Annotated in this window: 55 protein-coding genes (1 of these 55 cut by a window edge); 35 read left to right on the top strand and 20 right to left on the bottom strand. The window is 54.8% G+C overall.

Annotation, left to right across the window (positions count from 1 at the left end; all coding sequences use genetic code 11):
• Both GBM95_RS00275 and GBM95_RS00270 read right to left on the bottom strand, forming a co-directional pair.
• A protein-coding gene (locus GBM95_RS00275) for a DNA topoisomerase III (RefSeq protein ID WP_152157251.1) crosses the window boundary here: on the bottom strand, window positions 1-1,364 show its 5' portion. Its footprint begins 1,240 nt before the window's first position; 1,364 of the gene's 2,604 nt are visible here — the first part of the coding sequence; it begins with the start codon at window positions 1,362-1,364; its stop codon lies beyond the left edge, outside the window.
• 110 nt (window positions 1,365-1,474) lie between these two features.
• A complete protein-coding gene (locus GBM95_RS00270) occupies window positions 1,475-2,386 on the bottom strand; it encodes a DNA-processing protein DprA (RefSeq protein WP_152157250.1) in 912 nt (303 codons plus the stop codon).
• Window positions 2,387-2,489: 103 nt separating this feature from the next.
• Between GBM95_RS00270 and def the strand changes: the two genes are divergently transcribed.
• Window positions 2,490-3,026 carry a peptide deformylase gene (def, locus tag GBM95_RS00265; protein WP_152157249.1) on the top strand — a complete coding sequence of 179 codons (537 nt, stop codon included), beginning with the start codon at window positions 2,490-2,492 and terminating at the stop codon, window positions 3,024-3,026.
• Window positions 3,027-3,042: 16 nt separating this feature from the next.
• On the opposite strand, the gene GBM95_RS00260 is transcribed toward def, so the two are convergent.
• On the bottom strand, window positions 3,043-3,948 hold the full coding sequence (locus GBM95_RS00260; protein WP_152157248.1) for an alpha/beta fold hydrolase: 906 nt from the start codon (window positions 3,946-3,948) through the stop codon (window positions 3,043-3,045).
• 99 nt (window positions 3,949-4,047) lie between these two features.
• Here GBM95_RS00260 and fmt point away from each other — a divergent pair, with 99 nt between their 5' ends.
• From fmt to GBM95_RS00225, 7 genes are all read left to right on the top strand, one after another.
• Window positions 4,048-5,010, top strand: coding sequence for a methionyl-tRNA formyltransferase (gene fmt / locus GBM95_RS00255; RefSeq protein ID WP_152157247.1), 963 nt, complete (start codon window positions 4,048-4,050; stop codon window positions 5,008-5,010).
• A 47-nt stretch (window positions 5,011-5,057) separates the two neighbouring features.
• Complete coding sequence (gene rsmB, locus GBM95_RS00250; protein WP_152157246.1) at window positions 5,058-6,404, top strand: 16S rRNA (cytosine(967)-C(5))-methyltransferase RsmB; 1,347 nt, start codon at window positions 5,058-5,060, stop codon at window positions 6,402-6,404.
• Window positions 6,405-6,529: 125 nt separating this feature from the next.
• Window positions 6,530-7,027: a DUF4390 domain-containing protein gene (locus GBM95_RS00245; protein ID WP_226963086.1), complete on the top strand. Its 498-nt coding sequence runs from the start codon at window positions 6,530-6,532 to the stop codon at window positions 7,025-7,027.
• 3 nt (window positions 7,028-7,030) lie between these two features.
• Entirely contained in the window at window positions 7,031-9,289 is a 2,259-nt protein-coding gene (locus tag GBM95_RS00240; RefSeq protein ID WP_152157245.1) for a sensor histidine kinase, read from the top strand.
• 32 nt (window positions 9,290-9,321) lie between these two features.
• The gene (locus GBM95_RS00235) at window positions 9,322-10,146 is read left to right on the top strand and encodes a response regulator (protein ID WP_152157244.1); all 825 of its coding nucleotides are present in this window, start codon (window positions 9,322-9,324) and stop codon (window positions 10,144-10,146) included.
• Window positions 10,147-10,203: 57 nt separating this feature from the next.
• Window positions 10,204-11,616 carry a Trk system potassium transporter TrkA gene (gene trkA / locus GBM95_RS00230; RefSeq protein WP_152157243.1) on the top strand — a complete coding sequence of 471 codons (1,413 nt, stop codon included), beginning with the start codon at window positions 10,204-10,206 and terminating at the stop codon, window positions 11,614-11,616.
• A gap of 25 nt (window positions 11,617-11,641) precedes the next feature.
• Window positions 11,642-13,114, top strand: a complete 1,473-nt coding sequence (locus GBM95_RS00225) for a TrkH family potassium uptake protein (RefSeq protein ID WP_152157242.1) — start codon at window positions 11,642-11,644, stop codon at window positions 13,112-13,114.
• A gap of 30 nt (window positions 13,115-13,144) precedes the next feature.
• On the opposite strand, the gene GBM95_RS00220 is transcribed toward GBM95_RS00225, so the two are convergent.
• Window positions 13,145-13,540: a DUF1840 family protein gene (locus GBM95_RS00220; RefSeq protein ID WP_152157301.1), complete on the bottom strand. Its 396-nt coding sequence runs from the start codon at window positions 13,538-13,540 to the stop codon at window positions 13,145-13,147.
• 141 nt (window positions 13,541-13,681) lie between these two features.
• Here GBM95_RS00220 and GBM95_RS00215 point away from each other — a divergent pair, with 141 nt between their 5' ends.
• Genes GBM95_RS00215 through GBM95_RS00200 form a run of 4 tightly spaced genes read left to right on the top strand, consistent with a single transcriptional unit; the run spans window position 13,682 to window position 16,998 of the window.
• Window positions 13,682-14,095: a PTS sugar transporter subunit IIA gene (locus tag GBM95_RS00215; protein ID WP_152157241.1), complete on the top strand. Its 414-nt coding sequence runs from the start codon at window positions 13,682-13,684 to the stop codon at window positions 14,093-14,095.
• Window positions 14,096-14,128: 33 nt separating this feature from the next.
• Window positions 14,129-14,398, top strand: coding sequence for an HPr family phosphocarrier protein (locus GBM95_RS00210; protein WP_152157240.1), 270 nt, complete (start codon window positions 14,129-14,131; stop codon window positions 14,396-14,398).
• Between the two features lie 20 nt (window positions 14,399-14,418).
• Window positions 14,419-16,308 carry a phosphoenolpyruvate--protein phosphotransferase gene (gene ptsP / locus GBM95_RS00205; RefSeq protein ID WP_152157239.1) on the top strand — a complete coding sequence of 630 codons (1,890 nt, stop codon included), beginning with the start codon at window positions 14,419-14,421 and terminating at the stop codon, window positions 16,306-16,308.
• A 27-nt stretch (window positions 16,309-16,335) separates the two neighbouring features.
• Window positions 16,336-16,998, top strand: a complete 663-nt coding sequence (locus tag GBM95_RS00200; protein WP_152157238.1) for a YecA/YgfB family protein — start codon at window positions 16,336-16,338, stop codon at window positions 16,996-16,998.
• Here GBM95_RS00200 and GBM95_RS00195 read toward each other — a convergent pair.
• From GBM95_RS00195 to GBM95_RS00185, 3 genes are read right to left on the bottom strand one after another with little or no spacing between them, the layout of a single operon-like run.
• Window positions 16,995-18,341: an AmpG family muropeptide MFS transporter gene (locus tag GBM95_RS00195; protein ID WP_152157237.1), complete on the bottom strand. Its 1,347-nt coding sequence runs from the start codon at window positions 18,339-18,341 to the stop codon at window positions 16,995-16,997. The two genes, GBM95_RS00200 and GBM95_RS00195, sit on opposite strands and share 4 nt — an antisense overlap.
• Window positions 18,341-19,048: a pseudouridine synthase gene (locus tag GBM95_RS00190; RefSeq protein WP_152157300.1), complete on the bottom strand. Its 708-nt coding sequence runs from the start codon at window positions 19,046-19,048 to the stop codon at window positions 18,341-18,343. The genes GBM95_RS00195 and GBM95_RS00190 overlap by 1 nt, the downstream gene beginning before the upstream one ends.
• Complete coding sequence (locus tag GBM95_RS00185) at window positions 19,048-19,836, bottom strand: exodeoxyribonuclease III (protein WP_152157236.1); 789 nt, start codon at window positions 19,834-19,836, stop codon at window positions 19,048-19,050. The genes GBM95_RS00190 and GBM95_RS00185 overlap by 1 nt, the downstream gene beginning before the upstream one ends.
• Before the next feature lie 279 nt (window positions 19,837-20,115).
• Here GBM95_RS00185 and pyrE point away from each other — a divergent pair, with 279 nt between their 5' ends.
• A complete protein-coding gene (gene pyrE, locus GBM95_RS00180; protein WP_152157235.1) occupies window positions 20,116-20,793 on the top strand; it encodes an orotate phosphoribosyltransferase in 678 nt (225 codons plus the stop codon).
• Between the two features lie 102 nt (window positions 20,794-20,895).
• Here pyrE and gatB read toward each other — a convergent pair whose 3' ends face one another.
• From gatB to gatC, 3 genes are read right to left on the bottom strand one after another with little or no spacing between them, the layout of a single operon-like run.
• Window positions 20,896-22,347 carry an Asp-tRNA(Asn)/Glu-tRNA(Gln) amidotransferase subunit GatB gene (gene gatB, locus GBM95_RS00175; protein WP_152157234.1) on the bottom strand — a complete coding sequence of 484 codons (1,452 nt, stop codon included), beginning with the start codon at window positions 22,345-22,347 and terminating at the stop codon, window positions 20,896-20,898.
• A 32-nt stretch (window positions 22,348-22,379) separates the two neighbouring features.
• Complete coding sequence (gene gatA / locus GBM95_RS00170; protein WP_152157233.1) at window positions 22,380-23,834, bottom strand: Asp-tRNA(Asn)/Glu-tRNA(Gln) amidotransferase subunit GatA; 1,455 nt, start codon at window positions 23,832-23,834, stop codon at window positions 22,380-22,382.
• Window positions 23,835-23,856: 22 nt separating this feature from the next.
• Window positions 23,857-24,144 (bottom strand): Asp-tRNA(Asn)/Glu-tRNA(Gln) amidotransferase subunit GatC, encoded by a 288-nt coding sequence (gene gatC / locus GBM95_RS00165; protein WP_152157232.1) that lies wholly within the window; start codon window positions 24,142-24,144, stop codon window positions 23,857-23,859.
• Between the two features lie 231 nt (window positions 24,145-24,375).
• Here gatC and GBM95_RS00160 point away from each other — a divergent pair, with 231 nt between their 5' ends.
• The 9 genes from GBM95_RS00160 (at window position 24,376) to GBM95_RS00120 (ending at window position 33,022) form a co-directional block, all read left to right on the top strand.
• Window positions 24,376-25,419: a rod shape-determining protein gene (locus GBM95_RS00160; protein ID WP_152157231.1), complete on the top strand. Its 1,044-nt coding sequence runs from the start codon at window positions 24,376-24,378 to the stop codon at window positions 25,417-25,419.
• Window positions 25,420-25,433: 14 nt separating this feature from the next.
• Window positions 25,434-26,327, top strand: coding sequence for a rod shape-determining protein MreC (gene mreC / locus GBM95_RS00155; protein WP_152157230.1), 894 nt, complete (start codon window positions 25,434-25,436; stop codon window positions 26,325-26,327).
• Window positions 26,324-26,848 carry a rod shape-determining protein MreD gene (gene mreD, locus GBM95_RS00150; protein ID WP_152157229.1) on the top strand — a complete coding sequence of 175 codons (525 nt, stop codon included), beginning with the start codon at window positions 26,324-26,326 and terminating at the stop codon, window positions 26,846-26,848. Before mreC ends, mreD begins: the two co-directional genes overlap by 4 nt.
• A 21-nt stretch (window positions 26,849-26,869) precedes the next feature.
• Window positions 26,870-28,807, top strand: coding sequence for a penicillin-binding protein 2 (gene mrdA, locus GBM95_RS00145; RefSeq protein WP_152157228.1), 1,938 nt, complete (start codon window positions 26,870-26,872; stop codon window positions 28,805-28,807).
• Entirely contained in the window at window positions 28,804-29,916 is a 1,113-nt protein-coding gene (rodA, locus tag GBM95_RS00140) for a rod shape-determining protein RodA (protein WP_152157227.1), read from the top strand. The genes mrdA and rodA overlap by 4 nt, the downstream gene beginning before the upstream one ends.
• 11 nt (window positions 29,917-29,927) lie before the next feature.
• A complete protein-coding gene (locus tag GBM95_RS00135; RefSeq protein WP_152157226.1) occupies window positions 29,928-30,797 on the top strand; it encodes a septal ring lytic transglycosylase RlpA family protein in 870 nt (289 codons plus the stop codon).
• Window positions 30,798-30,921: 124 nt separating this feature from the next.
• Window positions 30,922-32,328, top strand: a complete 1,407-nt coding sequence (locus GBM95_RS00130) for a M20/M25/M40 family metallo-hydrolase (protein WP_152157225.1) — start codon at window positions 30,922-30,924, stop codon at window positions 32,326-32,328.
• A gap of 4 nt (window positions 32,329-32,332) precedes the next feature.
• Window positions 32,333-32,548, top strand: a complete 216-nt coding sequence (locus GBM95_RS00125) for a hypothetical protein (RefSeq protein WP_139688311.1) — start codon at window positions 32,333-32,335, stop codon at window positions 32,546-32,548.
• An 18-nt stretch (window positions 32,549-32,566) separates the two neighbouring features.
• Window positions 32,567-33,022, top strand: coding sequence for an HIT family protein (locus GBM95_RS00120; protein WP_152157224.1), 456 nt, complete (start codon window positions 32,567-32,569; stop codon window positions 33,020-33,022).
• Here GBM95_RS00120 and GBM95_RS00115 read toward each other — a convergent pair.
• Genes GBM95_RS00115 through GBM95_RS00105 form a run of 3 tightly spaced genes read right to left on the bottom strand, consistent with a single transcriptional unit; the run spans window position 33,013 to window position 35,350 of the window.
• Window positions 33,013-33,741, bottom strand: coding sequence for a hypothetical protein (locus GBM95_RS00115; protein ID WP_152157223.1), 729 nt, complete (start codon window positions 33,739-33,741; stop codon window positions 33,013-33,015). The two genes, GBM95_RS00120 and GBM95_RS00115, sit on opposite strands and share 10 nt — an antisense overlap.
• Window positions 33,738-34,523 carry a type III pantothenate kinase gene (locus GBM95_RS00110; RefSeq protein ID WP_152157222.1) on the bottom strand — a complete coding sequence of 262 codons (786 nt, stop codon included), beginning with the start codon at window positions 34,521-34,523 and terminating at the stop codon, window positions 33,738-33,740. The genes GBM95_RS00115 and GBM95_RS00110 overlap by 4 nt, the downstream gene beginning before the upstream one ends.
• Before the next feature lie 5 nt (window positions 34,524-34,528).
• Complete coding sequence (locus GBM95_RS00105) at window positions 34,529-35,350, bottom strand: biotin--[acetyl-CoA-carboxylase] ligase (protein ID WP_152157221.1); 822 nt, start codon at window positions 35,348-35,350, stop codon at window positions 34,529-34,531.
• Window positions 35,351-35,389: 39 nt separating this feature from the next.
• On the opposite strand from GBM95_RS00105, the gene GBM95_RS00100 reads away from it, so the two are divergent.
• Genes GBM95_RS00100 through menA form a run of 3 tightly spaced genes read left to right on the top strand, consistent with a single transcriptional unit; the run spans window position 35,390 to window position 37,950 of the window.
• A complete protein-coding gene (locus tag GBM95_RS00100) occupies window positions 35,390-36,625 on the top strand; it encodes a D-alanyl-D-alanine carboxypeptidase family protein (protein WP_152157220.1) in 1,236 nt (411 codons plus the stop codon).
• 43 nt (window positions 36,626-36,668) lie between these two features.
• Entirely contained in the window at window positions 36,669-37,019 is a 351-nt protein-coding gene (locus tag GBM95_RS00095; protein WP_152157219.1) for a YbeD family protein, read from the top strand.
• A gap of 7 nt (window positions 37,020-37,026) precedes the next feature.
• Window positions 37,027-37,950 (top strand): 1,4-dihydroxy-2-naphthoate octaprenyltransferase, encoded by a 924-nt coding sequence (gene menA / locus GBM95_RS00090; RefSeq protein ID WP_152157218.1) that lies wholly within the window; start codon window positions 37,027-37,029, stop codon window positions 37,948-37,950.
• 77 nt (window positions 37,951-38,027) lie between these two features.
• On the opposite strand, the gene GBM95_RS00085 is transcribed toward menA, so the two are convergent.
• From GBM95_RS00085 to dnaA, 6 genes are all read right to left on the bottom strand, one after another.
• Complete coding sequence (locus GBM95_RS00085; RefSeq protein ID WP_226963085.1) at window positions 38,028-38,642, bottom strand: BON domain-containing protein; 615 nt, start codon at window positions 38,640-38,642, stop codon at window positions 38,028-38,030.
• Window positions 38,643-38,739: 97 nt separating this feature from the next.
• On the bottom strand, window positions 38,740-39,534 hold the full coding sequence (locus GBM95_RS00080) for a Crp/Fnr family transcriptional regulator (RefSeq protein ID WP_152157216.1): 795 nt from the start codon (window positions 39,532-39,534) through the stop codon (window positions 38,740-38,742).
• Window positions 39,535-39,932: 398 nt separating this feature from the next.
• A complete protein-coding gene (locus GBM95_RS00075) occupies window positions 39,933-40,865 on the bottom strand; it encodes a 5'-nucleotidase (protein WP_152157215.1) in 933 nt (310 codons plus the stop codon).
• A 62-nt stretch (window positions 40,866-40,927) separates the two neighbouring features.
• A complete protein-coding gene (locus GBM95_RS00070; protein WP_374046863.1) occupies window positions 40,928-43,426 on the bottom strand; it encodes a DNA gyrase subunit B in 2,499 nt (832 codons plus the stop codon).
• Between the two features lie 192 nt (window positions 43,427-43,618).
• On the bottom strand, window positions 43,619-44,737 hold the full coding sequence (dnaN, locus tag GBM95_RS00065) for a DNA polymerase III subunit beta (RefSeq protein ID WP_152157214.1): 1,119 nt from the start codon (window positions 44,735-44,737) through the stop codon (window positions 43,619-43,621).
• Between the two features lie 54 nt (window positions 44,738-44,791).
• On the bottom strand, window positions 44,792-46,153 hold the full coding sequence (gene dnaA / locus GBM95_RS00060) for a chromosomal replication initiator protein DnaA (RefSeq protein WP_152157213.1): 1,362 nt from the start codon (window positions 46,151-46,153) through the stop codon (window positions 44,792-44,794).
• A 617-nt stretch (window positions 46,154-46,770) separates the two neighbouring features.
• Here dnaA and rpmH point away from each other — a divergent pair.
• From rpmH to GBM95_RS00005, 10 genes are all read left to right on the top strand, one after another.
• Window positions 46,771-46,911, top strand: coding sequence for a 50S ribosomal protein L34 (gene rpmH / locus GBM95_RS00055; protein ID WP_005429158.1), 141 nt, complete (start codon window positions 46,771-46,773; stop codon window positions 46,909-46,911).
• A gap of 24 nt (window positions 46,912-46,935) precedes the next feature.
• Window positions 46,936-47,412 carry a ribonuclease P protein component gene (locus GBM95_RS00050; RefSeq protein WP_152157212.1) on the top strand — a complete coding sequence of 159 codons (477 nt, stop codon included), beginning with the start codon at window positions 46,936-46,938 and terminating at the stop codon, window positions 47,410-47,412.
• A complete protein-coding gene (gene yidD / locus GBM95_RS00045; RefSeq protein WP_152157211.1) occupies window positions 47,409-47,717 on the top strand; it encodes a membrane protein insertion efficiency factor YidD in 309 nt (102 codons plus the stop codon). Before GBM95_RS00050 ends, yidD begins: the two co-directional genes overlap by 4 nt.
• Before the next feature lie 30 nt (window positions 47,718-47,747).
• Complete coding sequence (gene yidC, locus GBM95_RS00040; RefSeq protein ID WP_152157210.1) at window positions 47,748-49,451, top strand: membrane protein insertase YidC; 1,704 nt, start codon at window positions 47,748-47,750, stop codon at window positions 49,449-49,451.
• Between the two features lie 486 nt (window positions 49,452-49,937).
• The gene (gene mnmE / locus GBM95_RS00030) at window positions 49,938-51,323 is read left to right on the top strand and encodes a tRNA uridine-5-carboxymethylaminomethyl(34) synthesis GTPase MnmE (RefSeq protein WP_152157208.1); all 1,386 of its coding nucleotides are present in this window, start codon (window positions 49,938-49,940) and stop codon (window positions 51,321-51,323) included.
• Between the two features lie 25 nt (window positions 51,324-51,348).
• Window positions 51,349-53,295, top strand: a complete 1,947-nt coding sequence (mnmG, locus tag GBM95_RS00025) for a tRNA uridine-5-carboxymethylaminomethyl(34) synthesis enzyme MnmG (protein ID WP_152157207.1) — start codon at window positions 51,349-51,351, stop codon at window positions 53,293-53,295.
• 25 nt (window positions 53,296-53,320) lie between these two features.
• A complete protein-coding gene (rsmG, locus tag GBM95_RS00020) occupies window positions 53,321-53,968 on the top strand; it encodes a 16S rRNA (guanine(527)-N(7))-methyltransferase RsmG (protein ID WP_152157206.1) in 648 nt (215 codons plus the stop codon).
• 12 nt (window positions 53,969-53,980) lie between these two features.
• Entirely contained in the window at window positions 53,981-54,640 is a 660-nt protein-coding gene (locus tag GBM95_RS00015) for a MarC family protein (RefSeq protein WP_152157205.1), read from the top strand.
• Window positions 54,641-54,755: 115 nt separating this feature from the next.
• Complete coding sequence (locus tag GBM95_RS00010; RefSeq protein ID WP_152157204.1) at window positions 54,756-55,538, top strand: ParA family protein; 783 nt, start codon at window positions 54,756-54,758, stop codon at window positions 55,536-55,538.
• Between the two features lie 5 nt (window positions 55,539-55,543).
• Window positions 55,544-56,413, top strand: a complete 870-nt coding sequence (locus GBM95_RS00005; RefSeq protein ID WP_152157203.1) for a ParB/RepB/Spo0J family partition protein — start codon at window positions 55,544-55,546, stop codon at window positions 56,411-56,413.
• Window positions 56,414-56,550: 137 nt separating this feature from the next.
• On the opposite strand, the gene GBM95_RS12240 is transcribed toward GBM95_RS00005, so the two are convergent.
• The coding region (locus tag GBM95_RS12240) for a transposase (RefSeq protein WP_193222527.1) at window positions 56,551-56,860 on the bottom strand (310 nt) is incomplete at its 5' end.

The following is a 56,860-nucleotide window of genomic DNA, read 5'->3' as shown; positions in this document are numbered from 1 at the left end:
GAAGCCACTTCCATCCAGCCCGGTTTCGTGAGCACCTTTCCTTCCGTCAAAAAGACCTCGCCCTCAACCTGGGTGCGGCGGGTTGTAACGTTGAATTCAGCGGCAGGGAAGAAGACCGCCATAAAGCGGCGCACGACGAGGTCGTAGATTTTCTGCTCGGTTTCCTCAAGCCCCTTTGGAATTTCGCCCGTCGGGATGATCGCAAAGTGGTCGCTGATCTTCTTGTTGTCGAAAACCCGCTTGTCATGCGGATTCACCCAGCCGTTCGTCAGGATCTTGGCGGAATAGGCGTCGTATTCGGGAAGCTTCTGCAGATGAGCAAGCGTTTCCTTTACCGTCGGCGCATAGTCGTCAGGCAGTGCCTTGGCATCCGTACGGGGATAAGTCAGCACCTTGTGGCGTTCATAGAGACGCTGCGCAATGGCAAGCGTCATCTTGGCAGGGAACCCGAAACGGCTGTTGGCCTCACGCTGCAGCGACGTAAGGTCGAAAAGCGCAGGCGCAAGCGATGTCGCTTTTCGGCTTTGTTCCGTTACCGTACCCTCGCGGCCTGCGCACTTTGCGACAATTTTCTCGGCATCAGCCGCGCTCCAGATGCGGTCGGCGCGAAGCTCTGCCGGCATGCCCTTCGTTTTCGTAAAGTCAGGAGCAATCCACTTGCCTTCATACTCGCCGACCGCGGCCTTGAATGTGGCGTGGACCTCCCAGTAATCCTTCGGCTTGAAGTGATTGATTTCCTCTTCACGCGCGACCACGATCGCGAGCGTCGGCGTCTGTACGCGGCCGACAGTTGTGAGGAAAAAGCCTCCATCCTTGGAATTAAAGGCAGTCAGCGCACGCGTGCCGTTGATGCCGACAAGCCAGTCCGCTTCGGAACGGCTCCTTGCAGCAGCTTCGAGCGGCTTCATTTCTTCGTCGGAGCGCAGCTGCGTAAAAGCTTCCTGAATGGAAGCCTTCGTCATCGACTGCAGCCACAGTCTGCGGATCGGCTTTTTGCTGCCGCAGGCCTGAATGATGTAGCGGAAAATAAGTTCGCCCTCTCGCCCCGCATCGCATGCATTGATGAGATCCGTAACAGCACGGCTGCGGATTTTTTTCGCCAGCGCCGTGTATTTGCTCTCCGACTTCTTAATCGGCTGCAAATCAAAATAAGGCGGAATGACCGGCAGATTCGCGAATGACCAGCGTCCGCGCTTGACGTCGTATTCCTCCGGCGCCTTGATTTCAAGGAGATGCCCCACTGCCGACCCGATGATCATGTCATCGCGCGTCCAGAACTCGCCGTCTTTCTTAAAGCCGCCGAGAGCACGGGCGATATCGCCTGCTACTGACGGTTTTTCTGCAATCACCAGGGTCTGCGCCATGGCATGTTCTCCTTACGACGGAAGCGGTCTGAAGTGGGTTTGGGTTCTGAAAAGAAAATTTCAGGCACCCCGCTTGCGCGCGGGACAGCCTGAAAAGCAGGCGCATTATGTCATTTTTGAGGCTCTGGATTTTCTATGCCGAGATCTCTCAATGTTTCGACGAGCATAGCGCCTTCGCGTATAAGCGCATTCGCACCACGGGAGAGCGGATTATGAATGCTTCCCGGAATAGCGCCGACCAGCCCGCCAAGCTCAGCCGCCCGCCGTGCGATGTCGAGTATAGGGGCATGGCGCTCTGCCTCAATAACAAGCAGGCGTCGAGAGAAGCCGGCAAGGAGTCCGTTCCGCAAAGCTTTTGACGCCTCGCTCTGGGATGTTTCAGGAAGCTCCGCCGATATGAGAAGGCCCCCCGCGGCAAGGAGCGCCTTCAGCAAGCCGGTCATTTCCCGGGGCGCCCGCGCCGTACCGGAAGCCAGCAGCGCTGCGGGAGGAACCCCTTGATGAGCGGACAGCGCACCGGAAATAGCCGACGTCGGGATTCCGGGCTCTGCCGGAACCAAGACCGTCATGCCGGATTCGGCAATAGCCTTGCCGAAGAATTCCGCATTCCGAAGCCCTTCCTCATCCGCTGAGGCCGACCCGCATATAGTTGCGCTCTCTCTTAGCAAAACCGACTCATCACCCCTGGTAAACAACAAAAGAGGCGCCAGTCCGCTTTCGATGAGGTCCGCCGGATAAAGCGAATCAGCAATGGTGAGCACGCCTGTCTCCGGGGTGCTCAGAAGCCCCGCAACAGCAGAATCCGCTTCGTCGTCCACTGCGCCCCGGGCGGCGGCCACAACACCCTCAGCGGCCGGCATGCCGACAAGCCTTGCCAGATCAGAGAGCGACCCGGCGAGCACAGACTCCGCACTGCCGTAGACCTTCAGCAGTCTGACGGCTCCAAAAGTATCCAAATGACGCGCAAGGCTCAGTTTTATCCAGTTGCGCACATCTTCCTGATTCGTCTCACTTACGCGCATTTCTTCCGTTTCTCCCCGGCCATTTCCTCGATCCGCACAAGGTTATAATTCTCGGCCTTTTCATGTACATCCGGCTTCCCGCCATCGCGGGGAGGAGTATTCCGTGGCTTTGCTTCCCGTACTTCAGTATCCGCATCCTGCACTTGCCGCAAAGGCCGAGCGCATTGACGTTTTTGACGAAGACCTTCAGCGCCTTGCTGCCGACATGGCTGAAACCATGTATGCCGCTCCCGGCGTCGGGCTCGCAGCCAATCAGGTGGGCATTCTCAAGCGCATTATCGTCATTGACGTTACCGATGACAAAACCGGCCTGCGCGTGCTCTGCAATCCTGAAATCATTGAAGCGAGCGAAGAGCTTCAGGATCACGAGGAAGGCTGTCTTTCCCTCAAGGGGCTTTACGAACACGTGAAGCGCCCGGCGCATGTCCGCGTTCGCGCACAGGATGCCACCGGCAAGGAAATTGAACTCGACTGCACCGGCCTTCTTGCTGTCTGCGTGCAGCATGAAATGGATCATCTTGACGGCATCGTCTTTATCGATCACCTCTCCATGCTCAAGAAGCAGCGTGCCTGCACCAAGCTGCGCAAACTCCGTCGGGAGGAGCGGGAGAAGGAAAAGGAAAAAGCCGCACGCCGCTGATGCATACGCCCGCGCATCACGCCGGATGCGCGTGGCACTCTTCAGCGATCCATTTTGCATACGTCCCCATCAGAGATGGGGGCAGCTGATGCCCGAGGCCTTCAACGGGAATGAGCTTTGCCCCGCGAATCAGCCTTGCCGTTTCTTCTCCTGCTGCAAATGGAAGAAGCGGATCCTCTGTGCCATGGATAACGAGCGTCGGCGTGCGCAGCTGCCTGACTGCCTTTGCCCGGTTTCCGCTCGCAAGCAGCGCAATCAGCTGACGACGCGTTGCAACGGGATCGTATCCGATGCGCGGCGCGCTTCTTATCGCATCGTCCAGCTCTTCCGGAGTCGGCCTGTACTTCGATCCGGAAAGTGCCGTCAAAACAGTTTTGAAGTGCGCCTGTAGAGCCTCCGGCGAGGAAGCATCTCCTGTTCCAGCAACAGCAAGAATGGCGCGAAGAGAGCCCAAACCCGTTTTCGGATTCCCAACCGCTGACGAAATGGACGTAAGCGTCGCCACCCGGTTCGGACACTGCGTTGCGAAAACCTGCGCGATCATGCCGCCCATGGACACGCCCGCGACATGTGCGCGGCGGATGCCGAGGTGATCGAGAAGCCGCTCAATGTCAAGCGCCATGTCTTCAAGCGCATACTCCCCGGAAACGGAAAGTCCGAGCACTGTCCGAATGATTGCCCGGGCGACATCCCCGCGGCCAGGCTGCCAGCCGGTAAACCTGAATGACGAGCCGGCATCCCGATTGTCGGGCGTAATCACCTGGAGGCCCTCTGCAAGAAGCCCGGAGATAATGCCTTCGGGCCACGCCTCCATCGAGAGGCCCAGCCCCATCAGGAGCACCACTGCCGGCGCCTCGGGGTCGCCGTAGCGTCGATAGGCATAAGTGAGGCCGCCTGCATTCAAATATTGAAGTTCTTCCATAACGTCAGAATCCTTCTCTTTCACCTTATCGAGGCATCGTAGTCGATCCCTCTAAAATAGCGGACGATTCAGAATAAAACTCCCCTTCAGGCTTTCCTCATGAAGATCATTTTTGCCGGTACGCCGGACTTTGCCGCTGAAGCACTGCGTGCGCTTGCTGAAAACGGTCACGACATTGCTCTCGTGCTCACTCAGCCCGATCGCCCAAGCGGCCGAGGCATGAAGCTCACCCCTTCGCCGGTCAAAGTGCTTGCCGAATCCCTTGGGATTCCTGTGGAAACACCCGCAACGCTGAGCCTCAAAAAAGATCCTGAAGGGGCCGCAGCGATGCATGAAAAACTCCGCAACATCAATGCGGATCTGCTGGTAGTCGCGGCATACGGGCTGATTCTCCCGGAACCCGTTCTCAACTGTGCGCACGGCATCGGGAAAGCTGGCGACATCAAAGCGATCAACATTCATGCGAGTCTGCTGCCGCGCTGGCGCGGCGCAGCGCCTATTGCCCGCGCGATTGAAGCTGGCGACGCGGAAACCGGCGTTACGCTCATGAAGATGGAGCTTGGTCTCGATACCGGCCCCATGGTACTCGTGGAAAAAACAAAAATCGCCGATGACGATACGCATCTTTCCCTCACGGAAAAGCTCGCACGCATCGGAGCAGAGCTTCTGATCAAAGCGCTTGAAAAACCCGGCGATCTTGAATGCACTCCGCAGCCCGAAGAAGGCGTGCTTTATGCAGAAAAGCTTTTGAAGTCCGAAAGTCGAATTGACTGGAATGCAAGCGCCAAAGTTATTGCTCGCCGAATGCGCGCCTTCACGCCATTCCCCGGACTGCAGTTTGAGTACAGGAGCAATCCCGTCAAAGTCTGGCAGGCAGATGCCCATGAATGGCCGTCCGATGCCGCTCCGGGCACCGTTCTTAAAGCTGACGACGCCCTGCTGGTTCAGTGCGGTGAAGGAGCGCTCTCAATGGCCATCCTGCAGCGCGCGGGAAAGCCGCGCATGCCCGCTCACTCTGCGATCCAAAGCCTCGGCATTCAACCCGGCGACACGCTCAAATAACGGCTCCATCAGCTTTCGACACTCATTATTGCAAGTGACCATTTCCCATGACTCATGAATCTCCGGAAGCCGTAAAGCAGACTCGACAACTCCCGCTTCGCAGACTGCTCTCGCTTGCCGCCACGGCGCGTAAACAGATGAAGGGGGGATCATCCTTTTCTGCTGCGCTCGACGCTGCCGCAGAGGGGCTGCCGTCTCACGCGCGAGCTGCGCTGCAGTCAATCCTCTACGACCTCATGCGCAACCTTGCGCTTACCGGCGCACTGTCAAGAAAGCTTCTCAATAATCCCCCGCCGCCGCCGGTACAGAACATTCTCGAAGCAGCGCTCGCTCTTCTCATTACGAAGCGCTACAACGAATTCACGCTTGTAAGCGAAGCCGTGAATGCTATTCGGGCAGACAAGCGCACGCAGCGCTTCTCCGGCCTCGTCAACGCAGTCCTGCGCCGTTTCCTGCGCGAAAGCAATGGACTTCTCAAAGATCTGAACAAAATCCCGGAAGTGCGCTTCAATGCGCCGTCCTGGTGGATTGAGAAGATCCGCGCCGCGCATCCGCAGGAGTGGGAGAAAATTCTTCTGCTCCAGCGCCAGCACGCACCGATGACGCTGAGGGTTAACGTCCGCCGGACCACGCCGGCAGCATATCTGGAGCGGCTCGCGCAGGCCGGAATCCCAGCCCGTCAAATTGGACTTGAAGCCATTCTTCTTGAAAAGCCGCTTCCCGTTCATGAAATACCGGGATTTAGCGAGGGAGATGTATCTGTTCAGGATGCCGGAGCGCAGCTTGCCGCTCACTTTCTCCCCGTCAAGGCAGGAAACCGCGTATTGGACGCCTGCGCTGCTCCGGGAGGTAAAACAGCTCATCTGCTCGAACTTGCCGATTGCCAGGTAACAGCGCTGGAGGTTGCTCCCGATCGAGCAGAACTGATCCGTGAAACCCTTGGACGCCTTGGCCTCTCAGCGGAAGTTCAGGCTGCCGATGCTGCAGATACTCAAAAGTGGTTCTCAGGCGAACCCTTTGATGCCGTTCTCCTCGATGCTCCCTGCACCGCCAGCGGCATCGTAAGGCGTCAGCCGGATGTTCCCTGGTCGCGCCGCCCTGAAGACATCCGCCGACTTGCCAATGAGCAAAAAAGAATTCTGGAAGCGCTCTGGCCGTGTCTGAAAACGAACGGACATCTGCTCTTCTGCACCTGCTCGCTCTTCCCTCAGGAAGGACCTCTGCAGATCAAGGAATTTCTCGCGCGTCACCCGGATGCTTCGATGGTGCCGCTTGGCGAAACCGGGATCGGTATGATGAACCTTGTTCCGACAGAAGACGGCATCTGGCCTAATCCGCAAATGCTTCCTTCCGTGCACGACGGCTTTTTCTACGCACTGCTCAAAAAGAATTAATTTTCCGCAGTTTCTCCGGCATGTCACTTTACCGAACCTTCAGTTTGTCACGCATCGCTGCGCCTCTTTTATGCGCGGCGATGCTTGCGGCTGCCGGTTCCGCGGAAGCGGCAAGAGCTGAACTCATGAGTGCCGCACTTACTGTTGATGAGCCTGGCGAGCGTCCGGGGCTCTTCATAGAGGCGCATTACGAGTTTGACCTGCCAATGCCTCTGGTGGATGCCATGCACCGCGGCATTGCGCTCTACTTCACCTACAAATTCGAACTTTCAAAAGACCGCTGGTACTGGTTCGACAAAAATATCGCAGAAAGCGACTTCAACATCCGTCTGGCATTCAACCCGCTCACCCGACGCTATGCCGTTTCCTACAGCGGCATTTCTCTCAATTTTGATACGCTGGAAGAAGCGCTTCCCTACATCAAAAACATCCGGCGCTGGCGCGTGGCGTCTACCCGCGATGCTGCCGATTCAGGCCTTACTGCCGGCATCCGTTTTTATCTGGATGCAGGCAAGCTCCCGAAACCCATGCAGGTAACAAACCACGATTCAGGCGACTGGACCGTGGAGAGCGACTGGACACCTATAGCGCTGCCGAAGGATCTGACGCAGCAGGAGGATTAAGTCATGTCCTCCTGGCTTCGCGGCATCTTCATCGCTGCGCTTGTGCTGGCGGGCCTCTCGCTCTTCATACTTGCCGCAACGAGCACGGACTCAACCCTTTTTGAACGTTGGTTCCCAGTTCTGCTCGTCATCAACCGGGCAATTGCTGTCGTTCTTTTCGCCGTTGTGGCAGCAATGGCGCTGCGTCTTTGGCAGCGCCTGCGCAATAAGGAATTCGGCGCACACCTCACCAGCCGTCTTGCGCTGTCCGCAGCGGGACTTGCACTGATTCCCTGCGTCCTTATTTACTTTGTTTCCTCTGTCTTCATTTCACGCTCCATCAATTCCTGGTTCGACGTACGCGTGGAAAAGGCGCTTGATTCCGGCGTCACAATCACCAGGGGCATTCTTGCCCAGCAGCAGGTTGAGGCTGAAGCGACAGCGAGACACATCGCAGGACTGCTCACCAACACCCCGGCATCGCTCATCATGTCGGATCTGCTCAGAATACTAGAAGGCCGCCCCGGCATTGAAGCCCTCGTTTTTCTCTCCAATGGGACCGCCATTGCGGCTGCGGGCTCGCGCATCAATGTCCTGATGCCCGACATGCCGACATCAAGCCAGATTCAAACGGTCAAAAGCGCGGGCATATACAGCGTGATTGACGGAGACGTTAATTTCGACGCGCAGCGAGATGAAAAACTTTCCATCCGCGTGATTGTTCCTGTTCAGTCCGAAGAAGCAGACGCGGCAGACGACAATGTTCGCGACGCTACTAAACCGGGCTCAGGCCTCGAGATGCGGCGTCAGCAGTTCTACCTTCAGATCATTCAGCCGGTTCCGGAAGAAACCGTTAAGAATGCATCCATGCTTGTAGCGGGATACCGCGACTATCAGACTCTGGTCCTCTCGCGCGCCTCGCTTCAGAGCGTTTATGCGAGCACGCTTTTTCTCGTCACGCTTCTCGGTGCGCTAGGCGCTTTTGCGCTCTCGCTCGCCTTTGCTCGCAAGACCGTTGCTCCTGTTCTTCAACTTGAGGAAGGCACGCGTCGGGTGGCGGACGGCAACTTTCATCCTATCCGGGAATTTTCCGGCAACAATGAAATCAACGTCCTCACGCAATCCTTCAACCAGATGATCCGCGACCTTTCTGAGTCGCGCCGAGTGATCGATGAACAGCGTCGGCGCGCAGAACAGGCGCAGGCCTATCTTGAGCGGATTCTTGCCAATATTTCCTCCGGCGTCATTGTGCTCGACCGCACAGGCCGGGTGATTACGGCCAATGCCGCAGCCCGCAGAATTCTTGGAGAAGAAAGCTGCCGCACCGGAATCGAACTCAGCAAAATTGAACCGGAGCTTTCCGATGCACTTCGGAACGCTCAGCTTTCCCTTGGCTTCGAAAAAGAAACCGGCGCCGCAAGTCTGGAATTCCAGCTTGAGCGCAAGGAAAAAACCATTCCGCTCTTCCTCAAGCTCTCGCGCATGCCGCTTGGAGCCGATGAACCCGGACTCGTCATTGTGTTCGATGACGTCTCAAAGATTATTGAGGCGCAGCGAGCCACTGCCTGGGGCGAAGTCGCCCGCAGGCTGGCTCATGAAATCAAGAATCCGCTCACGCCTATTCAGCTTGCCGCCGAACGACTGGCTTTCCGGCTTGAACCCAAGCTCGAAAACGATGATGATGCCGAAATGCTTACCCGCGCAGTCAAAACTATTACGACGCAGGTGGATGCCCTTAAGCAGATGGTCAATGATTTCCGGGAATACGCCAAGCTCCCCGAAGCAAAGCTCTCTCCGCTTGATCTCAACGACTTCGTTCTCGGCGCAGCGCAGCTCTATCAGGAAGCGGGTCTTGCCATCAAGCTCGATCTTGAGAACGGCATTCCGCTCATCGAAGCAGACGCCTCTCAACTTCGACAGGTATTGCATAATCTGATTTCCAACAGCATCGATGCAGCGGAAGGCGACGTTCCGAAAATCGTCATTTCAACGCGTCATATTCTGACCGAGCGCGGCATGAGTGCCGTGCAGCTTCATCTGCATGACAGCGGCGTTGGTTTCAGCGAAAATATCCTCGAGCGCGCCTTTGAGCCCTATGTAACCACCAAAGCTACAGGCACAGGGCTTGGGCTTCCGATGATCAAGAAGATTCTCGATGAGCACCGTGCGGCAATCCGTCTTTCCAACCGTCTGGACTCTACCGGCACGCTGATTCTTGGCGCCCAAGTGGATATTCTTTTCGAGCACCTTGCACCCGGCGACCGACCGACTGACCGTCAGTGAGGTATCGGCCACTAAAGCAACTAATCAACAAGATGACTGAAATTCTTATTGTCGACGATGAACTCGGCATCCGAAACATTCTTTCGGAAATTCTTGTCGAGTCCGGCTACCGTGTAGCCACAGCCGCCAATGCCAATGAGGCAAGGGCTAAGGTTGCCGAACGCCAGTACGATCTGGTGCTTCTTGACATCTGGATGCCGGATACGGACGGTCTCGCGCTTCTGCGCGAATGGAAGTACGGCGGCCTACTAAACTTCCCCGTAATCATCATGTCCGGGCACGGCTCGATCGACCATGCACAGCGCGCATTGGATGACGGCGCCGTCGACTTCATTGAAAAGCCGATTTCCCTTAAACGTCTGCTGTCAGCCATTCAGCTCGGTCTCGTCAAATGGCACGAGCAGCAGCGCCAGGCTGCTGAAGAGCCTCCTCCCGAAAAGCGTACCCGCGGCCGCCGCCGCAGCATGCAGCAGGTACAGCGGCTTCCGGCATATGAAATGCCGGATTACGGACTTGTCCTTGACTTCAACCGTCCGTTCCGGGATCAGCTGATGGATTTTGAGAGAGCTTATTTCAAAACAGTGCTCAATCATCTCAATCACTCCATGGCGGAACTCGCCCGCCACGCAGGCATGGAACGCACGCACCTCTACCGCAAGGTTCGTTCGCTCGGCATCAACGTTGAGGAAATGCGCGAGGAGGCCCGACGCACTGCGCCGATGCCGCCTGCCGGCGGAGGCTATGCCAAGCCTACGTGTCCGGTTCTGGCTGAAATCGAAACTTCTGACGAGAATTCGATTGATAATCCGACCGGCTCGACGCTTGACCGATACCCGCTCAACAACACCCTCAAATAATCTCTCTGCTCAAGGAAGCCCGCTCACATCAAGCGGGCCTCTTTCTTTCAAGACACCATGAAGATCCTCATTATCGGAGCGGGCCGCATTGGTAGTTCCGTTGCAGAAAGTCTGGTATCGGAAGCCAATGACATTACCGTCATAGATAAGGATCCGGCCAACATCGGCTTTCTGCAGTCCCGCTTTGACCTCAGAGGCATCGTGGGAGATGCGCTTTCGCCGCAGCTCCTTGAAAACGCCTCGGCGGGCGACACCGACATGCTGATTGCCGTGACATCGAGCGATGAGACCAATCTCGCCGTCTGCCTGCTTGCATCGAGAATCTTCAATATCCCCACGAGAATCGCCCGCGTCCGCAACGAAGAATTGCGCAGCTACCCCCGTCTTCTTCGGGAAGAAGGTTTCGACGCCACCACGGTTATCTGGCCCGAACAGGCGCTCACGCGTTATCTCGTGAAGCTCATCGACATCCCGGAGGCTCTGCAGGTACAGGAATTCGCAGAAGGCCGGGTAAGCCTCATCGCAGTTAGAGCTCAGGAAGGAAGCCCTATGGTGGGCGGCCCGATCGGCGAGCTCAACGCTCACATTCCCAATGCATGCGCGCGCATTGCGGCGCTTTTTCGCCGCAACCAATGTCTCGCGATCAATGCCCGTACATTGATAGAAGCGGGCGATGAGGTGATTTTTGTCGCAGATACCCGGCACGCACGCCTTGTCACTACACAGCTCCGCCGGAGAACAACAGCCACGCGCAGCCTGATCATTGCCGGGAGCTCCATCATGAGCCGGAGCATCGTCCAGGCGCTCACGGAAGGCAATGAACTCACCGGAGCGGCTCCTGCATCCATCCGCGTCATTGAAGCAGACCGACGTCAGGCCGAAGATCTTGCTCTGACGCTTGGCGACCGGGCGATGGTGCTCTCAGGAGACTTTGACGACGAAGACACGCTTCTTTCGGCAGGCGTCGAAGGGTGCGATCTTTTTATTTCGCTTTCTTCGGACGATGAAAACAACATCCTGTCGGCACTTCTTGCCAAACGGCTCGGTGCACGTCGCACCATCGCTCTCGTCAACCGGAGAATTTACGGCGAACTGATCGAAGGCTCGCGCATCGACATCACGGTTTCGCAGACCCAGGCGGCGCTGGATGAGCTGATTCGATACGTTCGTCACGGCGACGTCACGGCAGCCTATTCGCTGCGGCACGGCATCGCCGAAGCACTTGAGTTTGTAGCCCACGGCACGCCTGAAAGCTCACGCGTGGTAGGCCGGCGCATCGATGCCATTCGATTGCCGGCAGGATGCAGCGTTGCCGCACTCATTCGCGGCGAAGGCGACGACACCAAAGTGCTGATGGCGAGCTTCGACCTCATCATTGAGCAGGAAGATCGCCTCATCATCTTCGTGCCCAACCGCCGACTGATTCCGGCCGTTGAGAAACTCTTTGCCGTAGACGTGAGCTTCTTCTGACGCCAACCGGAAAACAGAGAGATCTATGCTCACGACTCTGCGCGTACTGCTCCTACCGGTCCTCAATGCCCTCGGCCCCGTTCTGATGGCTTTTGCAGTCATCATGCTGATACCAGCCGTTTACAGCTGGACCGAGAATGATGGCGCCCTAATGGACTTCATCATGGGAGCCGGCATCACGGCTGGCGCCGGCCTTTTCCTTACTCTGACCCTATACCGCTTTCGACAGGAGCTCACCGCCCGCCACGGCTTTCTCCTTGTCACGCTCTCCTGGGCGCTGATTGCAGCTTTTGCCGCGATTCCGCTCATGCTGCATATGCCTGGACTTGGTTTCGAACGAGCGTACTTCGAGGCCATGTCCTGTCTCACCACGACCGGCGCCACAGTACTTACGGGACTCGACGAGCTGCCGCACTCCATGAACGGCTGGCGATGCTTTCTTTCCTGGCTGGGCGGCATGGGCATCATCGTCATGTCCGTCGCCATTCTGCCGCTGCTCGGCGTCGGCGGCGCTCAGATCATGAAGGCAGAGACGAGCGGGCCCCTCAAGGAAACGCGTCTTACGCCCCGCATTGCAGAAACTGCACGCTCGCTCTACCTCATTTACTTCGGCATTTCCGTTGCCTGTGCAATTGCCTACCATTTCGCCGGCATGCACTGGCGCGACGCCGTCATGCACATGATGACGACGGTGAGTCTTTCGGGCATTGCCGCACATGATGCGAGCTTCGGCTTCTTCAACAGCGCAGCAGTGGATGCCGTTGCAGTTGTCTTCATGGTGATCTGCGGCTTCAGCTTCACGCTTCACTTCGTTGCCTGGCGCAGGCATGACCCTCTCGTCTATCTGCGCAACCCTGAGGCGCTTGCCTGGATCGGCCTCCTCTTGGTTCTGATTGCCGCCGCGACGCCGATACTCTACCTTTCCGGCCTGGCCACAAGCGTTCCGGATGCACTGCGCGCCGCAGCCTTTTCCATCGTAAGCGCAGCATCAACCACTGGCTACGCCACCTCCGACTGGTCTCTCTGGCCCTGCGGGCTGCCGGCTATTCTGCTGCTCAGTTCCGCTGTGGCTACCTGTGCGGGCTCTACCGGCGGCGGGCTGAAGATGATTCGAGTGCTCATCCTCATCAAGCAGGCAAAGCGCGAATTCACGCTGCTCCTCTATCCGAACGCCGTCTCCCCCATCACCGTCGGCGACGCTGCCATCCCGAATCACATTGTCTTTGCCGTTCTCGGATACACGCTGCTCTGGAGTTTTTCCGTCCTTGCGGGGGCTTTTGCACTGCTCGCTACCGGCCTGGGATCTCTTGAATCCTGGTCGGCGGCGGTTGCCTGCATTACGAATCTCGGCCCCGGACTCGGCACTGTCGGCCCGGTAGGAAACTACCAGGGCCTTACAGCACTGCAGCTCGACATCCTCACCTTCCTGATGATGACCGGCCGACTCGAGATCTTCACCGTTTTCGTGCTCTTCACCCGGGCATTCTGGCGAACCTGATCGGCACAGAAATCGGGTAGCGCATAAAAATTAACGCCCGAGCGTCGTCCACATAATGGGCTTTTTATGCTTGATGGCGCGACGGATCATGTCCTGAAGCGGAACCATTCGCTGGTAAAGGCGAATGGAATCCTCACGGTTCTTCTTTTTTTCCTCATCCTCGCGCTCCGCTTCAAGCATGCGGATTTCATTCTCATAGGACCCTTCCCGCAGACGCTTTTCCCGCTCTTCCTCGAGCTTAGCGGCCTTTGCCTTATCCGCTGCCGCAGCTTCATCAAGCCTTCTGAGCACATCCGGCAGATCCTCTGCCATAAAGCCGCCTTTGTCGTGGAAAGGCTCATTTATTGCCTTGAAGATGCGCTCTACCGTTTCTTTAAAAGCAATGAAGGGACCGGTAGCTACGCAACTGAACTGAACCAAAGCCATTTTTGAATTGATGTCCATATCGTCTGAGAATCCGCGCAGCATCAGGAATGCGAAACGCGCGTCCGGAGATGCCGGAAGTGCTCTGAATGCTAAACTCCCGGGCAAACTCAATTTCATTTTATCGTTGGGGAGTCAGATGCCGTGGTAACAACTGGTCTCTGCATCATTGCCCATGCGCCCTTGGCATCGGCGCTAAAAACCTGCGCTCAGCATATCTACAGCATGACGGGGGACATTTCCGCTGATCAGATCATTGCTTACGATGTGCCGGCAGAGGTTGACGCTGCCGAGGGGCTTGCGCACGCACAGGAACTCCTCAAAACGCTTTTCAAGCACGCAGAGGGCGTCGTCGTGTTTACCGACCTGACCGGCGCAACCCCCGGAAACATTGCCCGCAAGCTCCTCGAGGATCCCCGTGTTCGCGTGGTGAGCGGCACCAACCTTCCCGCAATCATTGCGGCGCTCAACGCCCCTTCCGATGCCTCTGTGGTGCAGGTCGCCACTCTAGCCGAAGCAGCAGCCCGGGCAAGTCTCGGCGCGCTCTCCGACAACTGATTTTGAATCCCGCCTTATCAATAGGAGCAGAACTTGTTCGAGGAAACGCTTACGCTTCAGAACAAGCTTGGTCTTCACGCACGCCCCTCGGCACGTCTCGCGAAGACAGCCAGCCTGTTTCGCAGCGCCATCACAATTACTCATGAAAAGCATACGGTTGACGCCAAATCCATTCTCGGACTGATGACCATGGCGCTTCCATGCGGCAGCGTGGTAACGATTGCGGCGGATGGGCCGGACGAAAAAGACGCCGTACAGACCATTGCCGAACTATTCCGAGACCGCTTCGGTGAAGACGAATAATTTCTTTGGAGAGAAGACAAATGAGCTCCGAAGAAGAAATTAAAGTCCCGGCGTCCCCGGACGAAAAAAACGAGCCGGAAACAGAACAGATCCCTCAGAAGATCAAAGAAAGCGTTCTCCGGGGGCTTACCGTGTGCCCGGGTGTTGCCTGGGGCAGCGGCATTCAGCTCATGGCGGGCGACCTGGAAATCCCGCAGTTCCCGATTGATCAGACGGACGTCCGAGGCGAGATCCAGCGTCTTCGAATGGCGGCTGCCTCCGCCGTTAAGCAGCTGGAGAGACTTGGAGAAGACCTCGACGAAGATACTCCGGCAGAAGCGGCTGCCTTCCTAGATGTCTACCGGACCATCCTGCAGGATCCGACGCTTATTACGGAAACCGCCGCACTCATCCGTGAAAAGCTTGTCAATGCCGAATGGGCGCTTTCCCTTCGACTCGAACAGATCCGTCGCGATTTTGAACAGATCAACGACGAATACCTGCGCAACCGCGTTGAAGACATCACCGATGTGTTTCAACGCATTCAGCGCATCCTCGCCGGCCGCCGCTCCGCCACAAGCCTTCTGGAAGCCGAAGAAATTGAGGATTCCGTCATCCTGGTAGCTGATCAGCTCGGACCGGCAGACATGCTCCAGCTCCGAGAGCGCGACGACCTCGACATCGTCGGCATCGTAATGGAAACCGGCAGCGCCACGAGCCACTCCGCGATTCTGGCAGCAAGTCTCGGCATTCCTACGCTCGTAGGCGTCGAGAATGCGATCGAGCGCATCGGAACAGGACACGAAATACTTGTAGATGCTGATGCCGGCATCGTCAATCTCGCTCCTTCCGACGATGCAAAGAAGAGCGCAGCCCGCGCCATGCGCGCCCGCAGACAGCGCAATCGTCAGCTTGTAAAACTGCGCGGAGAAGATGCCGTTACGCTTGATGGAGAAGCCGTAGAGCTTCTTGCCAACATTGCGCTTCCCGATGACCTCCCTGAAGCCCGAAAAGCCGGGGCCGCCGGCGTCGGTCTTTTCAGAACGGAATTTCTGTTCCTCAATCGAGAAGACCTGCCGAGCGAAGAAGAACAGGTGGAGGCCTATCAGAAAGTAATTCGCGGCATGCGCGGTCGCATTACCACAATCCGCACCGCCGATATCGGCGGCGACAAGATGCTGTCGCGCGAATCACTGGCTCTTCTGGCAGACAGCGACTTCGAGGAAGCCAATCCTGCGCTGGGCCTTCGTGCGCTGCGCTTCTGCTTTGCATTCCGTCCGCTCTTCATTACACAGCTCCGGGCGCTCATGAGAGCTGCCACTGCAGGCAGCGTCAGGCTCCTGCTCCCGATGGTGTCAAGCTCCTCAGATGTTCACGAGGTACGCGCCTGCATTGAAGAGGCTGCTGCCCAGCTTGAAGCTGAAGGCGTTCGCTACCGCAAGAACATTCCGCTCGGCGGCATGATTGAGCTTCCGGCCGCCGTCGCAGGTCTCTCTGATCTGCTGCCGCTTCTCGATTTCTTCTCCCTCGGAACGAACGACCTCGTGCAATACACGCTTGCGGCCGACCGCACCAATGCCTATGTCTCGCGTTACTGCGATGACTGCCATCCGGCTGTGATGCGCTTCATTGCCGAATCCATTCGACGCGTCACCGCTGCCGGGAAAGAAATCTCCGTCTGCGGCGAAATGGCCGGCCGTCCCGAAATGACCCCATTCTTCATCGGTCTCGGCTGCTCGGCGCTCTCCATGGATCCGGCGCATATTCCGACCATCAAGGAACGCATTCGCGCTCTCAGCGCTGAAGATTGCGAAATCTTCGCCCGCGGCGTGCTGCGCCGCCGATCTGCAGAAAGCGTACGGGAAGCACTCGCAGACTTCAATGCAGCCCTTCAGCCCGATGCCCAGCAATCTGCGGCATCCGCCGGATAATTCGCCTTATGCAAAGGATCAGACATTATGGCTAACGATTACGACAAGCCGCTCACTGACGAAGAATTCGTAGAAATCGGCGAGCTTCTGGCTTCCATCCCGGAACCCTGGGAGTCAATGGAACCCGATCGTATGGACGGATTCCTTACTGCTATCGTGCTTCTCCCTGAGCCCGTACCGCCAAGCGCCTGGATGCCATTCATTTTCGATGAGGAAGGGCGTCCCGACGCCATGCTTCCGGATGAAGCCGAGCAGCATCGACTTGAGGATCTTGTCTACCGCCGCTATCGGACGATCGAAAACGACCTGTCCCAGTGCCGGGCACTTGATCCCATCGTATACGACGTGGAGGATGAAGCCGGGCGTCCGGTAGGGGGATGGGAGGCTATTGCCGCCCTGGAGCCTTTTGCTGCGGGCTTCCTTGAAGCTATGAACCGCTGGCCGGGCCTGCGCGAAACCGGCAGCGAGCTTGTTGACAGTGCTCTTCTCGGCATCCTTCGTCATCTCCCCGATGAGCTTGTCGGCGATATGCAGGAAGTGAAGGAAGAGCTCGAGTTTGAGAGTCCGCTGGAAAACCTGAAGCAGGCAACGGAAGATCTTGCGGAAAGCGTTGCGGAAATTGCCTCCGTCACCCGCGGATTCACACCCCGAACCGAACAAAATCACAAAAATAACCGGCGCCGGCACTAATTTTTCCCCGTTGCGCTCTTCGGAGCGCAACGCATGACAAGCCAAACGAGAACAAACACCGGCAACCCCATGAGCGCTGTTCCGATGAAAAAGCGCTCATATCCGAATGCTTCCACAGCCATGCCGGAAAAACCCGCCAGAAATTTTGGAAGCAGCAGCATGATGGAGCTGAAAAGCGCATATTGAGTCGCTGAATACTTCGAGCTCGTCAATCCAGAAAGATAGGCTACGAAAGCCGCACTTGCCAGGCCTGCCGCGAGATTGTCCGCAGATACCGTAACGACAAGAAAAGTGAGATTCGCGCCAATTCCAGCAAGAACGGAAAAAAGCAGATTGGTTAGGCTCGATAGCACTGCTCCGGCAAGGAGTACCGGAAGAACGCCGTAACGCATGGCTGCTGCGCCGCCGACAAAAGCACCCAGAAGCGTCATTATGACGCCGAACACTTTGCTCACCGCAGCAACCTCTTCTTTTGTGAATCCCAGATCCTGATAGAAGGGGTTCGCCATAACGCCCATAACGACATCGGAAATGCGATAGGTCGCTATCAGCGCAAGAACAAGAAGCGCCGCCCAGCCAAAGCGCCTGAAGAAATCTGAGAAAGGACCAATAAGAGCAGTGTTGAGTCGTTCCCTTAAAGGAATCTGCGTATTGTCAGCGGAAAGCTCATCTCTTGAATCATTATGCAGAGGTTCTGGAGAAAGCAAGGTTGCCGCCACTCCGACCAGAACGCTTGCAGCCATGACCCCATAGCTCACCGTCCAGGCGTAATGCATGTACCCGGAAGCGCCGTGCCCGGCCCAGGCCGCAATAGCAAGCGCACCGGCTCCCGCCCAAATCATGCCGAGTCGGTACCCGGTCTGATACATGGCTGCATAAGCCGCCTGCCTGCGCTCGCCGGCAGACTCAATACGGTAAGCATCGAGCGCAATGTCCTGCGTGGCAGATGAGAAAGCTGCCAGCATGGCCAATCCTGCAAACACAAACAGGTCCTTCTGAGGATCCGTAATCGCAAGTCCAAGAAGAGCACAGGCAAGCATCAGCTGCGCAGCGAGCAGCCACGCCCGTCGCCTGCCGAGTGTGCTCGAGAGAACGGGAATTGGCATGCGGTCCACAAGCGGCGCCCAGATCCATTTAAACCCATAGATCAGCCCCACCCAGGAAAAAAAGCCGATGGTTGCAAGATCTACGCCGGCCTCTCGAAGCCAAAACCCCAGCGTGCCGATGACCAGAAGAAGCGGGAGGCCGGAACTGAAGCCGAAAACAGCCATGCGCAGTGCTCCGGGTTCCAGATAAACCCGCCATCCGCTGTTCATTCCGGAACTCGACTTGTCGCAAGCCATCAGCGGCCATCCCCCCCGAGCACAGCTTCCGGGCCGCTGAGCCAAACCCATTTGCCCGGCTCAAGATTTTCCGGCAGTTCGTATGCCCCCACCCGAATGCGATGAAGCTTTGCGACCCGGTTGCCGCAGGCGGCGACCATTCTCTTTACCTGATGATATTTCCCCTGGGAAATCGTGAGCTCAAGCCTCTCCGGAGCAAGCATCCTTGCCGCCTTTGCGGCAACAGGCTTGGGATCATCATCCAATACAACACCGGAGAGAAGCTTTTCACAGGTATCCGGCTTCATGGGGTGGCAGAGTTCCGCCAAATACACTTTGTCGACATGCTTTTTAGGATGCGTAAGCCGATGGAGCAGCTTGCCGTCATCCGTAAAAAGAAGCAGTCCGGTCGTATCCCAGTCGAGACGTCCAACAGGCTGAACAGCGCGCTTGCGAAGCGGCCCCGGGAGAAGCCCCATGACGGAAGGGTGAGCTGAAGGTTTGAGAGAACACTCATACCCTTCAGGCTTATTCATTGCAATCAGCGCTTTTTCGCATACAGGCCATTCTTCGCCGCGCCATGTAAGCACAAGTCCCTTCGGTTCAAAATTCTCGTCCGGATCGTCAGCTACTCGTCCATTAACGGAAACGGCTCCTGAGAGTACGATCTGCCGGCAGTCATAACGGGTTCCGAATCCCTGCGTAAAAAGAATATCGGCAAGCGTCATCATTTCAATCCTCCGTCATCAACCGCATAGTCCACCCAGAGCGGAGCGTGATCGGAAAATTTTTCCGCTGCGTAGATATCCGTTGCCCGTGCAAGCGCGGCAATGCCTGGGGTAGCAAGCTCGTAATCAATACGCCAACCCACGTTCTTGGCACGCGCCTGCCCGCGCTGGCTCCACCATGTATAGCGCTCCGGGCGCGGATCAAGTCTTCGGAACACATCAACCCAGCCCATTTCATCAAAGAGATGATCGAGCCAGGCCCGCTCTTCTGGCAGGAACCCGGAATGGTCGAGATTGCCCTTCCAGTTCTTAATGTCGATTTCCTTATGCGCGATGTTGACGTCGCCGCATAGAACCACTTCCCGGCCAGCATCCTTTAATGCCTTCAGATGCGGTTCAAAGCGCTCAAGAAACCGGAATTTTGCAAGCTGCCGCTCGTCAGACGAACTTCCTGACGGGAAATATGCAGAAATGACAGTAAGACGCCCGAAATCCGCTTCGACGCATCGTCCTTCTGCATCGAATTCATCATCTCCGAAACCAATGCGGACAGCGTCCGGAACGCGTCGCGACCAGAGACCGCATCCGGAATAGCCCTTTTTCCGGGCGCAATGAAAAAAGCCGTGATAGCCCGGAAGCGACTTGAGTTCATCGGAGAGATCAGCTTCCTGAGCCTTCAGTTCCTGAATGCAGAGAATGTCCGCATTCTGCTCCATGAACCACTCAAAAAAACCTTTTTTGGCCGCAGACCGAATGCCGTTGGCATTAAAGGTAAGAATGCGCAGCATGCACTCTCCTCAATGGAATATGTTCAGATAGTCGTCTGATTTCTAAAGCTTCTGCAAATGCAGACAGTAGCGTTCACCAGCGATCGCATATTGTCGCATGCCACAATGGCGCCGCCATTTTCATCTTCAACAGCTCAGCCTGAAACCCCGGCCAGGGACCTCCGGCCCCTTAACTATAATTTGCGGGATAAACACTCCCGTACATTTCTGCGGCAGCACATCCAATTGAGCAGACAACTCATTCGCGCTGCCGTTGTTTGTTTTTTCCTCTTTCACATCATGCAATCGACCAAGCAGCAGTTCATTGAATTCGCCCTGGATGCAGACGTTCTTCGCTTCGGCGAGTTTAAAACCAAGGCCGGACGTCTCTCCCCCTATTTCTTCAATGCCGGGCTCTTCAATACCGGTGCGCTTCTTGACAAGCTTGGGGCCTTCTACGCTGAGACGCTTCTCGCTGCCCGCAAGGAAGGCCGCATTGAATTCGACATGATTTTCGGACCCGCCTATAAAGGCATTCCCCTTGCCGCCAGCGTTGCCATGAATCTTGCTCGTCTCGGCTGCGATGTGCCCTGGGCCTTCAACCGCAAGGAAGCCAAGGACCACGGTGAAGGCGGCATGATTGTCGGTGCTCCGCTCAAGGGCCGCGTCGTCATTATCGACGACGTCATTTCTGCAGGCACTTCAGTGCGCGAATCCGTGAAGATTATTGAAGCTGCCGGAGCCACGCCTTCCGGCGTGCTCATTGCCGTTGACCGCCAGGAACGCGGCGGCAATGCCGAGGTGATGACTGAAAGCTCTGCCGTACAGGATGTGGAAAAGACTTTCGGCCTCCACGTCGCCTCCATCATCAATCTCCACGATCTGCTTGCCTTTATGGACGGCCCTTCGGAAAAAGCCAAAGCGGTTGCCGGCTACCGTAATGCCGTTGCTCAGTATCGTCAGCGCTATGGCGCCTGATTAAGCCCGCCAGCTGTTTCACGTGAAACAGCACTCTCAAAAAAATCCCCGGAAAGCTTTAACGGCTCCGGGGATTTCTTTTCAGATTGTCGGAGGATCTGATCAACCGGCAATGCGCTTTCTCAGAAGCTCATTAAGCTGTCCGGGATTGGCCTTGCCCTTCGTTGCCTTCATGCACTGGCCGACAAGTGCATTAAGCGCCTTTTCCTTACCGCCTTTGAATTCTTCAACAGACTTCGGATTTTTGGCGATCACTTCATCAACAATCGCTTCAAGCGCACCGGTGTCGGAAATCTGCTTCAGGCCCTTGCTTTCAATAAGCGCATCCACGTCCTGTCCTTCTCCCGCCCAAACGGCAGTGAAGACTTCGCGCGCACCCTTATTGGAAATGGTTCCATCCGCAATGCGGGAGAGAAGCTTCACAAGAATTGCAGGCGTAACCGGAGCAGACGCAAAGCTCATGCCTTCCGTCTGGTTGATGGCGGCAGCAACTTCACCCATCACCCAGTTGGCCGCGATCTTCTTATCCTTCACGCCGTCTGCTACGGCGACGTAATAGTCGGCGATATCGCGACTGCCCGTAAGAATGGATGCATCGTACTCAGAAAGACCAAAATCCTTCATAAGACGTGCCCGCATGGCATCAGGAAGCTCAGGCATTTCGCTGCGCACCCGTTCGATCCACTCATCGCTGACTTCAAGCGGGAGCAGATCGGGATCCGGGAAGTAGCGATAATCCATCGAATCTTCCTTTGTGCGCATGAGGCGCGTTTCACCCTTATCCGGGTCATAGAGACGCGTAGCCTGCACAACCTTTCCGCCGCCCTCAATCAGTTCGATCTGACGTTCAACCTCATAGTTGATGGCTTCTTCGAGGAAGCGGAACGAATTGAGATTCTTGATTTCGCAACGGGTACCGAATTCTTTCTGGCCGACAGGACGTACGGAGACGTTGGCGTCACAGCGGAAGTTGCCCTCCTGCATGTTGCCCTTCGACATGCCGAGCCAAACCACCAGCGCATGAAGCGCGCGGGCATAACCCACTGCCTCAGCGGCAGAACGCAGCTCCGGCTCCGTCACAATCTCAAGAAGCGGCGTTCCGGCGCGATTAAGGTCAATGCCGGAGTGCCCATGAACAATGCCATGGACCGATTTGCCGGCATCTTCCTCAAGATGCGCTCGGGTGAGATTGATGGTCTTCATGTAGGGCTCGCCGTTTTTCGGCTCCACCGCAAAAGTCACTTTGCCGCCGACGACAATCGGCAGCTCAAACTGACTGATCTGATAGCCCTTCGGAAGGTCCGGGTAAAAATAATTTTTGCGGTCGAAAACCGAATGATTGGCCACGCGGGCGCCAATAGCGAGACCAAAGCGAATTGCACGGTCCACAGCTCCCCGGTTAAGCACCGGCAGCGCCCCCGGAAGCGCGAGGTCAACGTAGCAGGCGTTCACATTCGGTTCATCGCCGAAATGGCACGGCGCACCCGAGAAAATTTTGGAATGGGTCGAGAGCTGAACGTGCGTCTCAAGACCAATGACAACTTCCCATTTCATCTTGAATTTTTTCCCTTTAAGCGTTCGTCTGCTCAATAGCCCTTCGGATGGCGCTGATGCCAGTCAGTGGCTTTCTGCCATGCGTCAGCAAGATGCAAAAGCTTTGCTTCGGTGAAGTGTTCGCCGAGAAGCTGCAGACCGATCGGACGGCCGTTCGAATGGATGCCGCAGGGCATGGAAACGCCAGGCAGACCGGCAAGCGAAGCCGGAACCGTATAAAGGTCAGAGAGGTAGGCGGAAACCGGATCGGCATTCGCCCCAAAGTCATAAGCCGTGCCGGTGGTTACCGGGCAGGCAATGGCATCGACCTTACGGAAAGTCTCATGGAATTCGCGAGCGATGAGGCGGCGAACCTTTTGAGCCTTTAAGTAGTAGGCATCGTAATAACCATGCGACAGCACATAGGTGCCGATCATGATGCGGCGCTTCGGCTCCGGACCAAACCCTTCGTCGCGCGACTTCTTCATCATGTCGCCGATATCGGTGTATTCGGCCGCGCGATGGCCATAGCGCACGCCGTCAAAGCGCGAAAGGTTGGAGCTCGCCTCAGCACAGGCTACGACGTAGTAAACCGGAACGCCGAGCTTGGCCATCGGAAGATCAATGTCGACGATCTCTGCGCCTTCGCGGCGATAGAAATCAAGAACAGCATCAATGGAAGCGCGGACTTCGTCATCAAGGCCGTCGCCCATCCACGAGCGCGGCACGCCGATTCTCAGCCCCTTCACGGATTTGCCAAGATCACGGGAGAAATCTTCCCGGGGCATATCGACGCTTGTCGAATCCCAGGGATCATGGCCAACCATGGAGCCGAGCACCATGGCGCAGTCTTCCGCCGACTGACCAAGAAGGCCTGCGGTATCGAGAGACGAAGCAAAGGCAATCATGCCGAGTCGGGACGGCCGGCCGTATGTAGGCTTCATGCCGGTAATGCCGCAGAACGCGGCGGGTTCGCGAATGGAACCGCCCGTATCCGTTCCGGTTGCAATCGGCACCAACCCGGCAGCGACAGCTGCGGCTGAACCGCCCGACGAGCCGCCGGGAACGGCATTGGCATCCCAGGGATTCCCTACACGGCCGTAAGCGGAATTTTCATTGCCCGAGCCCATTGCGAACTCATCGCAGTTCAGCTTGCCCATGCAGACCATGCCGGCATCCTTGAGGCTGCGCACGACAGTCGCGTCAAAGGGGCTCATATAGCCTTCGAGCATGCGGCTCGCGGCAGTCGAGGCCCATTCCTTGGTGACAAAAATGTCTTTATGAGCAATGGGAATGCCCGTTAGCGGCGTCGCCTCACCGGCGGCAATGCGTCGATCGGCTTCTTCAGCCTGACGGATTGTTTCCTCCGGACGGACATCAAGAAAAGCATTCAGGCTGCGGCCCGCTTCAATGCGCTCGAGATAGTCGCGGGCAAGTTCAACGGCAGAAACCTCGCGGCTCTGAAGTCGCCGGGACAGTTCGGCGACGGAGACAAAAGTTTTTTCCATGGGTGAAACTCTTCCGGAAACGTTATTCGATCACCTGAGGGACAAGGAAATAGCCCTCGGATTTTTCCGGAGCATTCTTCATGTTCTCACTGCGGTTATTGCCTTCAGTGACCACATCATCACGCAGGCGCTCCACTCCGTCATGAGGATTCGGCATGGGCTCAATTCCTTCGGTATCAACCGAACGGATTTCTTCAATCATCTGGAAAATATCGTTGAGCTCGCCCTGCATGACCTTGATCTGTTCTTCAGAAATATCAATGCGGCCGAGATCTGCGATACGGCGAATATCGCCAGCGCTTAAAGGCATAGTGACGTCTTCCGGAAAGGGATGAAAAGGAGCATGCGTTCAGAGGGCGGAAACAGACAAAAAATCCGTAACAATCCCACACAAAGGCCAGAGGGCGAGGCCTGAGGTGCAGCTCCTTGGAAAGGGTGAGTTAGTTTATCATTGCTTATTTATGCGTGCGGTATTCGGCCACGAGCGGCCGGGTACTGAATTTTTGCCTGTCTGCGCGAGGCGATTCAAAGCGAAACAACGATGTTCGGCTTCTTTCGAAACTACTTCTCCAACGATCTCGCCATCGATCTCGGTACGGCCAACACCCTGATTTACGTCCGCGGTAAAGGCATCGTTCTCAATGAGCCGAGCGTTGTCGCCATCCGTCAGGAAGGCGGCCCGAACGGCAAGACGACTATTCACGCTGTCGGCAAGGCCGCCAAACAAATGCTTGGCCGCGTTCCGGGCAATATCAGCGCCATTCGTCCGATGAAGGACGGCGTGATTGCAGACTTTACGGTCACCGAACAGATGCTCAAGCAGTTCATTCGCATGGCGCATCCGTCCAGGCTTTTCGCACCGAGCCCGCGCATCATCATCTGCGTGCCCTGCGGCTCCACCCAGGTAGAGCGCCGCGCCATCAAGGAAAGCGCGCTCGCTGCCGGCGCATCCGAGGTTTATCTGATCGAAGAACCCATGGCTGCCGCCATTGGTGCGGGCCTCCCCGTCAATGAGGCTGCGGGTTCCCTGGTTGTCGACATCGGCGGCGGCACTACTGAAGTTGGCCTCATTTCACTCGGCGGCATGGTCTATGCAGGATCCATCCGCGTGGGCGGCGACAAATTCGACCAGGCAATCATCAACTACATCCGCCGCAACTTCGGCATGTTGATTGGCGAACCCACGGCTGAGCTCATCAAGAAAAAGATCGGCTCCGCCTTCCCGGCGTCCGAGATGATGGCAATCGAAGTCAAGGGCCGCAACATTGCCGAAGGCGTGCCGCGTACGTTTACCGTCCATTCCAATGAAGTGCTTGAGGCGCTCTCCGAACCGCTCAATCAGATTGTTGTCGCCGTCAAGAACGCACTTGAAAAAACGCCGCCGGAACTTGGCGCCGATATTGCAGAACACGGCCTCATGCTGACGGGCGGCGGCGCCCTTCTGAGAGACCTTGATCAGCTGCTCAAGGAAGAGACCGGCCTGCCGGTGCATGTTGCCGAAGAACCGCTCAACTGCGTGGTAAAAGGCTGCGGCATTGCGCTTGAGAATATGGACAAGCTCCGCACCGCCTTCGCCGTCGGCTGATTGTCGAGCCGGCAATGGCCTACGGAGCTCCGCCGCTATTCCGCCAGGGCGTATCCGCCCGAGCGCGTTTTCTATTCTTTCTTATGCTCTCGCTGGCAGCCATCCTTGTTGATGGCCGCCTGCGTTCGCTTGACGGCCTTAGAAGCACCGTAGTGAGCTTTACCTCTCCCATCGTGGAGGCGATTCATCTGCCCGGCCGAATTCTCGGTGAAGGACAGGGCTATTTCATGAGCAAGCGCCGCCTCAATGAGGAAGTGCAGCGCCTCTCTGAAGAAAATCAGCTGCTGCAGCTCTCGGCTGCGCGCTATGAGGAAGTGCAACAGGAAAACGAGTCCTTGCGGCGCCTCATCAATACCGTCCCCAGAGCAGCAGATAAAGTCGCAACGGCAGAAGTTATCGGCCGCATTGCAGATCCTTTCTCCCGACGGATTCAGATCAATATTGGTTCCCGCGAAGGGGTTGAAGTCGGCATGCCCGTCATCGGCCCCTTTGGGGTTCTCGGGCAGATTTCTCGTGTCGTGAACCGTCTCTCTGAAGTGACGCTCCTCACGGACCATACCATTCGTCTTTCAGTCATCAATCGCAGAACAGGCGCCTTCTTCATCCTTTCGGGAACTGGAGACGACGCACTCTCCGTTCTCTTTGCACTGCCGTCAGCGGACATCCGCCCTGGCGATGAACTGATTACCTCAGGACTCGACAATCTTTTCCCGAAGGCCATTCTGGCTGCCCGTGTGACGGCTACCAGTTATCAGCCAGGAGAACCGTATCAAAGAGTGGAGGCGGCGGCCGTTGCGGATGTTGAAGACATTCAGTTCGCTACAGTCGTTCTCGCGAACCCCAATCCTGCCGCCGGGCTTGAAGAAGTCGCTGCCCCCTCGCGTTTTGAGAGGAGGTCCCGTCGATGACGAAGCTTGATTACTCATCGCTCCCCGACGACAGCGATGCAGGCAAGCTCGAGCATCCTGCCTCGCTCTCGTGGGTGGTCTTTACCTTCTTTTTTTCCATCGTCATCAGTATTGCAGCCCAGCAAAGCTTCTGGATGCCTAATTTTCTGGCTCTGACGATTATTTTCTGGACGCTGCGGCAACCTGAAAGCGCCGGCATGACTGTCGCCTTCTGCTGCGGGATTCTGATGGACGTGCTGAATGGCTCGGTTCTCGGACAGCAGGCGCTTGCCTTCGTGACGCTCTGCTACTTCACAACAACCCTCGCAAGACGAATCTCTTGGTTTGGTCCTTTCGGACAAAGCCTCCACATTCTGCCGCTCCTGCTGCTTTCGCAAGTACTTGTCATGCTTGTTCGTCTCTGGTTTGACGGACTCTGGCCCGGCTGGGAGTGGTTCCTGCAGAGCCTGACGGGCGCCGCCATCTGGCCGCTTTGGGCCAAGCTTCTCAAGCCGCGCTCATCGCGCGCCACATCACTCTGATCCCCGGGGGAAGATGTACTCATGGCCCTCGAATCTCTGGAATTCAAAGAGGAGGACTCTGACGCCGGAGCTTTCAGGAGACGCCTTGCCTTTGCCTTCGGCATGGTGATTCTCTGCTTCAGCGTGCTCGTCATGCGTCTCGCCTGGCTGCAGATCATCAAACAGGATACTTATCAGCAGCGGGCAGAACAAAACCGTACCGTCACTACAACCAATCAGGGCTCAAGAGGCTTGATCTTTGACCGCAACGGCACATTGATTGCCGGCAATCGCCTTTCCTGGTCAATCGAAATTACACAGGACCAGACGGTCGAACCTGTAAACCGCTTGATTGACCGTCTCGCTGAAGTGATCAAAATCACGCCTGCCGACCGCAGACGCTTTCGCCGGCTGCGGGAAGATCTGAATCGATACGACGGCATTCCCATCCGCACGGACCTCACCGATGCGGAAGTAGCCGCCTTTACGGCTCAGCGCTGGCGCTTCCCCGGCGTAGACATCAACCAGAGAGAACACCGCATTTATCCGGAAAATGCTCTCGGCAGCCACATTATTGGCTATGTCAGCTCACTCTCGCAGAACGATAAGAAGCGCCTCGACTCCGAAGGCGTTCTTGCCCTCTATCAGGGCGAACGCGAAATCGGCAAGGTAGGGCTCGAACGCAGCTACGAACACATTCTGCACGGCACACCGGGTCATGAAACGCTCGAAATTACTGCCGACGGCAGGTCTGTCCGCACGCTTGAGCTGATTCCAGCTCATCCCGGAAAAAATCTGCGTCTCTCCGTCGACATGAACCTGCAAAGCGTTGCAGAAAATGCCATGAAGGGTAAAACCGGCGCCATCATCGCTATTGAGCCTCGTACCGGCGAGATTCTTTCTTTCGTCTCGCTTCCCACATACGACCTCAACCTTTTCCCGGGCGGCATTGACCCCGAGTCCTGGAACTATCTCAACACTGCCGAAACAAAGCCTCTTCTCAACAGAGCCATGCGCGGCATCTACCCCATCGGCTCAACCTACAAGCCATTCATGGCCCTCGCCGGTCTTGAGACAGGCGCGGTAACGCCCGACTTCATCCTCAACGACACCGGCGTCTTTCAGGTCGGAAACCATCGCTTCCGCGATGTGACCGGCTCTCCGAAGGGACCGCTTAATCTGCGCAAATCCATTGCGGTTTCTTCCGACATCTATTACTACTGGCTCTCCACCCAGATTGGCGTTGACGGCATTTACAACTTCATGAAGCAGTGGAAGTTCGGCGCCAAAACCGGCATTGACCTTGTAGGCGAGCAAACCGGCATTCTCCCTAACAGGGAATGGAAGGAGCGCCGCATTAAGGAACCTTGGTACGTAGGCGATACGCCGTCTCTCGGCATCGGCCAGGGCTACAACGCCTTCACGCTTTTGCAGCTTGCTCACGCAACGGCTACGCTCGCCAACCGCGGCGTCATCATGACCCCGCACCTCGTTAAGAGCATTGAAGACCCCATGACGGGGGAGGTAACGCGTGTTGATGCCGAGCCGACGGGAAAAATCCCGCTTAAGCCCAGAAATATTGATGTGGTTACTGCAGGCATGACGGATGTCACGACTTCCGGCACGGCACGAGGAATTTTCCGTGACGCCCCCTACAGCGTGGCCGGCAAAACAGGAACGGCTCAGGTAGTGAGCATTGCTCAGGATTCCCGCTATGACGAAAAGAAGCTCTCGCGGGAGCTCCATGACCATGCACTCTTCATCGCTTTTGCGCCTGCCCGCAACCCGCGCATTGCGCTGGCAGTTCTCGTTGAAAACGGCGGCTTCGGCGCCCGTGCAGCAGCTCCGATTGCCAGGGAAATGATGGACTACTGGCTCACAGGAGAAAATAAGCTCGGTCTGCCGCCTCCCAAGGGCGTTCCTCTTATCGACACGAAATCGAAGGATGAACGCCGTCAGAAGAGGAGCAATCCGTCATGACGAATGAATTCTCCCGGCTGTCCGCTCTGTCGGGACGCTGGCTTCTTTCAAGAATCCTGCGTTTTGATCTGATGCTGCTTGCGATCGTGATGTGCCTCATCACTATCGGCTTTATCACGCTTTTCTCTGCCGGATATTCCTTTCCCTGGCGCATTGAAGATCAGATCCGGAATCTCATCGTCGCGGCAGGCGCTATGTTTGCAACTTCGCTCATTCCGGTGAAGTGGATACGGCGCGTTGCACTGCCGTGCTTTGCCGTCGGCTGTCTTCTGCTTCTCGCAACCGCAGTGGCAGGCATCACGGTTAAGGGAGCCACTCGCTGGCTCAACGTCGGCATTCGCATCCAGCCTTCGGAAATCATGAAGCTCGCCGTTCCGATGATGCTTGCCTGGTACTACTGGAAAAGAAGCGAATCACTGGCCTGGTGGGATCATGTCGTCGCCTTCGGATTGCTCCTGATTCCGGCAATTTTCATCATGAGACAGCCGGATCTGGGAACGGCCATCCTGGTTTCCATTGCCGGTCTTTCCGTCATATTTTTTGCCGGGGTCAGCATCAAGGTCGTCATAGCCTGCGTCTGTCTGGCACTACTGTCGCTGCCGCTCTGCTGGACGCTCCTTCATGATTATCAGAGAGAGCGCATTCTTACTCTGCTCGACCCGACGCTCGATCCCCTGGGGAAAGGCTTTCATATTCTGCAGGCGCTTATTGCCATCGGTTCAGGAGGCTTTACAGGCAAAGGCTGGATGGAAGGCACTCAAGCGCATCTCGACTTTATTCCAGAGCGCACGTCGGACTTTATTTTTGCCGTCTTTGGCGAAGAGTTCGGCTTCGTTGGGGCTGTGCTTCTTCTCGTCATGTACCTGGCACTTGTGGCGCGAAGCTTTTTTATTGCAGCCTGGGCGCCCTCCCGGTTTTCAAGACTTCTCGCCGGCGCTATCGGCGTCATCTTCTTTACCTACACATTTGTCAATATCGGCATGGTGAGTGGAATTCTTCCTGTGGTCGGCGTGCCTCTGCCCTTCATGAGCTACGGCGGAACGGCGCTGCTGATCCTCGGCATTTCCACAGGCATCCTGCTTTCCATATCCGCAGAATCAAAGGATTAGGAGGCCTCCTAATGCGGCTCCCCGTCATTTCTTATCTTTCCATTCTGGCCGGCGCGGCTGCGCTGCTGACGCTTTCAGGCTGCAGCACAAGCTCCCGCTACTACGGCAACGACGGCCCGCCGACGGTTTTCACCGGGACTGGCGCTGAAAGCGCCGTCCCTAAAGTCGAGCCTTTCCGGGCAGCAGCCAATCGCCCTTATACGGTGCTCGGCTCCACCTATACGCCAATGACCACCGACGCGCCTCTGCGTCAGCGCGGGGTTGCTTCCTGGTACGGCAAACAGTTCCATGGCAATAAAACCTCGATCGGCGAGATATACGACATGTATCAGCCGACCGCCGCACACCCGACGATGCCGCTGCCTTCCTATGCGCGCGTAACGAATCTTGCCAATGGCCGCTCCATCATCGTGCGCGTCAATGACAGAGGCCCCTTCCTCCACAACCGCATCATTGACCTGTCGTATGCAGCGGCCAAAACGCTCGGCTATTCGAGCGCCGGCACAGCTAATGTTGAAGTGCGCCGCCTTACCTGGGCAGAAATCAAATCCGGCTCCTGGCAGCAGAGCGGCGCCAGCACGACTCCTCTCAGCCAGCCTACCTGGAAAGCTCCTGCGGATACTGCAGGCATCACGTCAGCCAAATCTGGCTGGGGCGTGCAGATTGGATCCTTCTCGCAGGAAAGCAATGCGCGAAGCTACGCAGCTCATGCCGATGCCGTTCTGTCTGCAACAGGCGGCCTCAAGGGCGTACGCATCGTAAAGGACGGTTCTCTCTGGAGGGTAATCGTCGGCAGCGGAATGACGCATGACAAAGCAGCGCAGTTCGCGCGCAGCATCAGCTCTGAACTCGGCGTTCAGGCTTTCAGCATTGAGCGATGACCCAGAGCTGAAACTTTGTCCTGCGAAAGAAGGAATAGGATTGCATCCATATACAGGGAACGATGCCTCCCGGAATCCCGGCCGAGTCTTCCTTCCCTATCTGAATTGCTGAACGCATAGAAAAATGATGACGCTTAAGGAATACATTCACCACGCCTGGGCAGGCGAAACCCTTGATGCCATGAAGGCTTTCATTCGCATCCCTTCCAAAAGTTCTGCCTTTGATGCTGAATGGGAAAAGCATGGTTTTCTTCTGGAAGCGGTGAAGGACGCCGCTCAATGGGGCAAAAAACGCTTTCCGACAGGAACCTTCGAAATCCTCTCGAAGCCCGGCGTTACCCCGGCACTCTTCATTGACCTGCCTGCTACCAACGGGCATGCCGGCCGGCCCGTCTTTTTTTACGGCCACTTCGACAAGCAGCCTGAAACCATCGGTTGGTCCGAAGGACTCGGCCCGTGGCTGCCGGTAGTCAAGAACGATCGCCTTTACGGCAGAGGCTCTGCAGACGACGGCTACAGCTTCTACACCGCTCTTACGGCCATTCAGGCGCTTGAAGCGGCAGGAACAGCTCATCCGCGCATCGTTGGCTTTTTCGAAACCGACGAGGAATCAGGGTCCAAGGATCTTGGCGCCTACCTGCATGAGATCGCGCCTCGCTGCGGCAACCCCTGCATCCTCGCGATTCTTGACCTCGGAATCTGCGACCACCATCGTCTCTGGCTGACGAGCAGCCTTCGCGGCGTCGTCGGCTTCAAGCTCAAGGTGGAAGTTCTCACGCACCCCGTACACTCCGGCATTGCCAGCGGCATTGTTCCGAGTTCCTTTGCGGTTATGCGCGAACTTCTTGATCGCCTGGAAGATCCGAGAACCGGGCGGGTGCTCCTCCCTGAATTTCATGTTTCTCTGCCTGAGGAACATAAAAAAGCCATTGAAAGATGCGCCGCGATTCTCGGCAAAGATGTCATCAAATTCCCCTTCGCCGGCAATACGGAACCGCGTTCAGCAGATCCCGTTCAGGCCATTCTCAGGAATACGTGGGAGCCGACCCTTTCCATTCTCGGCGCAGATGGTCTCCCTTCCACCTCCGAGGCAAGCGCGCTTCTGAGAGCCTCAACGAGTCTGGCGCTCTCCTTCCGCATTCCTCCCCGTGTTGATCCCCAGGCGGCGCTTAAAGCCGCTGTCGCCGCGGTCACTGAAAATGTGCCGTCGCATGCCCGCGTCACCGTCTGGGATTGCCGGGCAGAAGGCGGGTTTGAAGCTCCGGCTCTTGCCCCCTGGCTTGAGGAGGCCACGCACGCTGCAAGTAAGGCGCTATGGGGGAACGATTTTGAATATTGCTTTGAAGGCGCAACGATCGGCACGATGAAGGACTTCTCCTCTGCATTCCCGAATGCTTCCTTCCTGAATTTAGGGGTCCTCGGAGCAGAAGAAAATGCTCATGCCCCGAATGAGTCTCTTCCTCTCGACTATGTGAGGAAGCTGACGGAAGCGCTTGCTGACATTGTCGCGGCAGTTCCGCAGAAGGACTGATCCAATGCGCCGGGACTGTGTTACTCAGGTCATTGTTCGCTGGAGCGATGGCGAAGAAGACAACTTCGCCACGCCTTTTGAAGCGGAAAACTACATCAACTACATGCTCGACGAACTGGGGGAACCCATCGCAGCATGGCTTGAAGACATGTCGGGCCGAAAAAAGTGGGACTACCGAATCGTTGAGGACGAGGAAGGCACACTCAGGCTTGCTGACTGATTTTTCAGGAGATTTCTCATGAATTGTCCACTTTGCAGCGAAAAGCCCGCTGGGGAATTCTGGAGAGGGCGTCACTTTTATGCGATTGATGCCGGCAACGAGGATTTCCCGGCATACATCCGCATCGTCGCTTGCGATCACGTGGCAGAGATGAGCATGCTCAGCCCAGCACTCAAAACAGAGCTGCGCGCCCTGCTGGATGCCGCAGAGGACGAGATGATTGCGGCACTTGCTCCCGACAAAATGAACTGGGCGCAGTTCGGCAATATGGTTCCACATCTGCACTGGCACCTCATTGCCCGCTGGAAGGATGACGGCTGGTTCCCGGAATGTCCTTGGGGACCGCGTCAACGCCCGGTTGCCGCAGAGATTTCTCAGAAGCGCCGCACAGAAGCTTTGGAACTGATTCCTCAGCTCGCCAAGCGCTTTTCCGAAATTGAAGATCGTTTCCTGCAGCAGCGCCTTCAGGGCTGACAAGCGGAAAATTTGCCGCCTTCCCGGCCCTTGAAGGTTTTTATGAGGAGCTTGTTTTCATCCTGAGAGATATTGGGGAAGACAAGCTCCACATAGCCTTCACGCGGATTGTGCTCCATTACGATGACATTTTTGAGCGCCCACGCGTTTGCAGCTTCTCGCGCCCAGTTTTCAGCCTGAAGCCTCTCCGGCGTCCGGGCAATCTCAATTCCCCAGCCTTTCTCATCAAGCGCAAAAAGCTTTCCTTTCCGGAGTCCTTCCTGAACAAGCTTTTCAAGCGCCTTTGCAGCCTTTGCTTCCGTGCTGTAAGGGCCTGCATACACAATGCGCTCTGCAAGATCCGCGGACTTAATTTGAACTCGGTCCATCCAGCCGATGCGTTCGAGGGAATTTCTTAATTTTTTGAGGTTTTTCTCCAGGATTGGCCCAAACCTCAGGCAGACGGCATCTTCGGGGGGCGGTAGTTTTGACTCTGCCGTTTCAAATAGCGGAATAGCTCTTGAAATAAGTTCTCCGGCCTCTTTGTCTGTCCCGGAAGACCCTTCCGCCTGAACGCTTTCAGGCACGGCTACAGTAACGGGCTTTGCAAGCGTGACGCCATCTACAGCGGCGTTTGATGACGCCGGGACCGTTCTCAGAACTTTCTCATCGCTGTTCATCACAAGAAGCGCTGTGAGGACTGCAGCGACGAACACAAGGATGACTGCAAGCACTCTCATGGCATGTCTTCCTTTCTCGGCCGGTGCCGAGCCTGAGCAGCCAGACCAAGCAGCACCAGGTTGTGCTGAAGCATCAGATTCGGTACAAGCCCTCTGAGCCTCGGCTCGATGAAGCGTGCGGCACCACCAGCCAGCACCACGCGAGCACTTCCGCTTCGTTTTATCAGTTCCTCATAAGCAAGCCTCACAAGACCGGCCTGTGCGTCCATGATGCCTGTAGCTATTGCATTCAGCGTATTCTGAGGGAAGTCCCGCCATTCACCGAGCTCTCCCTTAAGAAGCGGAATACCGTCCTCCAGACACTTTTTCATCATCGTTGGTCCCGGAGCAATGCGCCCGCCCAGAAACGCATATTGCCCTTCTGCTTCGCAAAGCACGGCATCTACTGTCGTGGCAGTACCCATCTGCACGACCAAAAGAGACTGTCCGGGGGCTGCATCTATGGCGCCCAGCGCTGCGCACCATCGGTCGGCTCCAAGTTTCCCGGGGGCACTGTATGCATTCCTCAGCGTGAGATCATCGCTTACAAATGCATTTTGTGAGCGAACCCAGTTCCAGGAAATATCGTGATCATTAAAGAACTTGGTTGCTGAAAATGCGAGCTCAGGCGCGGCTACCGTACAGCCTATGACACGGTCCGGCGCCAATTCCAGCCAGTCTGAATAGAGCTGCTCCTTGAAGCCGCTCTGCCCGCGGTGAACCACCGTATGGGGAGTGCGCTCATCACCGAGAAGCGCCCATTTGAGCGCCGTATTTCCCAGATCAATCAGAAGAGTCTTCACCTTCATCACTCCCTATGAGAATTCCCGAGCAGAGAAACCAATTCACCGGATAGTTCCGACTGTTCGCCGCGCCGCCCCTGCAGAATAAGCCGGCCTGAAGCATCTATTCCCTTGTCCATGCCTTCAAGCGGTACGTCGGGTTTGTCAAGCGTGCGCCAGGCTACCGATTTTCCGTAGAAAGCATCGTAAAGCGGCCATTTATCAATAATTTCTGAAAAATTATTAGATTTTTCAATTGCACTGAATGTGTGCATCAGATCTGAGACGATCAGGCCAAGAAACTCTCCACGCATTGTCGGGTCATTCATGCTGACGCGCGTCGAAATAGCCCGGATAGGCCATCCGGCAGTGGTCACGCCTCCCGGAGCAATGCTCAGATTCAATCCTGCTCCGATAACGACGCTGCGATCCCCGCCTGCATCTCCCACAGTTTCAATAAGAATGCCTCCGGCTTTTCCTCCGGCAGTCCAGATGTCATTCGGCCATTTAACCAGAACCTTTTCAGCAGAGGCCAACGAAGCTGACTGAGCAATGGACATCGCCGCCGCAATCGAAAGAATGCCGGGCGGAGCGCTCAGCAGTCCTTCCCTGAGCGGCAGCCCCAATGAAAAAATCAGTGAAAGCTCTGCCATCCGCCAGCTTCGCCCGTGCGTGCCCCGGCCTGCATTCTGTCGCTCCACTGTAAGCAGCACAGGATGTCGGAAAGCATTTTGCCGCGCAGCCGTCTTCAGATCATCATTGGTAGATCCTGTTTCCCGCCGCCACATCACTTCCACCGAAGCAGGAAGTGAATCTGTTAATGCATCGAGGAAAGAATTTCTGGACATAGACGCTCTGCAATAGCTTGGCTAAGATCAATCAAGGAGTTGAAGCGCTCCATTTTGACACAGCCATCTGCCGGCGACACCCGCCGATCGTTCTTCTCCAGAGATCTCTTATCACGCATGCCCCGGTCGTTCCCCAGATTCACATCCGCACTGGTTGCACTTGCAGCGTTCTTTACTTTTCAATCCACGCAGGCCGCTACGCTGCTCATTGATCTAGAAAGTAATCAGACCATACTTGAGGAAGCTCCTGCTGCGCCGGTTTCTGCGGAACCTATGCTGCCCCTGATGGCAGTCTATACAGCGCTTGATATCGCTAAAAACACTGCATTCGATCTTTTTGAGAACGTGCCCAATCCCTGGTCAGGCAAAGTTCAAAATAGAAAAGATGCTGCCGAATCGCCCCAAACGGTCGAATTCGCGACGATCCTTCAGATTGCGCTGATGAACGGCTCCCCAGATGCTGTAGAGGCAATTGCGCCATCCCTCGGGCTCACTCAAGCAGAATTTACCCAGCGCATGCGAATGAGTGCAGAAAAACTCGGCATGACATCCTCACTGTTTTCATACCCCTGCACGAATTCAGAGCCCTGCACATCTTCTGCAGAAGATATAGCGCATCTGGCACTGGCGCTTTTCCGAGATTTTTCTATTTCGCGAATCTGGGCAGCTCAGCAGCGTTTTACGGCATCCGGTCTGCCGCCTCAGACCACATCCAACTTTCTGCTTATTCATAGTCCTGCAATCTCTGGGATTTTTATTGCTCCTGATGAGAAAAATTCCTGCGCTGTCGTGCTCTCAGAGAATCCTAGAAACTCCGGCAATCGCATCCGCAGGCTTCTTGCTGTAGAACTCAACGCACCGGATCAAAAAGCCCTGAGAGATCGCCTCTCCGCCCTTTTTCTCAGAGCATGGCGCGACTATGAAACGCTCCGAATTTACGACAAGGGAACCATCGTTGCGCAGATTCCCGTCTTCAAGGGGCGCGTCCGAAAAGTGGCGGGAGTACTCAATGAGGATTTGTTTGCAACGCTTCCCAGAGAACAGATGATCAGCAACGGCTCAAACGCATTTGATATCCGCGTGAGTTATTCTTCTCCCCTTGTGGCACCTGTTGCACAAGGGGATCTCATCGCGGAAGTGAAGATTTATGCTGACGGCCGCGAAATTGCAAACGCCCCGCTCGCAGCGGCGGAAAATGTTCCTCTCGGAGGTTTCTGGGCAAGATTTCGCGATACCCTCCGTATTGCGCTTGACCAGGATGTTCTGCATCCCTGATGCGCAGAGGCGCCCTTATGTTTTATTTCTTTGAGTAAAGAAAATGACTGAAGCGGAAAAAAAGGATGTTGTAACCATTGATTCTGAAGTCGTTCAAGACAAGGAATCCGAACAGCTGAAAGAGGCCGTGGAACAGTCCGAGGCGCTCATGAAATTCCCAATGGAATTTCCAATTAAGGTCATGGGCGATGCATCTCCATCTTTCCCTAAAGAAATCATTGGGATTACGAAATCACACTTCGAAGACTTCGACGAAAAAAACGTTGCCGTCACTTGGTCGAGAACCCGCAAATATCAGTGCGTGACGATAACGGTTACAGCGAGATCGAGAGAACAGCTTGACGACATGTACCGTGCACTCACGGCCTGTCCGATGGTGAAATACGCCCTTTAAGCACAGAATGACCCTTACTGCCCCCGAAAATCCTGGACTGATTCGTTCCTGGCTGGCCTTCACACGCCCGAAAACCTGGCTGATAGCAGTCTCCCCGGTGATTGCCTCTCTGGCGCTTGCATGGAGTGAAACCAAGACCTTTGCACCTCTTACCGCACTCTTCACCATTTCCATTGCCATCCTGATGCAAGCCATTTCCAACATGGAAAATGACCTGGGATATGCGGAAAGAAACGCTGAAAGAGGGAATCGCAGGGGCCTCCCGAGAGCAACCACCATGGGATGGATCAGCCTCCCTACAGCTCGTATTGCGATCAGAATAGGAGCGCTTTTAGCGCTCATCAATACCGCTGTACTCATCTGGATCGGCGGGTGGGTTTTCCTTTTAATCGGTCTGGCCTCGCTTATCGCAGCCTACTCATACATGGGCGGCCCGAAGCCCATTGCTTACACGCCTTTCGGAGAGCTTGTCGTCCTTGTATTTTTCGGCCTGACTGCTGTCTGCGGCACCTATTTCCTTCAGACAGGCAGCATATCAACCAATGCATGCCTTCTTGGTCTCGCGCTCGGCAGCATTGCTTCCGGAGTTCTTGCAGTCAATAATTTCCGCGACTATGAGCACGACTCCAGTATTGGACGCAATACCCTGGCTGTCGTCATCGGCAAGCCAGGGTTCCTGAAGTTATTTCACTGCCTGATGCTTGTGCCTTATGCCGCCCTTGTCATTATGGGTGTAAACAGCACCTCTCATTGGCCAATTCTGATCGCCTTCGCAACCCTTCCGCTGGCCGTTTCCATTGCAAAAAATCTTGCTCAGAAAGAACACGAAGCACTAAATGCCGTTATGTTCGGCTGCGTAAAGCTCGAAGGCATCTTCTCCCTGCTCTTTGCGGCGGGATGCATCCTCGCTGTTTTTGTCGAAAAGCTTTAAGAAAAAACGGGCTTTATCAATCCATTGAGATTGAAAAGCCCGTTTTCTTATTTGTGAAGACTCTCAGTGCGACAGCCTTAATCTTCCTTAGGCTGATTCTGCTCAACGGTCTTCATTCTCAGCTCAATTTCCTCGCGCGTAGCGATCGTAAAGCAAGTAATGACCTTCTGAACGCCGGAAATCTTTGCCGCTGTCTGAGCAGCAATCTGAGCCTCATCACTCGTCACAAGCCCCATCAGGTAGATGATGCCTCTTTCGGCCACAACCTTCATCTGGTTCAGAGAAATCTTGCTGTTGCCGACAATAGAAGTTCGAACCCGGGTTGCAAGGAGTGAATCAGAAAGACGCGTCGAGAGCGATGACGGCTCCATAACCGCAAGCTCATTGACTACTCCACGAACATCTGGACTTGCAGTGGCAATCTGTTCAACGGCCTTTCTATTCCCCAGGGAATTAATTTCTCCCGAGAGTAAAACGCGGCCGTCATAGGCGGTCACCGTCACATGATGGGGCTGACTCTTCCCAAGAGCCTGTTCTATTTCATAAGACACGCGTTTTTCCACAACCTCATCGCTCACGATGGAGCCGGCAGTTCTACGGTCTGTTACAACCGATGCCGTTGTTGCGGCTGCCCCACCAACAATCAAGGGTGCGGCTATGCACCCTGAAAGCATTACGACACCGACCGTCAAGCTAAGAGCCAGGGAAGCCTTTCTGAATGAGATTCGCTGCATGTGCATCATCAACCGTAAAAAGAGATGAACCGAAAGCCGAAAGCGTTTTAGAAGTTTAGCGAGGCAGTTCGAGATCGCGCACAGGTAAAGAAGTCCTGAGGGCTTCCGCTTCGTAAACATTTGCAGTCTGGAGAATCGGCTGAATTTTCTGCCAGCTTCCAGAGAGCAGTTCCCGGGAAACGAGAACTTTATGTGAGAGATATCGGATCCTGTCCTCCTTCAGCCACTGCCTGAGCACCTCTCTTATTTGCTCTGGCGAGGTATTGATAACGGAAGCTGCGACCCGTAAAGAAGGAATGACGCTGAGCGCTACCCATTCCACAACACCTTCCCGAAGAAGATCCTGAAAATCCTGGTTCGCGGAAATTGAATTTGCAACAAGAAAAATAGCAAGGCGCTCTTCTACCGTAGCAGAGTGCGTCACCAAAAGCCCGAGTCGATCAGATACGGCGCAGATGGAGGAGTAGTGTGAAAGCTCTCGCTGCCACGATGGATTCTGATCACAAATGCGCAGCAAGAGATCCGCATTGGCAACCACAACTTCCGTGGTAGTCATGCACCAATGCCGACGCTGCATTCTGTCCTGTAGAAAAAGCGTTTCGTAACTGCCGCAGAACGCCCCCGGACCAGAAAGAGAAATCAACAGAGGATCCTTATGAAAAGGATCAAGGAGAGCCTTCGCAACCACACCACGTTCAACCAGCATCAGCTTCTGGAAAAAGCCCGGAGACTCATAAATACGCTCTCCTCGCATGAAGACTGTTCGATGCCCAAGATTATTGATGACTCCCCGCATAGAGCGTGAGAGCTTCAGCGCGAACCAAGGCAGAAAAGCGGAGGTTAAAGACATATAAACAAAAATGCTGTCTACTATGTGAACAACTTACGTGAACAACTTTTATGTTGATGCAGCAATTTGTGGACAACTTCCAGATAGCCGGGAATTCCTGAAAATTCATCCCCAGACTATCCATGCTTGCCCACAATGCATTCATCCACCTATCCACAACCAAACATGAATCTTATCTGTTTGATAGTAATGAATAAAATCAGGTTATCCACAGAAAACGGTTTACCTACTACTAACGACTACTTATTAAATATAAAGATTTAATTGAATAAGGGAGATGAGGAAAATTTACAGGGAGGTTCATTCTAGCTTGTGGATTGTCTGTGGATACTCCATAGGTTAACAGTGAATTGTCTGTTGGTAATGTTACGTTACTTATTGAAATTTATATATTTTTTTCATTGCTCGTTGTGGATACCGAACGGGACGAGTACGCTGGGTATCTGCGCCTGCATTTTTTCGAGATTTCGCGCCTGATCATCAAAGAAGATATGGGGGCGGATAGCTTCCAGGATGCTGCCTTTGTCGAGTCCGTCAAGCAGGAAGAGTTCTGCCGCGCTCATGCCAAAGCTTTTTAAGGTTGTGATTAATCGTTCTTCACTCGGTGCGCCTCTGGAGGTGACAATGGAGATGCGGATGGCAGGCTTGAAGTAAGGGTCCTTGCTGCCTCGGGTCTGATAATCCAGACGCTGGAAAGCTGAAAGCCGCGCAAACAAGTCTCTCAATGGGCCGGGAGCATGCGGAGTTTCCGCTTTTTCCATTTCGTTCTTATGGAACGCCGAAAGGCCTTCCTTCTGATAGCACCTCTCAGATTCATCGTCAGCAAGAACGCCGTCGAAATCAAAAGCAATCCTTAGCGTCGGGTCGTCGTCATCACTGTCATCTGCCATACGGTTCGGCAACACTAAGCCGCCAGGAAGGCCGGCTTCAATCGCTTGGGAAACATTGACAGCGTTGGCGGATAGGAACAGCGAGACCTTAAATGCTGAGATGTAGGGAAAGGTAGATTGTCCAGAAGTGAAGGCGCCGGCATGAATCGGGAGTTGATAATGGCGGCAGGAATTAAAGAAGCGTCTCGCTGTTTCCGGAGAATTGCGCGATAACGCAACCACGCGAAAGGGTTCCTGGTTGGGAAAGAGCTTATTGAGGCCAAGAAAGCGTTTGACAAAGGGAAATGCGACGCCTGGCTTCAAAGGCTCATCCTTCTTTCTGACCTGAAAGTCTCGAAAGGCTTCATAACCCTGGGTTTCAAAAAGCTGATGTTCTTTTTCTAGGTCGAAAAGCGCTCTGGAAGAGACGGCAACGACTAACTGTTCAGTTGGGGCAGTCATCTAGGAATTCTTGGAAGAAAAAGGCGCCCGGAAGAGATTTCCGGACGCCTGGAACTAAGGCATCAGGTATCGATATTCCCGAATAGGGCATTGCTCTCAATAAAGGCTCTGCGCGGCTCTACGATGTCGCCCATCAGCATTGAGAAGATGGCATCGGCATTGGCTGCATCTTCAACGCGCACCCGGAGCATCCGGCGTACTTTCGGATCCATCGTGGTGTCCCGCAACTGCTCAGGAGTCATCTCGCCCAGTCCTTTGTATCGCTGACGGATAAGGCCTTTTTCAGCCTGCCGCATCAGCCAGCTGACCACTTCAGCAAAATTCTTGACCGGGGCCTCATCTTTGTCGCGCTTTACGCGGGCGCCTTCGCCGATCACGCCCTGGAGCATGCGGGAGCTTTCGCGAAGCTTCTGATAGTCAGCCGACAGGATGAATTCCGGAAGAACGGTTGTGGTTTTAGCGTTGCCGTGCTTCATGCGATGGACCTTGAGGACGTGCTTTTCCTCCTCTTCGTTCCATTGCGCTTCAACTTTAACGTTGGGGTCGCGCATTTCTCTTTCCAGGCGTTTGGCGCTTTCCTCAGCATCAAAGGAATTTTCGAGCGACAGTTCAGTGCCGGCCGCAATGGCGAGAAGCACGCCGGTATCGAGGACATTGCCCAGGCGGGAAATGACGGCGTGGGCCTGAAGATACTCGGCCACAAGAGACTCAAGTGCGCTGCCGCGTATAGGAGTGTTGGCTTTTACTGCCTCCTCATTGGGATAGAGCTCAGCCCCCTTGAGTGCAAGATCTGTCAGATAGGCGCTCATTTCCGCCTCATCCTTGAGGAAGCGCCCCTTATCCTTGCTGTTCTTCTGGACCTTATAGAGCGGCGGCTGCGCAATATACACATACCCGTTTTCAAGAAGTTCCGGCATCTGACGGTAGAACAACGTGAGAAGCAATGTACGGATATGCGCACCATCCACGTCCGCATCGGTCATGATGATGATGCGGTGATAGCGTAATTTTGAAATATCGAAGTTCTTGCCGATGTTGGTGCCGAGGGCTAGCGTCAGCATGCGGATCTGCTCGGAATCAAGGAGCTTATCCTGAGCGGCCTTTTCAACATTGAGCACTTTGCCGCGCAGCGGAAGAATGGCCTGATTCTGGGAGTTTCGCCCCTGTTTAGCAGATCCGCCGGCAGAATCGCCCTCTACGAGAAAAAGTTCGGAGTAAGCAGGATTCTTTTCGCGGCAGTCGGCAAGCTTTCCGGGCAGGCCGCCGCCTACACCGGTTTTCCGAGTGAGGTCGCGTGCTTTGCGAGCGGCTTCGCGTGCGCGGGCAGCCGTTATGATCTTCTCGCAGATGATCTTGGCATCAGTCGGATTCTGTTCGAGATAAAGCTCCAGTTCGCGGCCGACGATATCTTCTACCGCAGGACGGACTTCGCTGGAAACAAGTTTGTCCTTTGTCTGGGAACTGAATTTGGGCTGAGGAACTTTTACTGAGAGCACGCAGGTGAGGCCTTCGCGCATGTCATCGCCCTCAGGATCGACCTTAGCCTTCTTGGCCAGTTCATTCTTGGCGATATAGTTCTTCAGCACGCGCGTCATTGCAGCACGCAGTCCCGTCACGTGCGTGCCGCCGTCGCGCTGCGGAATGTTGTTCGTGTAGGCAGTGAGGCTTTCGTTATAGCTGTCCTGCCATTGCATCGCGATTTCCACTTCCACAGGCGTTCCGCTGGAAAGCACCGTTCCTTTGGCGTGAAAAATCTTGGGATGAAGCACCGTCCGGGACTGGTTCTTATATTCAACATAAGCCACCAAGCCCTTATCGGTCTTCAGATGTGCTTCATGCGAGGTGCGCAGGTCTTTGAGCGTAATGCTCACTCCAGAATTCAGGAATGAGAGTTCGCGCAGGCGCGACAGCAGCGTGTCGTAGCTGAACTGCGTGACCTTTTCAAAGATCGTTAAATCGGGAAGGAAGTGAACTTCAGTGCCGCGACGATTCGTAGGCCCGAGAAGCTTCATGGGAGAAACGTTTTCGAGCTTGCCGGTAAGGGGATTGGGGAGTTGTTCCACAATCCTGTTCTGCACTAAACCCTTGCGGAATTCAAGGAACCTTGCTTCTCCGTCACGGCGCACAGTAAGGCGAAGCCACGAGGAAAGCGCATTGACGCAGGAAACGCCCACGCCATGGAGGCCGCCTGAGATCTTGTAGCCGTTATTGTCGAATTTGCCGCCGGCATGGAGCTCTGTAAGCGCAATTTCTGCAGCGCTGCGCTTAGGGTCGTGCTTGTCGTCCCATTTGATTGCAGAGGGAATGCCGCGGCCATCATCCACGACCGAAACGGAATTGTCGGTATGAATCGTGACTTCAATGTGAGTTGCGAATCCGGCAAGCGCCTCATCAATGGAGTTGTCGACAACTTCATAGACGAGATGGTGCAGGCCAGAACCGTCGGCCGTGTCGCCGATATACATTCCTGGGCGTTTTCTGACGGCCTCTAACCCTTCAAGAATCTGAATGCTTGATTCGTTATAGGCGCTGGGATTCTGATCTGGATGTATTTCATCCAGATTCTGGACCTGAGGCAGCGCTTCAGGCGCTTCAATCATGTGATTTTCCGCTTCGGACATGAAATCTTTAATCCTTGGCTTCGCCCGGACAAACAGAATGAAGGGGGCGAATTGATGTTGGGTGCGAGTCGAAAAAAGGCCTTGGCGAGGCGCATTCCCTGACGGAATGCGCCTCTGTCGCAAAAGGGCTGCTTAAATTCTCATCGGCATGATGAGGTAGCGGAAGCTGGAAGATTCCGGCATCGTGACCAGGACGCTCTTCGGCGTGGGAGCGAAATGGAAGTCCACTTCAGAATTTTTCAGATTTGTAAGAAGCTCAATCATGTAGAGCAGATTGAAGCCGATATCGAGTTCTCCCCATGTCCAGGGGGCATGAATTGTCTGGCTGGCCTCTTCCTGTTCAGCGTTATTGCCTTGGATAAGCAGTTCGCCTTCCTTGAAAAGCCAGCGCATGCCGTGGAATTTTTCATTGGTGAGAATCTGCACACGCCGAAGAGCCAGAAGAAGTTCTTCTCGATTAAGGCGGACGCACTGCGGATTCGTGTCTTCTGTCGGCATGACGCGCTGATAATCAGGGAATTTCCCTTCAATCAGCTTCGAAATGAATTCAACATTGTCGAATTTGAAGCAGATCTGCGTATCGCCCAGATTGACAACAACCGGTGAATCGTCTTCCGGGAGAATGCGCATCAGTTCGCGCACAGTCTTCCGGGGAACAATTGCCTCGACTTTTTCGTCCTGCATCATGCCGTCTACTACTGCTTCGCAATAGGCAAGACGATGCGTGTCCGTTGCGACAGCACGGAGTTTTGAGCCCTGAGCAACGAGCAGAACCCCCATCAGGTAGTAACGAATGTCCTTTGCAGCCATGGCAAAGGAGGTCATTGTCAAAAGATAGCGAAGGGTTTTGGCGGGCAATGTAAACGAGCTGACCGGAGTCTGGGTTTTAATGACCGGGAAGTCCTCCGGCGGAAGCGTTTGAACGGTAAAGCGGCCTCCGGAAACGGAGAAGGCAGCAAGTCCGTCCTCTCCGACATCAATTTCGACAACATCAAGCGGGCGGAGTGCCGCAAGAATTTCAGATGTTTTCTGTGCTGAAACCGTGAAGGTGCCTTCCGCGCCGGAGACGCCGACAGGCGCAGAGGTACGGATCTGAATATCAAGGTCCGTTGTCGAGAATGTGACGGACTCGTCCTTTTGCTCAATCAGAATGTTGCTGATCACAGGCAGGGACTGATTGCGTTCAACAATGCCCGATACCGTTTTGACGGGTTTGAACAGATTCTCAACAGGACTGGCAATAAGCTTCATGATCGGACTGAAAAAGCGTGATTTATCAATGTTGGATGGATGGCAGATCGCGATTTAACCGCGGATCATTTGCTCAAGCACATGAATCTCATGATTGAGTTCAGCATTGCTCTGCCTTTCCTGAGTGATTTTACGAACCGCATGCATAACGGTTGTGTGATCCCGGCCGCCAAAATTTTCACCAATCTCAGGAAGACTGTGCTGGGTCAGTTCCTTCGTGAGGTACATAGCGATTTGTCTGGGCAATGCAATGTAGGCGGGGCGACGCTTCGAATGCATGTCTGCGACTTTGATCTTGTAGTAGTCAGCAACCGTTTTCTGAATATTTTCAATGGTGATCAGACTATTGACGACCTGGAACTGATCTCTCAGCACGCGCTTCGCAATATCAATGGTAATTTCGCGCGACGCAGACGGCTGAAACTGCTGATAAGCGACGACCTGCTGAAGGGCGCCTTCGAGTTCGCGAACATTGGATTTAAGGCGCTTGGCAATAAAGGCAGCTACTTCATCAGGGAGATTGACGCCCATGGCCTTCGCCTTATTGAGCAGAATGGCTGTGCGCATCTCAAATTCAGGCGGTTCAATAGCGACGGACAACCCCTGGGAAAGGCGGGAAATCAAGCGAGGCTCGATATCCTTGAGTCCGCGCGTATAAGTATCTGAAGTGATAACCAGCTGCTTGTTGTGAGGAACAAGCGCTTCAAACGCGCGGAAAAATTGCCCCTGTGAGCCTTTGGCGCCGGAGAGCGACTGAACATCGTCGATGAGGAGCAGGTCGAGGTTGCGATAGCGCTCATCGAATTTTTCCAGGCTCGCATGGGTCTTATTGGCAGACTCCCGGACAGCGGCCGTGTATTCATTAATGAAATCCTGAGCAGAGACGCAACGGACTTTTGCCTTGGGGTGCAGATCAAGGTAGCGATGTCCAATCGCCTGCATCAGATGTGTTTTGCCAAGGCCCACCCCACCGTAAATGTAGAGCGGGTTGTACTGAGTACCCGTGGTCGTGGCAACGTGCTCTGCCGCTGCAACGGCAAGCTGATTGGCATTGCCGTTGACGTAGTTTTCAAACGTCAGCCCCGGCAGGAGACCAGTTTCCTCTCTTCTGCGCACGTCGGACTCTGACGTGCCGACAGAGGGCTTCTGAACTTCAGCAGCCTCTTTCTGAGCGGCAATGAGGGAGACGGTCACAGGCTGATCGTCATTGACGTGGGTGGCGATTCGCTGAATATTCTTGAGGTACGTATCTCTAAGAAAGCGAACTTTTGAAGCAGGAGCTTCGAGCGTCAACACTCCATTATCCGGATCCCAGGCGACGGGATTGATTACTTTGAACCACGTGTCATAGATTTTTGGTGCGCTCTGGACAAACTCTCTCAGGTTGTCCAGACACTTTTGCCAAAAGACTTGCATAGGCCGAATAAAGAGCTAAACGTTGAAGGACAAGATGGAATCAATTTCCGATCTTGCTGTTGCCTGACAGGCAGGGATCGTTCATTTTACCAAGTTTTCTTTAGGAAATGGCGTTTTCTTTGTGGATAACTTCTTAATTCATTGAAATATATATAAAAAAGTTATCCACAGAAGCTTTGGGCGGCTATGAAGATTTAATTTATCCACAAAATGATGTGAATAAGGATTCTCTGAGGCTCTGGTTAAGTTAAGCGATTAAACACTTACATTTTTAAGGATGTACACAAGAGGATGTTATTGTTGAGTTAGAAACATCTATATATAGTATTGTTATGTATCGCCTTACTACTGAAAGCGTTTTTCACTTCTTCTGCATAGAACGAGTCTCCGGGTGAAAATGCAATTTTCCACAGTCCGAGGTTTGACAAGACCACGCAGATTGTTGTGTAATAGCGAGCTTTTCTAGGCTTCCTCCAGTCCCGCCCTGTATCCAGGGTCGTCGGAGACCAAGAGGAATGCGTCAGAGCAGTATTCAGTCTGCTTTGGATTCTTCATCCGCTGAATAGAGACAATTCAGTCTCTACAAGCTTCTCCCTCGAGACAAAGGAAACAACATCATGGCTACCAAGCGTACCTATCAGCCCTCCAAGACCAAGCGTGCCCGCACTCACGGCTTCCTCGTTCGCAGCCGTACGAAGGGCGGTCGCCGCGTTCTGGCTCGTCGTCGCGCCAAGGGCCGTCACGTTCTCGCCCTCTAATAGCGGTTGCCCTAACACGGCTGGATGCTTGCCGTGACCGGAAGCCCGGCGGAGAACTACGGATTTCCCCGAAGCAGTCGCCTCATTAAAAGCTCTGACTTCGGTGTGATATTGAGGACGCGGAATGCACAGTCGTTCCGCGTCCATTCTGCGTATTTCACTGCCGGATGCCTTGAGAATTCAGAACCGCATCGCGTTCGTGTAGGCATTACGGTCGGAAAGCGCAATGCGCCGCTTTCTGTTGACAGGGCAATCGTCAAGCGTACGTTGAGGGAAGCCGCAAGACTGCGGCTTCCTGAACTCAGGGAAATACTGGCTTCTAGAAATCTTGGGCTGGATGTTTCTTTGAGGCTTAAAACCGAGCTTTGTTCTCTCGGTGCATCCTCGCGCAGCAGCCTGAAGGAAAAACTTCGCGCTGATGCAGCAGTCCTTCTTGAGGAAGTTGTGCGCCGAGCGGATCAACGCCGCAAAGCTCAGTCCGCAAAAGAAGGAAAAATATGAATTTCCTGAAGCGGCTGATGATCGGACTCATTCGACTCTACCAGCTGACTTTGTCGCCATGGGTGGGGCGCGAATGCCGCTATCTGCCCACCTGCTCGCAGTATGCTATTGAAGCTTTGGAGCGTCATGGCGCTCTGAAAGGCGGGTGGATGATCGTAATGAGGCTTCTGCGGTGCCACCCATTTGGCGGCAGAGGGTATGATCCGGTCCCGAATACCTTTCGCTGGCGATGCTGGTGCAGGGACTGCAAGGACATTCATGAAGAAGGTGCGAGCGAGAGCGGGCGATCCTTCTTTAATCTTTAAATTACCCCTAACTCAATCCAAGAGAGCTTTATGGGAAGAGAAGTTCAGCGTGCCCTTTTGTGGGTGATCCTTTTCGGATCGCTTTTCATGCTTTGGGACAATTATCAAGTCTATAAGGGCGGGAAGTCTTTCTTTGCTGCTCCTGAAGAGACTGTTGAAGCCTCGCAGAGTGCGGGTGCAGCGGATATTCCTGCTCCGGCTCAGGATGCAAGGGCTGTTGAAGTTCAGGCCGCGGCAACTCCGGTCAAGGAACCGGTGGTCGTTACTACGGATCGAATGAAGGTCACGTTTGATCTTCAGGGGGCCCGTGTAATTGGTACGGAGATGCTTCTCTTCCCGCAGCAGGCGGACTGGACTGAAGTGGGTCTTGCCGGCATGATTCTCGGCCGCAAGCCTGCTGATGATCTCGGCAACGTCAAGCTTCTTAATGTTCAGGGCGCGCATACCTACATGGCGCAGAGCGGGCTTGTGGGCGGCGACTATCCGACGCATGCCGATGAGTTCAAGCTGGTGAGCAAGTCGCTTTCCATGGATGGTTCCGACAAGCTTGATGTTGTCTTTGAAGCAGACAAGGGCGGAGTTAAGGTTACAAAGACCTATTCCTTCAAGCGCGGCTATTACGGCATGGATGTCTCCACGACCGTTACGAATCAGACTGAAAAGGCTGTTTCCCCCCAGATTTACTATCAGATCACGCGCGACTCGAGCAAGCCTGCAGGCGAAAGCTCGATGTATTCGACGTTTACTGGACCGGCTTTCTATACGAGTGAAGAAAACTTCCAGAAGCTCGATTTTTCCGATATTCACGATAAGGATGCGTCCTTTGTAGAGAAAACCGATAACGGTTGGCTCGCAATGGTGCAGCACCATTTCGTGAGTGCCTGGATTCCGTCGCAGGGTGAATCCCGTCAGAATTACGCCCGTGAAGTCTCTAAGGATCTCTACGCTATCGGCACCCTGGTTTCCATGAAGGAAATTGCTCCGGGAGCCTCCGTGACGGATCGCGCAACTTTCTACTCCGGTCCTCAGGAACAGGCTCGACTTGAGCAGCTTGCTCCCGGGCTTGAGCTGGTTGTTGATTACGGCTGGCTTACTTTCCTCGCGAAGCCGATCTATTGGCTGCTGGACTTCCTCTATGGGATCGTCGGCAACTGGGGCTGGGCAATTGTGCTTCTCACCTGCATTGTGAAGGCTGTGCTCTATCCGATTTCGGCTGCCGGCTATCGCTCGATGGCCCGCATGAAGGAAGTGACGCCTCGCATGAAGGCGCTTCAGGAAAAATACAAGGATGACAAGCAGCGCCTCAACCAGGCGATGATGGAACTCTATCGCACGGAGAAGATCAATCCGATTGGCGGGTGCCTTCCGATCATGCTGCAGATTCCCGTGTTTCTCGCTCTCTACTGGGTTCTTCAGGGCTCAGTGGAGCTGCGCGGGGCTCCGTGGATCTTCTGGGTGCACGATCTTGCGATGCCTGATCCTTGGTTTGTGTTGCCTCTCCTGATGGCAATCACCATGTTCCTGCAGATCTTCCTCAATCCGAAGCCTACTGATCCGACGCAGGCAAAAGTGATGTACATCATGCCGGTCGTTTTCTCGGTGATGTTCTTCATCTTCGCTGCAGGTTTGGTTCTCTACTGGCTTACGAACAATATTCTTTCTATTGCTCAGCAGTGGTGGATCAACAAGACGATCGCCGAAGAACGCGCGAAGCGGCTGGCAAAGCAGAAATAAGTAGCCGCGACTTGGCGCTCCTGACGCGCCAAGTTCGTTGACAAGTCGGCCGGGCGAGAAGCTCTTTCAAAGAAAGAGCCGCCCGGCCTTCATTTATTTACGAAAGTTTTTTTCGAATTCAGAGACGAGGCTGCCAGCAGAAGCGGCCAGAGCCAGACTGAGGCAAACCAGAGGAAAATTCTTCTGAATGAAAGCCGGTTCTCCTCCGTCTTCCAGGTTTTGGCAAAAACGGCGATCGCCCCGCAGACCACCCACAGCATGAAGCCGCAGTAGATTAAGGATCTGGTTTCATAGCTGTCCCCAAAAAAACGGGCCGTATAGGCTGAGGCCGGAACGGAGAGAATGACTGCAGTGCAGACGCCGGCAAGCGCAGAGCCGAAAAATTGTCCGCGCCGGGAGGAACGAGGATCCTGAAGCGACATGAGATTAAGTGCCTTGTTGAGGTTGAATCGCCCTCTGCATTCTAAAAAAGAAGAGATGTGCCATATGCAGCTCAATGACAAAACTCCCATCGTCGCTATCGCGACGGCTGCCGGACGCGGCGCAATCGGCGTAGTGCGTCTTTCCGTGCCCGCCCATCATGCGGATGTAGTGCTCAGCACGCTTTTCCCCGGCGTTTTGCTGGAGCCAAGGCATGCGCATCTTCTTGATGTAACGGATGCTAAAGGAGCTTTGCTTGATCGGGCCATAGTCCTTTATTTCCCCGCTCCGGCAAGTTATACCGGAGAAACTGTATTGGAAATTCAGGCTCACGGCGGGCCAATGCTTCTCAGGCTGATTCTGCGGTCTGTTCTTGAAAAGCTTGCCTTTATCGGCATTCGCATTGCAGAGCCCGGCGAATTCACCAAACGAGCTTTTCTTAACGGACGCATCGATCTCGCACAGGCTGAAGCCGTGAGCGGTTTGATTGATGCAGTGAGCGAGGCTTCGGCGCAGGCAGCTGCCCGCTCCCTTTCCGGCGACTTCTCCAGACGCATTCATGCCGTTGGAAGTCTTTTGGATGAAGCGCGGGCGCTCACGGAAGCGCAGCTAGATTTTCCTGAAGAAGAACTCGACGACTTGATGGCGGATGAAATCATCCAAAGAATGGCAACTGCAGCAAGCCGCATAGATGAACTTCTGAAGACTGCGCGTAAAGGTGCAGTGCTTGCAGAGGGGCTCACTGTTGCTCTTGTCGGCGCGCCAAATGTTGGCAAATCGAGTCTGCTCAATGCGCTGGCCGGAGAGGAAATTGCCATTGTGACGGACATTGCCGGGACTACGCGGGACAGGATCGAGCACTGGACGGCATTTAACGGCGTACCGCTTCGCATCGTGGACACGGCAGGTCTGCGCGATACGACAGATGTGGTTGAATCGAAAGGCATCGAGCGCTCGCTGCAGGCCCTTAAGGAAGCTGATATTGTCCTGGCGCTGTCTGATGCTTCGGGGCGCGTGGCGGACGATGGCGATGCATTAAAACGCGTCGAAGAGACGGTCCGTTCCGGAACTCCGGTTCTCCATATTGCCAATAAGTGCGATCTGGCTTCGGAAAGCGTTCTCAACGAACTGCAAACAAAGGGCGCCATTGCAATTTCAGCTAAAACAGGCGCCGGACTCGAGGAATTGAAATCGAGAGTTCTCGACCTTTCCGATATGGCGGGAGGCACCGAAGAGGTGTTTCTTGCGCGCGAACGTCATCTCGAATGCTTGCGCTGCGCAGGCCTTCACATCCGCAAAGCCCTGGAGATTGCCGACAGCGGCTTCGGTATGATGGAGCTCCTTGCCGAAGAGCTGCGCCTTGCTGGCCGTTCCCTTGGAGAAATCCTTGGGGAGATGGATGCGGAAGGACTCCTCGACATCATCTTCAGCCGATTCTGCATCGGCAAGTGAGTCAAAGACTCTGGATTTGAAAGCTATGGAATACCCAGAAAGCTACGAGGTCATCGTCGTCGGTTGCGGACATGCGGGTGCTGAAGCTGCGCTTGCTGCTGCGCGCATGGGACGAAAGACTCTTCTTATTACGCATAATCTCGACACTGTCGGGCAGCTTTCCTGCAATCCATCGATCGGTGGCATCGGCAAGGGACACCTCGTTAAAGAACTTGATGCTCTGGGCGGAGCCATGGCTCAGGTGACAGATGCCGCAGGCATTCAGTTCCGTATTCTGAATAGCTCTAAAGGTGCGGCTGTACACGCAACGCGCGCGCAGATTGACCGGCAGCTTTATCGGCGGGAGATGCGCAGGCGCATTGAGGCGCAGCAAAACCTTACCGTATTCCAGATGGCGGCCGATGATTTGATCGTCGAAAACGGTGAAGCTCGCGGCGTAGTCACGCAGACAGGGATACGGTTTCACTCGCGTTCTGTAGTTATTTGCTCCGGCACTTTCCTTAATGGTCTGGTGCATATCGGGCTGGAGCATTATCAGGCGGGACGCATGGGAGATCCTGCGAGCGTCAGGCTCGCTGAGCGCCTGAAGGAACTTGGTATGCCGCAGGGGCGCCTGAAAACAGGGACGCCTGCTCGAATCGATGGTCGTTCAATTGATTTCAGCCGCTGCGAGGAGCAGTGGGGGGATTTGGATCCCGTTCCGGATTTTTCGCTGATTCGCCCGGCAAATTCGCACCCAAGGCAGATGCCCTGCTGGATCACGCGCACAACGAAGGAGATGCATGAGCTCATCCTGGCCAACCTCGACCGTTCGCCGATGTATGCCGGAGTGATCCAGGGGGTAGGCCCTCGTTACTGCCCTTCGATTGAGGACAAGGTCAAGCGTTTTGCTTCGAAGGATAGCCATCAGGTGTTCCTTGAGCCTGAAGGACTTGACGTTCAGGAGTTTTATCCAAACGGCATTTCTACGAGTCTCCCATTTGACGTGCAGTACCGCATGGTCAGGATGATGCCGGGGCTTGAGAATGCTCATCTCATTCGTCCGGGCTATGCCATTGAATACGATTACTACGATCCGCGCGGGCTTAAGCGTACGCTGGAGACCAAGGCAATGCCGGGACTCTTTTTTGCCGGGCAGATTAACGGCACAACCGGCTATGAAGAGGCGGCTGCACAGGGAATTCTGGCTGGTCTGAATGCAGCGCTTTACGCTAGGGGAGATGAAGGCTGGACGCCACGCCGCGATGAAGCCTACCTCGGCGTTATGGTGGATGATCTGACAACAAAGGGCGTTACGGAGCCTTACCGCATGTTTACAAGCCGTGCGGAATATAGGCTTTCTCTGCGCGAGGATAATGCTGATGCCCGTCTTACGCCGACCGGCCGCCGTCTGGGCCTGGTAGACGATCTGCGCTGGGAGTACTTCAATCGAAAAACTGAGCGGGTGCAAAGAGCTTTAGAAATGCTCAAGGATACCTGGGTGAATCCCAAGATCATTGCCGCAGCAGAGGCGGAGCGCGTGCTGGGAACCTCGATTGAGCGGGAATATCCTCTCAGGAGCTTGCTTGCGAGACCGAATGTTCGGATGTCCGATTTGGCGACACTTCGACGTACGGACGGCACTCTGGCTGCGGATTTTTCTGAGCTCAATGAGGTCGAGAAGGCTCAGGTTGAAGTTGAAGTGAAGTATGCCGGGTATGTTGAGCGGCAGAAGGATGAAATCGAAAAAGCTCTTGCCAATGAAACGCTGGCAATCCCGGATGCTATGGACTATGACGCGGTGACGGGGCTTTCTTTTGAGGTTCGACAGAAGCTCAAAGCGGCAAGACCGGAAACGCTTGGTCAGGCATCCCGCGTCTCCGGGGTGACGCCTGCAGCAGTGGCGCTTCTGCTTGTTCACTTAAAGCGCCGCTATTACTATCAGCGGGATAAGGGCTCAGTGCCGGGTGATCGGCCGGCGGCTGGAAAATAAAGTGCTTCTTCGGAATGCTTCTCCAATGAATTCAATTGCAATTGATAGTTCCCAGCTCCGTGCCGGACTGGAGGCTGAAGGCCTGCCTGTCGATGACAACATAATCCATTCATTCTTAGGCTATGCAGAGCTTCTCCTGAAGTGGAATCGTGTTTACAACCTGACGGCGATTCGCAGACCAGAAGAGGTGCTCACTCACCATCTGCTCGATTCAGCTGCGCTGGTGCCATGGCTGGGGCGTGTAGCGCCGGATGCTAAAAATATTCTCGATGTCGGCTGCGGAGGCGGGCTGCCATCGGTGCCGGTAGCTATTCTTCGCCCGGATCTGGAAGTCACGGGCGTTGATGCTGTAGGGAAGAAAGTGGCATTCGTAAATCAGGCAGCGATTGAGCTGGGCCTGAAAAACTTGCGTGCACGACACTCTCGGGTGGAAAAACTCCAGGGTGAATGGGACATGATTACGAGCCGGGCTTTTGCTTCTCTCTCCGACTTTGTTACGCTGACTCGCCCTCTTCTTTCTCCAGGGGGCCGTTGGCTCGCCATGAAAGGTGCAAAAACAGAAGAGGAGATCGCAGCGCTTCCTAATGGCATAACTGTTGAAATGCTTGAGCCGATTCATGTTCCTGGTCTTGAAGAAGTCCGGCATTTGATAGTGCTGTCTCAGTCCTTATAGAGATGAAAAAGAATGGATTTCCTTCCTGCTACATTGTTGAGCGCCTTCATCTATACATTCACAACGCTCGTTCCGGTGATCAATCCGTTCAGCGGCGCAATGTTTTTTGTGACGCTGTCGAGTCATCTTTCTGATTCTGATCGGGCTTATGTTGCTGGACGCATTGCCATTTTTTCCTTTGTCATCCTTGTCGTGTGCCTTTTTGCGGGGCATCTGATTCTGGGATTTTTCGGCATTTCCGTCGGTGTTCTGCGCTGTGCCGGCGGGTTGGTGCTGTTTGCTGCCGGCTGGAATGCGCTCAATGCTCCATCTCATGATGAAGGCTCCAAGGAGCCGCCTCTGGCATTGCCGCGTTCTCGCCTGAAGGCAATGGCGTTCTATCCGTTTACACTGCCGCTTACAACGGGGCCGGGGGCCATCGCTGTGACGGTGGCTCTCGGCACCACGCTCCCTTATACCGCCAGTAATTTAGGGGGAACGATTCTTGCGATTTTGGCTACCGTCCTCGTGATCTGGATCTGTTTTCGATACAGCGATCGCGTCAGCCGATCGGTTGGTGCTGCCGGTGCAGATGCCTTGGCGAGGATTTTTGCCTTTATTTTGATTTGCCTCGGCGTGTCGATCTTCTGGCAGGGCTTCTCCGAGCTTTGGCTCCAGCTTGGTCAGAAATGAGCTGGAACGAGACGTCATAGTCTTGTTCTATAAAATAAGGGCTGTTTTTTAACCTTTTTGTGATTTTCCGCGGCCAGAGTCCTGATAACGACCGACCGCGGGATTTTTATTTCTCATGGCTCAAGTTTTCTGTATTGCCAATCAGAAGGGCGGCGTGGGCAAAACCACAACAACTGTCAATCTTGCGGCTGCTCTAGCGCTCCGGGATCGTCGGGTGCTGCTTGTCGACCTCGATCCTCAGGGCAATGGCACAATGGGTTGTGGGATCGATAAGCGGGAAATTGAATGTTCTGTTTACCAGCTTCTTCTGGGGCTTAAGTCGTTTGACGATGTCGTTCGACGCAGCGAAACTGGCGGGTTTGATGTCCTTCCGGCTAATCGTGAGCTTTCAGGCGCTGAAATTGAACTCATCAGCATCCGGGAGCGAGATCAGAGACTGAAGAAAACGCTTGGACCTGTCATGGATCGCTATGACTATATTCTGATCGATTGTCCGCCAAGCCTTTCCATGCTTACGCTTAATGCACTCTGCTTCGCAAACGGCGTTATTGTGCCGATGCAGTGCGAATACTTCGCGCTTGAAGGGCTTACGGACCTCGTAGCTTCTATTCGCAGGGTTCATAACGAAAAGAATCCCGGGCTGCGGATCATCTCCATTCTGCGTGTGATGTTCGACCCCAGAATTACGCTTCAGCAACAGGTAAGTGAACAGCTCAAGAAGCATTTTGGGGATAAGGTCTTCAATACAATCATTCCTCGCAACGTTCGGCTCGCGGAAGCGCCAAGTTATGGCAAGCCAGGGGTGGTCTACGATCGGTCCAGCCGAGGCGCCATGGCGTATAAAGCATTCGCCGACGAGATCATCTCCCGCATGGAAGCGAAAAAGACAAACGGGTGAATGCAGTGAAAAAGAAAGAAAAAGGACTTGGACGCGGTCTGGATGCCCTATTCATGGGGGAAGTCGGTCCTGATGCTCTGGATGACGCTGTAAGCGAGCGTCGATTGCTGGAGATCGAGACCGCTCATATTCATCCGGGGCGCTATCAGCCGCGTACGCGCATGGACGAAGCGTCTATCAGCGAATTGGCAGATTCAATTCGAGAACAGGGGCTTCTCAGCCCTATTCTTGTTCGCACGCTGAACGACGGAGATTATGAGGTTCTTGCTGGCGAACGTCGCCTGCGTGCTGCAAAGCTCGCTGGGCTCGAAAAGGTTCCGGTTCTTCTGCAGAACGTTGATGATGAGCATGCGCTCGTCATTGGGCTGATTGAGAACATCCAACGGGAAAACCTGAATCCGATCGAAGAGGCTCAGGGTCTTCAGCGGCTCATCAGCGAATTTTCCTTTACGCATGAGGATGCCGCTAAGGCAATTGGCCGTTCCCGGCCGGCTACAAGCAATCTTCTTCGCCTGTTGTCCCTCACAGATGAAGTGAAAGACATGGTCATGAAAGGAGAGTTGGAGATGGGGCACGCTCGTGCCCTGCTCGCTCTTACCGGGGCAGATCAGATCACAACAGCCAAAACTGTGGTTGCCCGCAGTCTCTCTGTGCGACAGACGGAAGATCTTGTCCGGCGTTTGCTTGAGGGGCCGCTGCCTCAGAAAAAGGTAGTGATCAAGACGCGTGATAACGAACGTCTTGAAGAGGCGCTGGCGGAGACGCTAGGCGCCGTTGTAAAGCTCACGGCCAATACAAAAGGCAAGGGAAAAATTGTGATTGAATTCTCCAACTTGGATCAGCTCCAAGGGATTGTGGATCACATTCGAAAATAAAGGAAGGTCTGAGCAAGTGCCAATTTTTATGACTGCAACCGGAAAATCCGGACCCAACACATAAATTCGGTTGTTTACAGTCTAAAAATTGGCAGTTTATGATGTTTTTAGTGGAAATTTCCACAATATAGGCACAATTAGGCCATCAATCTCTTCAGGTAACAATCGAAAGTGAAGAGATTGCAGAGCGCCAGCATCGTATTGATGCGATGCGCATTCTTCGCAATGCCGCGATACCGGGTCTTGCGGTACGACATCTGAAGCTTCACACGCGCAAAGACATGCTCAACCTTGCAGCGGACGCTGGACTTGAAGTGCTCGATTTTGCGGATAAGATCTTCAGCCGAGCGTCCTTTCAAAACTCCAGGCCGCAGGTTGATCCGGTACGAGCGCTTTTCTGCTTCCTTATCGGTCTGGAATTCCTCGCGTTTTCCCATCCCGACATAG

This window comes from Sutterella seckii, from assembly GCF_009183815.1.
In the GTDB taxonomy this organism is placed as follows: Bacteria; Pseudomonadota; Gammaproteobacteria; order Burkholderiales; family Burkholderiaceae_F; genus Sutterella; species Sutterella seckii.
The sequence above is the reverse complement of the archived record's forward strand: the minus strand, read 5'-3'. Positions and strand labels throughout refer to the sequence as shown.

What these genes read in the sequence shown, in the direction of transcription:
- GBM95_RS00270 (WP_152157250.1), bottom strand. Translation starts at nt 2,386, where the DNA reads ATGCGCGTAAGTGAGACGAATCAGGAAGATGTGCGCAACTGGATAAAA.
- GBM95_RS00260 (WP_152157248.1), bottom strand. Translation starts at nt 3,948, where the DNA reads ATGGAAGAACTTCAATATTTGAATGCAGGCGGCCTCACTTATGCCTAT.
- fmt (WP_152157247.1), top strand. Translation starts at nt 4,048, where the DNA reads ATGAAGATCATTTTTGCCGGTACGCCGGACTTTGCCGCTGAAGCACTG.
- rsmB (WP_152157246.1), top strand. Translation starts at nt 5,058, where the DNA reads ATGACTCATGAATCTCCGGAAGCCGTAAAGCAGACTCGACAACTCCCG.
- GBM95_RS00245 (WP_226963086.1), top strand. Translation starts at nt 6,530, where the DNA reads ATGAGTGCCGCACTTACTGTTGATGAGCCTGGCGAGCGTCCGGGGCTC.
- GBM95_RS00240 (WP_152157245.1), top strand. Translation starts at nt 7,031, where the DNA reads ATGTCCTCCTGGCTTCGCGGCATCTTCATCGCTGCGCTTGTGCTGGCG.
- GBM95_RS00235 (WP_152157244.1), top strand. Translation starts at nt 9,322, where the DNA reads ATGACTGAAATTCTTATTGTCGACGATGAACTCGGCATCCGAAACATT.
- trkA (WP_152157243.1), top strand. Translation starts at nt 10,204, where the DNA reads ATGAAGATCCTCATTATCGGAGCGGGCCGCATTGGTAGTTCCGTTGCA.
- GBM95_RS00225 (WP_152157242.1), top strand. Translation starts at nt 11,642, where the DNA reads ATGCTCACGACTCTGCGCGTACTGCTCCTACCGGTCCTCAATGCCCTC.
- GBM95_RS00220 (WP_152157301.1), bottom strand. Translation starts at nt 13,540, where the DNA reads ATGGCTTTGGTTCAGTTCAGTTGCGTAGCTACCGGTCCCTTCATTGCT.
- ptsP (WP_152157239.1), top strand. Translation starts at nt 14,419, where the DNA reads ATGAGCTCCGAAGAAGAAATTAAAGTCCCGGCGTCCCCGGACGAAAAA.
- GBM95_RS00200 (WP_152157238.1), top strand. Translation starts at nt 16,336, where the DNA reads ATGGCTAACGATTACGACAAGCCGCTCACTGACGAAGAATTCGTAGAA.
- GBM95_RS00195 (WP_152157237.1), bottom strand. Translation starts at nt 18,341, where the DNA reads ATGGCTTGCGACAAGTCGAGTTCCGGAATGAACAGCGGATGGCGGGTT.
- GBM95_RS00190 (WP_152157300.1), bottom strand. Translation starts at nt 19,048, where the DNA reads ATGACGCTTGCCGATATTCTTTTTACGCAGGGATTCGGAACCCGTTAT.
- GBM95_RS00185 (WP_152157236.1), bottom strand. Translation starts at nt 19,836, where the DNA reads ATGCTGCGCATTCTTACCTTTAATGCCAACGGCATTCGGTCTGCGGCC.
- pyrE (WP_152157235.1), top strand. Translation starts at nt 20,116, where the DNA reads ATGCAATCGACCAAGCAGCAGTTCATTGAATTCGCCCTGGATGCAGAC.
- gatB (WP_152157234.1), bottom strand. Translation starts at nt 22,347, where the DNA reads ATGAAATGGGAAGTTGTCATTGGTCTTGAGACGCACGTTCAGCTCTCG.
- gatA (WP_152157233.1), bottom strand. Translation starts at nt 23,834, where the DNA reads ATGGAAAAAACTTTTGTCTCCGTCGCCGAACTGTCCCGGCGACTTCAG.
- gatC (WP_152157232.1), bottom strand. Translation starts at nt 24,144, where the DNA reads ATGCCTTTAAGCGCTGGCGATATTCGCCGTATCGCAGATCTCGGCCGC.
- GBM95_RS00160 (WP_152157231.1), top strand. Translation starts at nt 24,376, where the DNA reads ATGTTCGGCTTCTTTCGAAACTACTTCTCCAACGATCTCGCCATCGAT.
- mreC (WP_152157230.1), top strand. Translation starts at nt 25,434, where the DNA reads ATGGCCTACGGAGCTCCGCCGCTATTCCGCCAGGGCGTATCCGCCCGA.
- mreD (WP_152157229.1), top strand. Translation starts at nt 26,324, where the DNA reads ATGACGAAGCTTGATTACTCATCGCTCCCCGACGACAGCGATGCAGGC.
- mrdA (WP_152157228.1), top strand. Translation starts at nt 26,870, where the DNA reads ATGGCCCTCGAATCTCTGGAATTCAAAGAGGAGGACTCTGACGCCGGA.
- rodA (WP_152157227.1), top strand. Translation starts at nt 28,804, where the DNA reads ATGACGAATGAATTCTCCCGGCTGTCCGCTCTGTCGGGACGCTGGCTT.
- GBM95_RS00135 (WP_152157226.1), top strand. Translation starts at nt 29,928, where the DNA reads ATGCGGCTCCCCGTCATTTCTTATCTTTCCATTCTGGCCGGCGCGGCT.
- GBM95_RS00130 (WP_152157225.1), top strand. Translation starts at nt 30,922, where the DNA reads ATGATGACGCTTAAGGAATACATTCACCACGCCTGGGCAGGCGAAACC.
- GBM95_RS00125 (WP_139688311.1), top strand. Translation starts at nt 32,333, where the DNA reads ATGCGCCGGGACTGTGTTACTCAGGTCATTGTTCGCTGGAGCGATGGC.
- GBM95_RS00120 (WP_152157224.1), top strand. Translation starts at nt 32,567, where the DNA reads ATGAATTGTCCACTTTGCAGCGAAAAGCCCGCTGGGGAATTCTGGAGA.
- GBM95_RS00115 (WP_152157223.1), bottom strand. Translation starts at nt 33,741, where the DNA reads ATGAGAGTGCTTGCAGTCATCCTTGTGTTCGTCGCTGCAGTCCTCACA.
- GBM95_RS00105 (WP_152157221.1), bottom strand. Translation starts at nt 35,350, where the DNA reads ATGTCCAGAAATTCTTTCCTCGATGCATTAACAGATTCACTTCCTGCT.
- GBM95_RS00095 (WP_152157219.1), top strand. Translation starts at nt 36,669, where the DNA reads ATGACTGAAGCGGAAAAAAAGGATGTTGTAACCATTGATTCTGAAGTC.
- menA (WP_152157218.1), top strand. Translation starts at nt 37,027, where the DNA reads ATGACCCTTACTGCCCCCGAAAATCCTGGACTGATTCGTTCCTGGCTG.
- GBM95_RS00080 (WP_152157216.1), bottom strand. Translation starts at nt 39,534, where the DNA reads ATGTCTTTAACCTCCGCTTTTCTGCCTTGGTTCGCGCTGAAGCTCTCA.
- GBM95_RS00075 (WP_152157215.1), bottom strand. Translation starts at nt 40,865, where the DNA reads ATGACTGCCCCAACTGAACAGTTAGTCGTTGCCGTCTCTTCCAGAGCG.
- dnaN (WP_152157214.1), bottom strand. Translation starts at nt 44,737, where the DNA reads ATGAAGCTTATTGCCAGTCCTGTTGAGAATCTGTTCAAACCCGTCAAA.
- dnaA (WP_152157213.1), bottom strand. Translation starts at nt 46,153, where the DNA reads ATGCAAGTCTTTTGGCAAAAGTGTCTGGACAACCTGAGAGAGTTTGTC.
- rpmH (WP_005429158.1), top strand. Translation starts at nt 46,771, where the DNA reads ATGGCTACCAAGCGTACCTATCAGCCCTCCAAGACCAAGCGTGCCCGC.
- GBM95_RS00050 (WP_152157212.1), top strand. Translation starts at nt 46,936, where the DNA reads ATGCTTGCCGTGACCGGAAGCCCGGCGGAGAACTACGGATTTCCCCGA.
- yidD (WP_152157211.1), top strand. Translation starts at nt 47,409, where the DNA reads ATGAATTTCCTGAAGCGGCTGATGATCGGACTCATTCGACTCTACCAG.
- yidC (WP_152157210.1), top strand. Translation starts at nt 47,748, where the DNA reads ATGGGAAGAGAAGTTCAGCGTGCCCTTTTGTGGGTGATCCTTTTCGGA.
- mnmE (WP_152157208.1), top strand. Translation starts at nt 49,938, where the DNA reads ATGCAGCTCAATGACAAAACTCCCATCGTCGCTATCGCGACGGCTGCC.
- mnmG (WP_152157207.1), top strand. Translation starts at nt 51,349, where the DNA reads ATGGAATACCCAGAAAGCTACGAGGTCATCGTCGTCGGTTGCGGACAT.
- rsmG (WP_152157206.1), top strand. Translation starts at nt 53,321, where the DNA reads ATGAATTCAATTGCAATTGATAGTTCCCAGCTCCGTGCCGGACTGGAG.
- GBM95_RS00015 (WP_152157205.1), top strand. Translation starts at nt 53,981, where the DNA reads ATGGATTTCCTTCCTGCTACATTGTTGAGCGCCTTCATCTATACATTC.
- GBM95_RS00010 (WP_152157204.1), top strand. Translation starts at nt 54,756, where the DNA reads ATGGCTCAAGTTTTCTGTATTGCCAATCAGAAGGGCGGCGTGGGCAAA.